The 57,050-nt window shown below is 70.9% G+C and carries 53 protein-coding genes and 1 riboswitch (2 of these 54 only partly in view); of the genes, 32 read left to right on the top strand and 21 right to left on the bottom strand.

Features of this window, described 5'->3' with window-relative positions; translation table 11 throughout:
* Together JJ691_RS36790 and tdh are read right to left on the bottom strand one after the other, a co-directional pair.
* Positions 1-49: the 5' portion of a glycine C-acetyltransferase gene (locus JJ691_RS36790; protein WP_211764137.1), read on the bottom strand. Its footprint begins 1,133 nt before the window's first position; only the first 49 of its 1,182 coding nucleotides appear in the window; it begins with the start codon at positions 47-49; its stop codon lies beyond the left edge, outside the window.
* Complete coding sequence (gene tdh, locus JJ691_RS36785) at positions 50-1,081, bottom strand: L-threonine 3-dehydrogenase (RefSeq protein ID WP_211764136.1); 1,032 nt, start codon at positions 1,079-1,081, stop codon at positions 50-52.
* Between the two features lie 134 nt (positions 1,082-1,215).
* Here tdh and JJ691_RS36780 point away from each other — a divergent pair, with 134 nt between their 5' ends.
* A complete protein-coding gene (locus JJ691_RS36780) occupies positions 1,216-2,361 on the top strand; it encodes a DUF4190 domain-containing protein (protein WP_211764135.1) in 1,146 nt (381 codons plus the stop codon).
* A gap of 1 nt (position 2,362) precedes the next feature.
* Here the strand turns inward: JJ691_RS36780 and JJ691_RS36775 are convergent, their stop codons facing one another.
* Positions 2,363-2,866, bottom strand: a complete 504-nt coding sequence (locus tag JJ691_RS36775; protein ID WP_211764134.1) for a DUF6069 family protein — start codon at positions 2,864-2,866, stop codon at positions 2,363-2,365.
* 187 nt (positions 2,867-3,053) lie between these two features.
* Here JJ691_RS36775 and JJ691_RS36770 point away from each other — a divergent pair, with 187 nt between their 5' ends.
* Both JJ691_RS36770 and mgrA read left to right on the top strand, forming a co-directional pair.
* A complete protein-coding gene (locus tag JJ691_RS36770; protein ID WP_211764133.1) occupies positions 3,054-3,632 on the top strand; it encodes a Uma2 family endonuclease in 579 nt (192 codons plus the stop codon).
* Positions 3,633-3,693: 61 nt separating this feature from the next.
* Complete coding sequence (mgrA, locus tag JJ691_RS36765) at positions 3,694-4,722, top strand: L-glyceraldehyde 3-phosphate reductase (protein WP_211764132.1); 1,029 nt, start codon at positions 3,694-3,696, stop codon at positions 4,720-4,722.
* Here the strand turns inward: mgrA and JJ691_RS36760 are convergent.
* Positions 4,705-6,165, bottom strand: coding sequence for a sensor histidine kinase (locus JJ691_RS36760; protein ID WP_211764131.1), 1,461 nt, complete (start codon positions 6,163-6,165; stop codon positions 4,705-4,707). The genes mgrA and JJ691_RS36760 overlap by 18 nt on opposite strands.
* Complete coding sequence (locus tag JJ691_RS36755; RefSeq protein WP_249227251.1) at positions 6,165-6,869, bottom strand: response regulator transcription factor; 705 nt, start codon at positions 6,867-6,869, stop codon at positions 6,165-6,167. Before JJ691_RS36755 ends, JJ691_RS36760 begins: the two co-directional genes overlap by 1 nt.
* A gap of 112 nt (positions 6,870-6,981) precedes the next feature.
* On the opposite strand from JJ691_RS36755, the gene JJ691_RS36750 reads away from it, so the two are divergent.
* Complete coding sequence (locus JJ691_RS36750; protein ID WP_211764129.1) at positions 6,982-7,716, top strand: FAD:protein FMN transferase; 735 nt, start codon at positions 6,982-6,984, stop codon at positions 7,714-7,716.
* A gap of 69 nt (positions 7,717-7,785) precedes the next feature.
* On the opposite strand, the gene JJ691_RS36745 is transcribed toward JJ691_RS36750, so the two are convergent.
* Positions 7,786-8,373, bottom strand: a complete 588-nt coding sequence (locus tag JJ691_RS36745; protein WP_211764128.1) for a TetR/AcrR family transcriptional regulator C-terminal domain-containing protein — start codon at positions 8,371-8,373, stop codon at positions 7,786-7,788.
* Between the two features lie 56 nt (positions 8,374-8,429).
* Here JJ691_RS36745 and JJ691_RS36740 point away from each other — a divergent pair, with 56 nt between their 5' ends.
* The 3 genes from JJ691_RS36740 to JJ691_RS36730 all read left to right on the top strand — a co-directional run bounded on the left by JJ691_RS36740 (position 8,430) and on the right by JJ691_RS36730 (position 15,792).
* Positions 8,430-9,851, top strand: a complete 1,422-nt coding sequence (locus JJ691_RS36740) for an FAD-dependent monooxygenase (protein WP_211764127.1) — start codon at positions 8,430-8,432, stop codon at positions 9,849-9,851.
* Positions 9,852-10,214: 363 nt separating this feature from the next.
* Positions 10,215-12,788: an ATP-binding protein gene (locus JJ691_RS36735; RefSeq protein ID WP_211764126.1), complete on the top strand. Its 2,574-nt coding sequence runs from the start codon at positions 10,215-10,217 to the stop codon at positions 12,786-12,788.
* Between the two features lie 214 nt (positions 12,789-13,002).
* On the top strand, positions 13,003-15,792 hold the full coding sequence (locus JJ691_RS36730; RefSeq protein WP_249227250.1) for an AfsR/SARP family transcriptional regulator: 2,790 nt from the start codon (positions 13,003-13,005) through the stop codon (positions 15,790-15,792).
* Positions 15,793-16,140: 348 nt separating this feature from the next.
* Here the strand turns inward: JJ691_RS36730 and JJ691_RS36725 are convergent, their stop codons facing one another.
* Positions 16,141-16,905: an SGNH/GDSL hydrolase family protein gene (locus JJ691_RS36725; protein WP_249227249.1), complete on the bottom strand. Its 765-nt coding sequence runs from the start codon at positions 16,903-16,905 to the stop codon at positions 16,141-16,143.
* Positions 16,906-17,041: 136 nt separating this feature from the next.
* Between JJ691_RS36725 and JJ691_RS36720 the strand changes: the two genes are divergently transcribed.
* The 7 genes from JJ691_RS36720 (at position 17,042) to JJ691_RS36690 (ending at position 22,425) form a co-directional block, all read left to right on the top strand.
* Positions 17,042-17,563, top strand: coding sequence for a DUF3558 family protein (locus JJ691_RS36720; protein ID WP_211764124.1), 522 nt, complete (start codon positions 17,042-17,044; stop codon positions 17,561-17,563).
* A gap of 59 nt (positions 17,564-17,622) precedes the next feature.
* The gene (locus JJ691_RS36715) at positions 17,623-18,786 is read left to right on the top strand and encodes a hypothetical protein (RefSeq protein WP_211764123.1); all 1,164 of its coding nucleotides are present in this window, start codon (positions 17,623-17,625) and stop codon (positions 18,784-18,786) included.
* 98 nt (positions 18,787-18,884) lie between these two features.
* Positions 18,885-19,349 (top strand): hypothetical protein, encoded by a 465-nt coding sequence (locus JJ691_RS36710; protein ID WP_211764122.1) that lies wholly within the window; start codon positions 18,885-18,887, stop codon positions 19,347-19,349.
* Entirely contained in the window at positions 19,349-19,879 is a 531-nt protein-coding gene (locus tag JJ691_RS36705) for a DUF3558 family protein (RefSeq protein WP_211764121.1), read from the top strand. The genes JJ691_RS36710 and JJ691_RS36705 overlap by 1 nt, the downstream gene beginning before the upstream one ends.
* 76 nt (positions 19,880-19,955) lie before the next feature.
* On the top strand, positions 19,956-21,146 hold the full coding sequence (locus tag JJ691_RS36700; protein WP_211764120.1) for a WXG100 family type VII secretion target: 1,191 nt from the start codon (positions 19,956-19,958) through the stop codon (positions 21,144-21,146).
* The gene (locus tag JJ691_RS36695; protein ID WP_211764119.1) at positions 21,146-21,877 is read left to right on the top strand and encodes an ESX secretion-associated protein EspG; all 732 of its coding nucleotides are present in this window, start codon (positions 21,146-21,148) and stop codon (positions 21,875-21,877) included. The genes JJ691_RS36700 and JJ691_RS36695 overlap by 1 nt, the downstream gene beginning before the upstream one ends.
* Positions 21,878-21,999: 122 nt before the next feature.
* Complete coding sequence (locus tag JJ691_RS36690) at positions 22,000-22,425, top strand: hypothetical protein (protein ID WP_211764118.1); 426 nt, start codon at positions 22,000-22,002, stop codon at positions 22,423-22,425.
* A gap of 191 nt (positions 22,426-22,616) precedes the next feature.
* Here JJ691_RS36690 and JJ691_RS36685 read toward each other — a convergent pair whose 3' ends face one another.
* From JJ691_RS36685 to JJ691_RS36660, 6 genes are read right to left on the bottom strand one after another with little or no spacing between them, the layout of a single operon-like run.
* A complete protein-coding gene (locus JJ691_RS36685; protein WP_211764117.1) occupies positions 22,617-23,627 on the bottom strand; it encodes an N-acetylglucosamine kinase in 1,011 nt (336 codons plus the stop codon).
* A complete protein-coding gene (locus JJ691_RS36680) occupies positions 23,612-24,877 on the bottom strand; it encodes a 6-phospho-beta-glucosidase (protein WP_211764116.1) in 1,266 nt (421 codons plus the stop codon). Before JJ691_RS36680 ends, JJ691_RS36685 begins: the two co-directional genes overlap by 16 nt.
* The gene (locus JJ691_RS36675; protein ID WP_211764115.1) at positions 24,874-25,758 is read right to left on the bottom strand and encodes a carbohydrate ABC transporter permease; all 885 of its coding nucleotides are present in this window, start codon (positions 25,756-25,758) and stop codon (positions 24,874-24,876) included. Before JJ691_RS36675 ends, JJ691_RS36680 begins: the two co-directional genes overlap by 4 nt.
* Positions 25,758-26,744, bottom strand: coding sequence for a carbohydrate ABC transporter permease (locus tag JJ691_RS36670; RefSeq protein WP_211764114.1), 987 nt, complete (start codon positions 26,742-26,744; stop codon positions 25,758-25,760). The genes JJ691_RS36675 and JJ691_RS36670 overlap by 1 nt, the downstream gene beginning before the upstream one ends.
* A complete protein-coding gene (locus tag JJ691_RS36665) occupies positions 26,744-28,090 on the bottom strand; it encodes an ABC transporter substrate-binding protein (RefSeq protein WP_211764113.1) in 1,347 nt (448 codons plus the stop codon). The genes JJ691_RS36670 and JJ691_RS36665 overlap by 1 nt, the downstream gene beginning before the upstream one ends.
* A 35-nt stretch (positions 28,091-28,125) precedes the next feature.
* Positions 28,126-29,322: an ROK family transcriptional regulator gene (locus tag JJ691_RS36660; protein WP_249227247.1), complete on the bottom strand. Its 1,197-nt coding sequence runs from the start codon at positions 29,320-29,322 to the stop codon at positions 28,126-28,128.
* A 152-nt stretch (positions 29,323-29,474) separates the two neighbouring features.
* Here JJ691_RS36660 and JJ691_RS36655 point away from each other — a divergent pair, with 152 nt between their 5' ends.
* Both JJ691_RS36655 and JJ691_RS36640 read left to right on the top strand, forming a co-directional pair.
* Complete coding sequence (locus tag JJ691_RS36655) at positions 29,475-30,131, top strand: DUF3159 domain-containing protein (protein WP_211764112.1); 657 nt, start codon at positions 29,475-29,477, stop codon at positions 30,129-30,131.
* Positions 30,132-30,135: 4 nt separating this feature from the next.
* On the top strand, positions 30,136-32,346 hold the full coding sequence (locus JJ691_RS36640) for a tetratricopeptide repeat protein (protein WP_249227246.1): 2,211 nt from the start codon (positions 30,136-30,138) through the stop codon (positions 32,344-32,346).
* A gap of 134 nt (positions 32,347-32,480) precedes the next feature.
* Here the strand turns inward: JJ691_RS36640 and JJ691_RS36635 are convergent, their stop codons facing one another.
* A complete protein-coding gene (locus tag JJ691_RS36635) occupies positions 32,481-33,449 on the bottom strand; it encodes an N-acetylglucosamine kinase (protein ID WP_249227245.1) in 969 nt (322 codons plus the stop codon).
* Between the two features lie 149 nt (positions 33,450-33,598).
* On the opposite strand from JJ691_RS36635, the gene JJ691_RS36630 reads away from it, so the two are divergent.
* The 9 genes from JJ691_RS36630 (at position 33,599) to JJ691_RS36590 (ending at position 42,349) form a co-directional block, all read left to right on the top strand.
* The gene (locus JJ691_RS36630; protein WP_211764109.1) at positions 33,599-34,453 is read left to right on the top strand and encodes a fumarylacetoacetate hydrolase family protein; all 855 of its coding nucleotides are present in this window, start codon (positions 33,599-33,601) and stop codon (positions 34,451-34,453) included.
* A 1-nt stretch (position 34,454) separates the two neighbouring features.
* Positions 34,455-35,756: an enolase C-terminal domain-like protein gene (locus JJ691_RS36625; RefSeq protein WP_211764108.1), complete on the top strand. Its 1,302-nt coding sequence runs from the start codon at positions 34,455-34,457 to the stop codon at positions 35,754-35,756.
* Positions 35,753-36,505, top strand: coding sequence for an SDR family NAD(P)-dependent oxidoreductase (locus JJ691_RS36620; RefSeq protein ID WP_211764107.1), 753 nt, complete (start codon positions 35,753-35,755; stop codon positions 36,503-36,505). Before JJ691_RS36625 ends, JJ691_RS36620 begins: the two co-directional genes overlap by 4 nt.
* A gap of 17 nt (positions 36,506-36,522) precedes the next feature.
* Positions 36,523-37,566, top strand: a complete 1,044-nt coding sequence (locus JJ691_RS36615) for a sugar ABC transporter substrate-binding protein (RefSeq protein ID WP_211764106.1) — start codon at positions 36,523-36,525, stop codon at positions 37,564-37,566.
* On the top strand, positions 37,566-39,062 hold the full coding sequence (locus JJ691_RS36610; RefSeq protein WP_211764105.1) for a sugar ABC transporter ATP-binding protein: 1,497 nt from the start codon (positions 37,566-37,568) through the stop codon (positions 39,060-39,062). The genes JJ691_RS36615 and JJ691_RS36610 overlap by 1 nt, the downstream gene beginning before the upstream one ends.
* Positions 39,055-40,059 (top strand): ABC transporter permease, encoded by a 1,005-nt coding sequence (locus JJ691_RS36605; protein ID WP_249227244.1) that lies wholly within the window; start codon positions 39,055-39,057, stop codon positions 40,057-40,059. The genes JJ691_RS36610 and JJ691_RS36605 overlap by 8 nt, the downstream gene beginning before the upstream one ends.
* The gene (locus tag JJ691_RS36600; RefSeq protein ID WP_211764103.1) at positions 40,059-40,370 is read left to right on the top strand and encodes an L-rhamnose mutarotase; all 312 of its coding nucleotides are present in this window, start codon (positions 40,059-40,061) and stop codon (positions 40,368-40,370) included. The genes JJ691_RS36605 and JJ691_RS36600 overlap by 1 nt, the downstream gene beginning before the upstream one ends.
* Positions 40,367-41,314: an aldo/keto reductase gene (locus JJ691_RS36595; protein ID WP_211764102.1), complete on the top strand. Its 948-nt coding sequence runs from the start codon at positions 40,367-40,369 to the stop codon at positions 41,312-41,314. The genes JJ691_RS36600 and JJ691_RS36595 overlap by 4 nt, the downstream gene beginning before the upstream one ends.
* A gap of 183 nt (positions 41,315-41,497) precedes the next feature.
* Positions 41,498-42,349: an amidohydrolase family protein gene (locus JJ691_RS36590; RefSeq protein WP_211764101.1), complete on the top strand. Its 852-nt coding sequence runs from the start codon at positions 41,498-41,500 to the stop codon at positions 42,347-42,349.
* On the opposite strand, the gene JJ691_RS36585 is transcribed toward JJ691_RS36590, so the two are convergent.
* Positions 42,333-43,007 carry a FadR/GntR family transcriptional regulator gene (locus JJ691_RS36585; protein ID WP_211764100.1) on the bottom strand — a complete coding sequence of 225 codons (675 nt, stop codon included), beginning with the start codon at positions 43,005-43,007 and terminating at the stop codon, positions 42,333-42,335. The genes JJ691_RS36590 and JJ691_RS36585 overlap by 17 nt on opposite strands.
* A gap of 222 nt (positions 43,008-43,229) precedes the next feature.
* Between JJ691_RS36585 and nagA the strand changes: the two genes are divergently transcribed.
* Positions 43,230-44,417 (top strand): N-acetylglucosamine-6-phosphate deacetylase, encoded by a 1,188-nt coding sequence (nagA, locus tag JJ691_RS36580; protein ID WP_211764099.1) that lies wholly within the window; start codon positions 43,230-43,232, stop codon positions 44,415-44,417.
* 36 nt (positions 44,418-44,453) lie between these two features.
* A complete protein-coding gene (locus tag JJ691_RS36575) occupies positions 44,454-44,999 on the top strand; it encodes a YciI family protein (RefSeq protein WP_211764098.1) in 546 nt (181 codons plus the stop codon).
* 37 nt (positions 45,000-45,036) lie between these two features.
* Here JJ691_RS36575 and JJ691_RS36570 read toward each other — a convergent pair whose 3' ends face one another.
* The 4 genes from JJ691_RS36570 to JJ691_RS36555 form a co-directional block, all read right to left on the bottom strand.
* Positions 45,037-46,089, bottom strand: a complete 1,053-nt coding sequence (locus JJ691_RS36570; RefSeq protein ID WP_211764097.1) for an SIS domain-containing protein — start codon at positions 46,087-46,089, stop codon at positions 45,037-45,039.
* Positions 46,090-46,186: 97 nt separating this feature from the next.
* A complete protein-coding gene (locus JJ691_RS36565; RefSeq protein WP_211764096.1) occupies positions 46,187-47,011 on the bottom strand; it encodes a carbohydrate ABC transporter permease in 825 nt (274 codons plus the stop codon).
* A gap of 1 nt (position 47,012) precedes the next feature.
* Positions 47,013-48,008, bottom strand: coding sequence for a carbohydrate ABC transporter permease (locus JJ691_RS36560; RefSeq protein WP_249227243.1), 996 nt, complete (start codon positions 48,006-48,008; stop codon positions 47,013-47,015).
* Positions 48,009-48,012: 4 nt separating this feature from the next.
* Complete coding sequence (locus JJ691_RS36555; RefSeq protein ID WP_211771933.1) at positions 48,013-49,236, bottom strand: extracellular solute-binding protein; 1,224 nt, start codon at positions 49,234-49,236, stop codon at positions 48,013-48,015.
* Between the two features lie 295 nt (positions 49,237-49,531).
* On the opposite strand from JJ691_RS36555, the gene JJ691_RS36550 reads away from it, so the two are divergent.
* Positions 49,532-50,293: a GntR family transcriptional regulator gene (locus tag JJ691_RS36550; protein WP_211764095.1), complete on the top strand. Its 762-nt coding sequence runs from the start codon at positions 49,532-49,534 to the stop codon at positions 50,291-50,293.
* Between the two features lie 6 nt (positions 50,294-50,299).
* On the opposite strand, the gene JJ691_RS36545 is transcribed toward JJ691_RS36550, so the two are convergent.
* A complete protein-coding gene (locus JJ691_RS36545; RefSeq protein ID WP_211764094.1) occupies positions 50,300-52,018 on the bottom strand; it encodes an IlvD/Edd family dehydratase in 1,719 nt (572 codons plus the stop codon).
* A gap of 141 nt (positions 52,019-52,159) precedes the next feature.
* Here JJ691_RS36545 and JJ691_RS36540 point away from each other — a divergent pair, with 141 nt between their 5' ends.
* From JJ691_RS36540 to JJ691_RS36530, 3 genes are all read left to right on the top strand, one after another.
* A complete protein-coding gene (locus tag JJ691_RS36540) occupies positions 52,160-53,686 on the top strand; it encodes an MFS transporter (RefSeq protein WP_442912504.1) in 1,527 nt (508 codons plus the stop codon).
* Between the two features lie 86 nt (positions 53,687-53,772).
* The gene (locus JJ691_RS36535) at positions 53,773-54,453 is read left to right on the top strand and encodes a hypothetical protein (protein WP_211764093.1); all 681 of its coding nucleotides are present in this window, start codon (positions 53,773-53,775) and stop codon (positions 54,451-54,453) included.
* 633 nt (positions 54,454-55,086) lie between these two features.
* Positions 55,087-56,046: a S1 family peptidase gene (locus tag JJ691_RS36530; RefSeq protein ID WP_249227242.1), complete on the top strand. Its 960-nt coding sequence runs from the start codon at positions 55,087-55,089 to the stop codon at positions 56,044-56,046.
* A gap of 170 nt (positions 56,047-56,216) precedes the next feature.
* On the opposite strand, the gene thiE is transcribed toward JJ691_RS36530, so the two are convergent.
* Positions 56,217-56,858 carry a thiamine phosphate synthase gene (gene thiE, locus JJ691_RS36525; RefSeq protein WP_211764091.1) on the bottom strand — a complete coding sequence of 214 codons (642 nt, stop codon included), beginning with the start codon at positions 56,856-56,858 and terminating at the stop codon, positions 56,217-56,219.
* A 19-nt stretch (positions 56,859-56,877) separates the two neighbouring features.
* Positions 56,878-56,987: riboswitch (TPP riboswitch) on the top strand.
* Here thiE and thiO point away from each other — a divergent pair.
* On the top strand, positions 56,983-57,050 hold the beginning of the coding sequence (gene thiO / locus JJ691_RS36520) for a glycine oxidase ThiO (protein WP_211764090.1). The gene runs 1,036 nt beyond the window's last position; only the first 68 of its 1,104 coding nucleotides appear in the window; it begins with the start codon at positions 56,983-56,985; its stop codon lies off the right edge, out of view. (Overlaps the previous riboswitch by 5 nt.)

The following is a 57,050-nucleotide window of genomic DNA, read 5'->3' as shown; positions in this document are numbered from 1 at the left end:
GGATCTCGGCCAGCCCGGCCCGCAGATCGTCCCGCATCGCGCCGTACATCTACTTCTCCGTCCAGTCGAGGAGCACCTTGCCGCAGCGGCCGGCCCGCGTCGTGTCGAACGCCGTCTTGTGGTCGGTGTAGGGGAAGCGGTGCGTGATCACCGGCGCGATGTCCAGGCCGGCCTGCAGCAGCACCGACATCGAGTACCAGGTCTCGAACATCTCCCGGCCGTAGATGCCCTTGAGGTGCAGCATCTTCAGCACCACCGAGCCGAAGTCCACCGGGAACTCCTTCGCCGGCAGGCCCAGCATGGCGATCCGGCCGCCGTGCGACATGTTGGCGATCATGTCCTGCAGCGCGCTGGGCTGGCCCGACATCTCCATGCCCACGTCGAAGCCCTCGGACATGTTCAGCCGGCTGTAGGCGTCGGCCAGGGTCGACTCGGCCACGTTCAGCGCCAGGTCCACGCCGACCTTGCGGGCCAGCTCCAGCCGGTGCTCGCTGACGTCGGTGATCACCACGTGCCGGGCCCCGGCGTGCCGGGCGATGGCCGCGGCCATGATGCCGATCGGGCCGGCCCCGGTGATCAGCACGTCCTCGCCGATGACCGGGAAGGACAGCGCCGTGTGCACCGCGTTGCCGAGCGGGTCGAAGATCGCCGCCACGTCCAGGTCCACCTCGGTGCGGTGCACCCAGGCGTTCTGCTCCGGCAGCACCGCGAACTGGGCGAACGCGCCGTTGCTGTGCACGCCCAGGCCGCGGGTGTTGGCGCACAGGTGCCGGCGGCCGGCCTTGCAGTTGCGGCAGGTGCCGCAGACCAGGTGGCCCTCGCCGCTGACCAGGTCGCCGACCTTGACGCCGGTGACGTCCCGGCCGGTCTCCACCACCTCGCCTACGAACTCGTGGCCGAGGACCAGCGGCGGCTTGACGTTGCGGGCCGCCCAGTCGTCCCAGGAGTCGATGTGCAGGTCGGTGCCGCAGATGCCGGTTCGGAGCACCTTCACCGCCACGTCACCGGGTCCGACCTGCGGGTCGGCCACGTCGGTGAGCTCGAGACCCGGCGCCGCGTCGACCTTGACCAGTGCCTTCATGGGCGAAGTCTCGCCCTCCGCCGCTGTGCAGTCCATCGCGACTTTCTGAACTCGCTTATTAGCTGCGGTGCACAGCGAGGTGGGCGGTAGCCTTTGCCCTGTCCGTTAAGGGGAGAGACGGCGGTATTCCGGACATGTCCACTGAGCACGAGCCACCCTCGTACGAGAACTACCCGGCGATGCCGCCCGCCCAGGCGAGCCCGGGGAACGGCCAAGCCGGTCCGTGGGGTGGCCAACCCGGCCCGTGGCCAGGTCAGCCCGGTCCGTGGCCCGGCCAGCCCGGTCCCTGGGGTAATCAGCAGTGGCCCGGCCCGCAGCCCGGTACCAGCGGCTTCGCCATCGCCTCGTTCGTGCTGAGCTTGCTCGGGCTCTTCCCGCTGTGCGCGATCCTCGGCCTCACCTTCGGCATCGTGTCGCTGGCCGAGGTCCGTCGCAGCGGGCGCGGCGGCAAGGGGCTGGCCATCGCCGGTGTCGTGCTGTCCGGCCTGTGGCTCGCCGCCTGGCTGACGTTCTTCGTCGCCGCCGTGGTCATCGGCGTGCACGAGGCCTCCACCAACTCGTCGTCCGGGGTGACCGCCAGCTACAACCTGAAGCCCGGCCAGTGCTTCGACCGCGCAACGACCAGCCAGGGCGCCTCGGTCACCGTGAAGGACTGCGTCCAGCCGCACGACGCCGAGGTGTTCGCCGTCGAACCCGTGCAGGGCTCGACCTATCCCGGCTCCGACGCCGTGATGCTGATTGGCGAGTCCCGGTGCCCCGGCGACTCGGACCGCTTCCTCACGTCCGGGCTGAACTACCCCGACATCGACGTGCACTACCTCTACCCGCAGCCGACGTCCTGGGCTCGGGGCGACCGGTCCGTGGAGTGCTTCTACCGCAGCGTCACCGGCGCCAAGATGACCGGCCACGCCAAGGACACCGGCCGGCCCTACACCGAGGACCAGAAGCGCTACCTGGCCGCCGTAGACCCGTACGACAAGATCGTCGACGACGAGCAGAACGCCGACGAGTGGACCGCCGAGCGGGACGCCGTCGTGCGCTCGATTCCCGTGCTGCAGCAGGAGATCGACGCGCTCAAGGCCGGGCCGTGGCCGGCCAACATCCAGCCCGAGTTCGACCAGCTGGTCGCCGCCAAGCAGCAGGAGCTGACCGATCGTCAGCACGCCGCCGCGGCCACCGATGAGGACACCTTCGACGAGGCCATGGACGCCGGCGACAGCCACGACGGCTCCGACCGGGACCGGGCCATCCGGGTGTCGCTGGGCCTGCACCCGCGCTGACCTACTGCTGGTCGCGCCACTCCACCGTCTCGTCGTACGGGCCGATGTGCCGCTGCTGCTGGTGCGTCGGCTCCAGGCGCACCGTGCCCGGTGCGAAGCTGGTCAGAATGCTGGTCACCGCCAATCCGATCGCCAGGTTGATCAGCCCCGTCGTCAGCCGGCTGGCCAGGTCCACCGGCAGGCTCAGCGGCAGCACCACCGCGATCAGCGTCAGCAGCACCATGATCCAGGTGAAGAACGTCGTCGCCCTCGGGGTCGTCAGCAGCAGCAGGTGCAGCAGCCCCGTCGCCGCCAGCGCCACCGCCGCCGACACCAGGGCATAGGTCACCGTGTTGGCATTGCCCCAGGCTCCCTCCGCCTTCGGCGCCAGCACCTCCACCTGCACGATGCCCCGGGCGATGAGAATGCCCACCACCGCGATCAGCCCCGCCACCAGCGCGGTCGCCACCGCCCCCGCCCACAGCCTGCCCGCGTCCACCTTGATCTGGGTGTCGTTGTCGGTCATCACGCGTCCTTCCCAGCACGGCCCACGCCTTGATTGTCCCGCTCCGGACCCTTCCCCGCCCACCGTCGATCGGGGCGCGTCGCGCTTGTGTTCGACTTAACGGCACCATTGGATGAAAATGCAGGTAGGACGGTGGGTGAGGGGCTGTGGGAGGGTGGTCGTGAGTCGAGCCGAGGAGGAGATTCCGGTGAGCGCAGCGCTCGCGCACCCGATTGGCCCGAACACGATCGAAGACTGGTTGGCGATGGATCCACCTGCGGATGGGTCTCGCATCGAGCTGATCTGGGGTTACTTCCACGTGAGTCCGGCGCCCATGGGCCAACATCAGGTAGCGGTCTTTCAACTCAGCATGCTGCTCAATGATGCGTTGCGGCGTGCGGGACGGACGGGCTTGCACGTCGTTCCTGGTGTCGCGGTCGAGATCAGCACGCCCCTCCGCACTGGATTGATTCCTGACGTTGTGGTGCTGGACACTCGGCCGGTCGGCGCGAGCTTCCGGGCGAAGAACGTGCTGATGGCGGTCGAGGTGTGGTCGGGTGGGAACGTTCGCAGCGAACGCGAAAGCAAGATCGCTGCCTATGCGGCTGCCGGTGTGACCTACTTCTGGGCGCTGTCACAGGAAGAGCTCGGTGGTGTCTCGGTCACCGCCTACCGGCTGGAGAACGGCCAGTACGTCGAGGAACTGACCGCTCGGCCTGGGGAAACCGCCACTATCAAGGCGGCCCCGGAACCTGTCACTTTCGATCCGGCGGTGCTGAGCCCGTGACCTCGGGCCGACCTAGACTCGCGTCCGTTCGGGTGAGGCGCGAGGACAGGGAGGCTCGACGGTGCCGTACGAGGCCGCGGGTGGACGCTACGAGGACCTGACCTACCGGCGGTGCGGGCGCAGCGGACTGCGGCTGCCGGGGATCTCGCTGGGGCTGTGGCACAACTTCGGGGACGACACGCCGTACGAGACGGGCCGGGGGATCGTGCGGCGGGCCTTCGACCTGGGGATCACGCACTTCGACCTGGCCAACAACTACGGCCCGCCCTACGGCAGCGCGGAGCGGAACTTCGGCCGGATGCTGGCCGACGACCTGCGGCCGTACCGGGACGAGCTGGTGATCTCGACGAAGGCGGGCTACGACATGTGGCCGGGCCCCTACGGGGAGTGGGGCAGCCGCAAGTACCTGCTGGCCTCGCTGGACCAGTCGCTGGACCGGATGGGTCTGGACTACGTGGACATCTTCTACTCCCACCGGTTCGACCCGGAGACGCCGCTGGAAGAGACGATGGGCGCGCTGGTGAGCGCCTACCAGCAGGGCAAGGCGCTGTACGTGGGCGTGTCGAGCTACTCGGCGACGAAGACCCGGGAGGCGGCGGAGATCCTGCGCACGGCGGGGGTGCCGTTGCTGATCCACCAGCCGTCGTACTCGATGCTGAACCGCTGGATCGAGGCGGACCTGCTGGACGCGCTGGACGAGGTGGGCGCGGGCTGCATCGCGTTCTCGCCGCTGGGCCAGGGCATGCTGACGAACAAGTACCTCAACGGGGTGCCGGAGGGATCCCGGGCGACGCAGGACAAGTCGCTGTCGACGAGCCTGCTGTCGGAGGAGAACCTGGCGCGGATCCGGGCGCTGAACGGGATCGCCGAGCAGCGCGGCCAGTCGCTGGCCCAGCTGGCGCTGACCTGGGCGCTGCGCGACCCGAGGGTGACCTCGGCGCTGATCGGGGCCAGCTCCGTCAAGCAGCTGGAGGACAACGTGGCGGCCCTGTCGGCGCCGCCGCTGACCGACGACGAGCTGGCCGCGATCGACCAGTACGCGGTGGAGTCGGGCATCGACCTCTGGGCCCGCTCACACCTGGCCGGCTGACAGGGGCAGTCGCACGGTGAACACGGTGGTGCCGGGCCGGCTCTGCAGGGTCACGGCGCCACCGTGCGCGGTGACGAGCGAGAGCACGACGGACAGCCCGAGCCCGGTGCCGCCGCTGTGCCGGGTCCGCGAGTCGTCGACCCGGTAGAACCGGTCGAACACCTTGGCCTGGTTCTCCGGGGTGATGCCGGGCCCGCCGTCGGCCACGTCGACGAAGGCCCACCCGGGCTCGGACCGCACCCGCAGCCAGACAGGCGTGCCGGGATCGGTGTGCACGGCGGCGTTGGTGAGCAGGTTGTCCAGCACCTGCCGCAGCCGCATGGGATCGCCGACCAGGGGCAGCGAGGACGGCTCGACTTCCAGCGTGAACGGATGGTCGGGTCGCCCGGCCTGGAAACCGTCGGCGGCGGCCACGGCGATCTCGACCAGGTCGACCGGCCCGGGCCGCAGCGGCGTCTCGGCGGCGTCGAGCCGGGCCAGCAGCAGGAGATCGTCCAGCAGCAGGCTCATCCGCCCGGCTTCTTCCCGCATCCGGGCGAGGTGCCGCTCCCGCTCGGCCGGCTCGTTGGCCGCAGCGTACGCGAAAAGGTCGGCGTAGCCACGGATCGAGGTGAGCGGGGTGCGCAGCTCGTGCGAGGCGTCGGCGACGAACTGCCGCAGCCGTTGCTCGGCGGCCGACCGTGCGGTCAACGACTGGTCGATGTGATCGACCATCACGTTGAATGCCGACCGCAGCTCCTCGACCTCGACGCCGCCGCCCGAGCCCCGGACCCGTACGGACAGGTCGACGGAATTGGTGGTCAGGTCGGTGGAGGCGATGGTGTGCGCGGTGGACGCCATGTCGCCCAGCGGCCGCAGCCCGCGCCGCAGCACCTGCTGCCCGGCCACGACCAGCACCACCAGGGCGATGCCGAAGGTGATCAGGTTGACCATGACCATCCGGCGGATGGTGGCGTCGGTGTCGGTTTCGGACAGCCCCACGACGGCCACTTTCCCGGCCTGCAAGGGCAGGAACGGCGCTGCCACGAACCGGTACAGGGTGCCGTTGACCATCACCTTTTCGTCCGGGTGCACCGGACCGATGAGGGCCCGACGGGCCATCGCCAGCAGCTCGGGCGGATAGGACGGCCCCGGCCGCGCGTTCATCACCCGGTACGCGTCGTTCGACCCGAACTGGAACTGCACGCCGATCGGCGGATCGTGCTCCGGCGAGCTGGAGTGCCCGAACTTGCCGGGCGAGATGCTGGTGAGCTCGCCGGTCGACTTGTACTGGGACAGCACGGTGCTCAGCTGCTCACCCAGCCGGTCCTCCAGATAGGAGTGCAGCAGCGACACGGTGATCGTGCCGACCAGGCCGAACACCACCAGCGCCAGCGCGCCCAGCACCAGGGCGAGCTGGGTGCCCAGCCGCAGCCGCCGCCACGCGGACGAGAGCCGGTTCATCAGGTTGCCTTGCGCACCACGTAGCCCACGCCGCGAATGGTATGGATCAGCGGCTCATATCCCGTGTCCAGCTTGCGGCGCAGATGGGAGATGACCAGCTCGACCACATTGGACCGGCCGCCGAAGTCGTAGTCCCACACGTGGTCCAGGATCTGGGCCTTGGTCAGCACGGCCGGCGAACGCCGCATCAGGTAGCGCAGCAGCTCGAACTCGGTGGGCGTGAGCGACACGTTCTCCTCGCCGCGGCGCACCTCGCGGGTGTCCTCGTCCAGCTCCAGGTCCTCGACCGCGAGCACCGAGCGCTTCCAGCCGGGGCCGGTGGTGCGGCGCAGCACGGCCCGCAGCCGGGCCATCAGCTCCTCCACCGCGAACGGCTTGACCAGGTAGTCGTCGCCGCCGCGGGTCAGGCCGGCGACCCGGTCGGCGGTGGCGTCCTTGGCGGTCAGGAACACCACCGGCACCATCGCGCCGGTGGCCCGCAGCCGGTCCAGCACGGTGAAGCCGTCCAGGTCGGGCAGCATCAGGTCGAGCACCACGATGTCCGGATTGAACGCGGCCGCCTCGCTGAGCGCCGCCGACCCGTTGTTGGCCACGCGGGCCTGCCAGCCCTCGTACTTGGCCACCGTGGCCACCAGGTCGGCGATGTGGGGCTCGTCGTCGACGACCAGCAGTCGGACCGGGGCCTCAGCCTTGTCAGCGCGCACGACCCCATGGTGCTGTAGCCGGCCGACAGCTGGCGACTCGACGCCCGGGTCGACAGCTGTCCGACAGAACTCCCACAGCCTGGACACAGACTGGATGCGCATTGTGGGGGTCATGCGGCACGTCGAACAGGTGATGGGCATGCCGGTCTCGGTGGACGTCCGGGACCCGGTCGACGTCGCGCCGCTGTACGCCGACCTGCGGCGGGTGGACGCCCGGTTCAGCCCGTTCCGCCCCGACAGCGAGGTCAGCCGGTACGGCCGCGGCGAGGTCGCCGACGTGTCCGCCGAACTGGCCGAGGTGCTGGGCATCTGCAGCCACTACGAGCGGATCAGCCTCGGGGCCTTCACCGCCACGCCGCCCGGGCGGCCCTTCGACCCGTGCGGGGTGGTGAAGGGCTGGGCCGTGCAGCGGGCCGCCGACAAGCTGCGCGGTCAGGGCGCGAAGCGGTTCTGCGTGAACGCCGGTGGCGACGTGGTGGCCGCCGGGGAACCCGAGCTCGGGCGGCCCTGGCTGGTCGGCATCCGGCATCCTGACCAGGCCGACCGCATGTGCGCCGTGCTGGGCGTTCGCGACCTGGCGGTGGCCACCTCGGCGACGTATGAGCGGGGCGAGCACATCCTCGACGGCCGCACCGGCCGGCCGGCCCGTGGCCTGCTCAGCGTCACCGTTGTGGCCGACGACCTCACGACCGCTGACTGTGTGGCCACCACCGCCTTCGCCATGGGCCGCCCTGGTGTCGCATGGGCCGACGCTCAACCTGGCTGCCTGGTCTTCGCCGTCGACGCCGACCACGTCGTCCACCGCTCCGCCGGCCTCGACGACTACCTCATCGCCGACGTCCACTAACCCCACCAACGCCACGTGTGCGCCACATTCGACTCCCAGCGCCACATGTGGACCACATGTGGCGGGAAATCAGGCAGTCAGGCGGGCCAGGCGGAGGCCGCTGAGCAGGAGCTCTAGGCCGTACTCGAAGGTCTCGGCGGTGTGGTGCCCGGTCCCGGCCGCGGTGAGCAGCGGAAACAGCACGGGGTCGGGGGTCTCCGAGCGAGGCCGCGACGACTGCTCGTCGGTCACGAAGCCGGACACGTAGCTGAGCAGGGAGATCAGGGCGCGCATGGCGTCCTGGGGGGTGAATCCGGCGGCGGTCAGCATGCGCAGGGACAGCTCCGCGAGCCGGTTGACGGCGGGGTCGGCGGAGCAGGATTCGGCCAGCACACGGGCCCCGTCGCGATGGGACAGCAGGGTCTGGCGGTAGGCGCGGGCGATGTCGCCGAGCTGGTCCATCCACGCGCCGTCGGGGGCCAGCCCGCCGATGCCGTCCCGGATCATGGCGGCGGCCATCTCGTCGATCAGGTCCTGGCGGTTGCGGACGTGCCAGTACAGCGCGGGCGCCTGAACGTGCAGCCGTTCGGCCACGCCCCGCAGGGTCATGGCGTCCAGGCCGACCTCGTCGAGCAGCTCGAGGGCGGCGCGGACGACGGTTTCCCGGCTGAGTTTCACGGTTGACAGCTTAACGGCGTTCTGTCGATGCTTAACGCCGTTAAAGAGGGGGACGCATGACTGACGTGATCATCATCGGCGCCGGGCCGACCGGCCTGATGCTGGCCGGCGAGCTGGGCCTGCGCGGCGTCGACGTCGAGGTGTACGAGAAGCTGCCGGCGCCGACGGGTCAGTCCCGGGCGCTGGGCCTGCACGTCCGCACGGTGGAGCTGCTGGACCAGCGCGGACTGCTGCCCCGGTTCGAGGGCACCGGCCGGCGCGGCCGGCTGGTGGGCCACTTCGCCGGCCTGTTCCCGCTGCGCTTCGACCGCCTCGACACCAGTCACCCGTACGCCCTGACCACGCCGCAGGCGGCCACCGAGCGGATCCTCGCCGAGTGGGTCCAGGAGCTGGGAGTGCCGGTCCACCGGGGCCGGGAACTGAAAAACCTCACCCAGAGCGGTGACGTCACCGCGGAGTTCGCCGACGGGACCACGGCCCGGGCCCGCTACCTGGTCGGATGCGACGGCGGCCGGAGCGCGGTGCGGAAGCTGGCGGGCATCGACTTCCCCGGCGAGCCGTCCCGGATGGACGCCTACCTCGCCGACGTGGAGGTGACCGAGCCGCCGCCGATCGGCTTCCGGATCACCGAATCCGGGCTGTTCGGCCACTATCCCGTCGACGACGACGTGCACCGGATCATCGTCAGCGCCGCGGACGTGTCAGAGGATCGTGACGTTTCACCTATGCTGCAAGAGATATCCCGCCGGGTCGGGGAGGTGACCGGCCGCGACTTCGGCCTGCACTCGCCGCGCTGGCTGTCCCGCTTCGGCACGCCCAGCCGGCTCGCGGCGTCCTATCGGGACGGTCGGGTGCTGCTGGCCGGCGACGCGGCGCACATCCACTCGCCGGCCGGCGGCCAGGGGCTGAACCTGGGTATCCAGGACGCCTTCAACCTCGGCTGGAAGCTGGCCGCCGAGGTGCAGGGCTGGGCCCCGGCGGGCCTGCTCGACAGCTACCACTCGGAGCGCCATCCGGTCGGCGCCGCGGTGCTGGCCAACACCAGGGCACAGGCGCTGCTGATGGATCCCGACCCCAAGATCGCGCCGCTGCGGGCGGTGCTGCGTGATTTGGGTGCATACGACCAGGTCAACGACCATCTCGCCGAGCAGGTGTCGGGGGTGGGCGTGCACTACGACGTGGGCGCGGGAAACCCTTTGCTGGGGCGGCGAATGCGGGACCTGGAGCTCGCCGGCACGACCCTGTATCAGCTGTTCGGAAGCGGGCGGGGGGTGCTGCTCGATCTTGGCGACGGATCGCTCGCCGAGGCGGCGCGGCCCTGGGCCGACCGGGTGCACGCGATCGTCACCCGAACCGATCAAGTGACGGAAACAGGTTTGCTGCTACGGCCGGACGGGCATGTCGTCTGGGTCGGGGAGGAGGCCGCCGGTGTCACAAGTGCGCTGCGAAACTGGTTCGGCGGCCCTGAACACCGGTGATGCTCCGATAGGGTGGGGTGGCTGTGACCGGTCACACGCGCTCTGTTACGGTTGCCGCGCAAACCGGGGAGCGGCCGGGTTTGCCAATTCCGTTGGCGCAAGGCCACTTCCGCTTCGCCAGACCTTGATCACCGGCAGGTCGGGACTCCCGCTCGGGGTGAGTTCCGAGCTGTTGGCGGCCAAACTGGCGCAGCGCGGTCCCGTCGTCCGCAATCGGGAGCGGACGGCGGGACCGCTTCGCAGCTCACCGCCTCGTCACCGGCCACGAATCGGGCAAAGATGTCCGGGCATTTCGACCGGAGGCCCGGCCGGCCCGCGACCCACTGCCGGCGATGGCGGTAGCTTGCCCGTCAGAACCACCTGATGGGGCGGGGGAAGCACGTGACCAGCGCGCATCCGGCGGTCCGCGGCGACGGTGTCCTGATCCGTCTGCTCGGCCGGCCCGAGATCCTCGGGGTTGATGGTCCACTGGCCGTCGACTCGACCGAGGCGTGCACGCTGCTGACCAGAATCGCCTTGCACCCCAACGAGATCGTGCTGACCGAGCACACCGAGGCGGCCGACGAGCTGCGCGTGCTGCTGGACAAGGCCGATCCGGGCGGCGACACCGAGCTGATCACCGAGCGCTTCGGCTACCGGCTGCGCATCAACCCCGAGCGCATCGACGTGCACGACCCGACGGCCATCTCCGCCGCCGATCTGGCGCTGCTGCCCGACACGCTGCGGCGGGACCTGGTCGGCCGGCAGATGACCGAGCTGCACCGGCAGGGCCGCCGGGCCGAGGCGCTCGCCGTGTACGAGCGGATCCAGGCCGGCCGCCGTGACCTGCCGCTGGACCCGGTGCTGCGCGCCCTGTACGACCGCATCCTCTACGACGACCCGTCGCTGCTGCCGCCGGAGCCCTCCAGTGTGGAGATCGCCGGCGTGGTGGCCCCGGCGCAGCTGCCGCCGGCCCCGACCGGCTTCACCGGCCGGCACGAGGAGCTGTCCAGCTTGGACCGCCTGCTCCAGGCCGACACGTCCACGCTGGGTGTGGTCGTTGGCGCCGCCGGCACCGGCAAGACGGCGCTGGCCGTGACCTGGGCCGGTCAGGTGACCAGGGAGTTCCCCGACGGGCAGCTGTTCGTCTGCCTGCGCGGCTACGACCAGAACCGTCCGCCGGCCGAGCCGGCGGACGTGTTGCGGCGGTTCCTGATCGCGCTGGGCGTCGCGCCCCAGGCGGTGCCGGTGGACCTGGCCGAGCGGGCCGCGCTGTACCGGTCGCTGCTGGCCGGCCGGCGGATGCTGGTGCTGCTGGACGACGCCCGTGACTCCGAGCAGGTCCGGCCGCTGCTGCCCGGCGGCCGCGGCCCGCTGACTGTGGTGACCAGCCGTCGTCGGCTGGATGGACTGGTCGCGCGGGACGGCGCCGCGTACGTGCCGGTGGGCACGCTGCCCGGCCCGCAGGCGGTGCGGCTGCTCGACGAGGTGTCGGACATCCCGTGGTCGCAGCGCGATCCGGTGAACGCCTCACGAATTGCAAACCTTTGTGGTCATCTTCCGCTGGCCCTGCGCATCGTCGGGGCCCGGCTGGCGATGGCCCCGACCGGGGCACTGGCCCGGCTGGCCGACGAGCTGGCCGACGAGCGGCATCGGCTGCAGGTCCTGGACATCGAGGACGCCGACGACGACATGCAGGTCAGCGTGCGGCGGGCGTTCGACGTCTCCTACCGCACGCTGCCCCCGGAGTACGCCTCGGTGTTCCGGCTGCTCGGCTTCTTCCCCGGTGCCAACTTCGGGCCGCACCTGCTGGCCGCCATGTCCGGCAGCCCGGTCAGCGCCGCCCGCGCCGCGCTGCGGGCGCTGAGCGCGGCCCACCTGGTCACCGAGACCAGCCAGGACTGGTTCACCATGCACGACCTCGTCCGCCTGCACGCCCGCGAGGTCGCCTTCGCCGAGCTGACCCAGGCCGAGGCGTTCACCATCGGGGCCCGGGTGCTGGAGTACTACTGCGTGGTCTCCGACCGGGCGCGCCGCCTGATCCGCCCGCCGGCCGACTCGCTCAGCCCCTCGCTGTGCTCGATCGTGGCCACGCCCCGGCTGGAGACCCGGGCCCACGCGCTGGCCTGGTTCGAACGCGAGCGGGGCAACCTGATCTCGGTGCTGCGCAACGCCCACCAGGCCTGTTTCCACACCCGGGTCTGGCAGTTGGCCCGGTTGCAGCTGGACTTCCTGGCCACGCACTGCCCGTGGGAGGACTGGCGGACCGGCCACGAGCTGGGGCTGGCCGCGGCCAAGGCGGCCGGTGACCGTAACGGCCAGGCCCTCATGCACCACGGCCTCGGCCTGCTCTACGGGCGGCTCGGCGAGCACGAGCGGGCCCTGGCCGAGCACGAGGCGTGCCGCCGGCTGGCCGAGGGCGACGGCGACCTGCCGGTGGTGGCCCTGGGCTCGGCCTTCGCGGCGTCGGCGCTGTTCCACGTGGGCCGGCATGACGAGGCGGTGGCGCTGTCCCGCCAGTCGCTCGCGCTGTACCGGCTGCTCGGCGACCGCTACCGGCAGGCCCAGCCGCTGAGCACGCTGGGCGAGCTGGCCAGGCTCAGCGGCGACTACGAGGCCTCGTTGGCCTACAACCAGCAGGCGCTGCGCATCTACCAGCACTACGACGACCAGGAGCGGCAGGCCTGGGTGCGGGTGCACCTGGGTGAGACCAACCGCGCCGCCGGCTGGCTGGACCACGCCGAGGCCTGCTTCACCGAGGCCGTGCGGCTGTCCCGGGTCAGCGGCACGGCGCTGCGTGAGGGCTACGCGGTGCGCGGCCTCGGCGACGTCTACCTGGACCGCGGCGACAAGCTGGCGGCCCGCGCGGTGTGGGAGGAAGCGCTGCGCTCGTTCGGCCACATCGGCACGCCGTGGGTGGCCAGTGTGCGGGCGCGGCTGGCGAAGTTGCTCGGCTGAGGGAACTTGCGGGCCCGGTCGCGCGTCTGTGGTGGAATAACACGATAGGTCTAACCAGCGGGCAAATCGCTACGCTGAGTAGCGATTTACTAGACCGTTCCGGGGAGACGTCTCACGAATGGTTATCAGGTTCCCGTAAGTTGGACGCATCGCTCGCCTCAGGGAGCTGCCCCCGATGATGCTGCCGTCCACGACCGTCGAGCGAGCAGGTGCCATGCTCGAGTTCGGTGTGCTCGGCCCGGTACAGCTGCTGGTCGACGGGCGCCCCGCGGCGCTCGGCGGATCCGGCGTGCGCAGCCTGCTCGCGCTGTTGGTGCTCGACGCGAATCAGGTCGTCCCTTTTGACCGAATTGTCGATGCATTGTGGGGCGACGACCCGCCCGAGACCGCACGCACCATCGTGCACGGTTATGTCTCCAAACTCCGGCGCATTCTGGCCAAGGCCGGCGGCAACGCGTCCATCCGCACCCAGCCGCCCGGCTATGTGCTCCAGGTGCAGCCCGAGCTGGTCGACCTGCACCGGGCCAAGCAGATGATCGGCGAGGCCAGCGGCCAGCCCGCCGCCGAGCGGGCCGCCCTGCTCGGCCGGGCCCTCGACCTGTGGCGGGGCCCGCTGCTGGCCGGCGCCCAGCTGCAGACCGGCCAGCCCGACATCGACGAGCTGCGGCTGGCCGCGGTCGAGGAGCGCATCGCCGCCGACCTGGAGCTGGGCCGGCACGCCGAGGTGATCGGCGAGCTGCGCCGGCTCGTCGACGACCACCCCTTCCGGGAGCGGCTGCTCAGCCTGCTGATGCTGGCCCAGTACCGGTCCGCGCGGCGCATCGACGCCCTGGTCTCGTACCGGCGCTTCCACCGCTACGCCACCGAGGAGCTGGGCATCGATCCCGGCCCCGAGCTGCGGCAGCTGCACGAGCAGGTGCTGCGCGACGACCCGGCGCTGCGGCTGCCGGTGCCGGCGGCGCCCAAGAACCGGCAGGTCTACGGCCCGGTCATCCCGGCCCAGCTGCCCGCCGCCACCAGCGCGTTCGCCGGCCGGGACGTGGAGCTGGCCTGGCTGGACGGCCTCCAGCACAGCGGCGGCGTGGAGGGTGCGATCACCGTCGCCGGCGTGGTCGGCCCGGCCGGCATCGGCAAGACCGCACTGGCCCTGACCTGGGCCCACCGCAACGCCGCCGGATTCCCCGACGGCCAGCTGTTCGCCGCGCTGCGGGGTTTCGACGCCGGCCACGAGCCGACCTCGCCGGCCGAAGTGCTGACCCAGTTCCTGCTGGCCCTGGGCGTGCCGGCCGAGGCCATCCCGCTGGACCTCAACGAGCGCGCTGGGCTCTACCGGTCGCTGCTGGCCGAGCGTCGGGTGCTGGTGCTGCTGGACGACGCCCGCGACTCCGAGCAGGTCCGGCCGCTGCTGCCAGCCGGCTCCGGCTCGCTGGTGGTGGTCACCAGCCGTCGCCGGCTGGACGGCCTGGTCGCTCGCGGCGGCGCGCGGCTGCTCGCGATGACCACGCTGTCCAGCGAGGCGTCGGTGCGGCTGCTGGACTTCTCCACCGGGCACCAGCGCCGCAGCGCCGAGATCGACTCGCTGCGCCGGCTGGCCGCGCTGTGTGGACACCTGCCGCTGGCGCTGCGCATCGCCGCTGCCCGGCTGGCCGCCAGTCCACAGTGGACCGTTGAGGACCTGGTGGCCGAGCTGGCCGACGAGCAGTACCGGCTGCGCGCCCTCGACCTGGAGGACGCCGACACCAGCGTGCGCGGCGCGTTTGACGTCTCCTATCGGACGCTGCACCCCGACCTGGCCGAGACCTTCCGCGCGATCGGCGTGCACGAGGGCACCTCGGTGACCCCGCACGTGATCGCCGCGCTGACCGGGGCCGACCTGGTGACCGCCCGGCGCCGGCTGCGCGAGCTGGCCAGCGCGCACCTGCTCACCGAGACCCGGGCCGACCGTTACACGCTGCACGACCTGATCCGGCTGCACGCCCGCGAGGTCGCCGGCGCGGAGCTGACCGACCGGCAGCGGGCCCGCGCCGCCGAGAAGTTGTTGGACTACTACCTCCTTGTCGCCGACCGGGCGCACCGGCTGGTCCGCCCGCCCCGAGACGCCCACGAGCCGACGGTCTCCGGTGAGATCGCCGACACGCCGATGCTGGCCTCAGCCGAACAGGCGCTGCGCTGGTTCGACGCGGAGTGGCCGAACCTGGTGGCCGCCGTGCGGCTGGGCGCGGCGTTGGGACTGCACAGACACACCTGGCAGCTCGCGCTGTGCCTGCGCACCTATGTGTACCTCAGGGGTCTGACATCCGACTGGGCCATGCTGTTCGAGCTGGGTCTGCGCGGCGCGCGGGCCAGCCGCGACCGGGACGGTGAGTCGCGCATGCTGAGGGGCCTGGGCAACGCCGCCGAGCTGGTCGGCGAGTTCGAGCTGGCGCTGGGGCGCTACCAGCAGGCCCACCGGATCGCCGTCGAGCTGGACGACCCGGCGCTGGTGGCCATCGCCGGCGACAACCTCGGCGGCATCCTGGCCGAGCTGCGCCGGTTCGACGAGGCCGAGACCTACCTGCGCACCTCGCTGGACCTCTACCGGCGGATCGGCGACGGCCAGGGTGAGGCCATCGCGCTGAACAACCTCGGCGTGCTGGCCCAGGACCGCGGCCAGGACGAGCCGGCGTTCGACTTCTACCGGCGGGCGCTGGCACTGCACGAGTCCGGCGGCAACCACGAGGACGGCGCCCGCTCGCTGGCCAACCTGTGCTGGGTGAGCCGGCAGCTGGGCCGCTACGACGAGGCCGAGGGCTACGCCCGCGACGGCCTGCGACTGGCCCAGACCTACGGCATGGCCTACGTCGAGGCGATGCTGCACCACCAGCTCGGCGAGTTGCACCTGGAGCAGGGCCGGGGCCAGGCCGCCCGGCTCGAACTCAACCTCGCGCTCACGGTCTACCGCCGGATGCGCTCGCCCTACGCCGACGCCGTCGAGGGTCTGCTGGCCGGTTTAGCCGACGTTTAGTGCCCGCGCTGCGGAATGTGAAAGCGTGAATGCAGACACCGCTCGATGCCGACGGCATCGAGCGGCTGTGCGCGGGTGACGCGAAGGGACCAAGAGGGGGTCTGGTCACCCGGGGTGGTTCAGCCGATGTTCGGGGAGAGCGTCGGCCGGACCCGTTGTGTGGTTCCTACCTGCGCCTGGGGGTCAGGTAGGAACCACACAGACTCTGGGCGACGTGTGCCCGCGGAAAGCGCGGGCCACGTCGTCCGTCATTTGTTCTGGGGGGCGACCCCCAGACCCCCGAGGCCGGGCTTCGCCCGGCAGGGTCCACCGCCTCGCAGATTCGACCGCCGGCGGATCGGATTCCGCTCAGAGCTCGCTGAGCTCCGGCCGCTTCGCCGTGAGGCCGTCGCCCGAGGTCACGCCACGCAGCCGCCGGCCGATCCACGGCACGAAGAACTCCTTGGCCCAGCGCAGGTCCGCACGTCGTTGGGCCATCGGAGCCAGCGGCGGCGCCGGCGGCCACGGCTCGTCCCACGAACCAGCCTCGATGCCGAGCCGGTCGGCCACCAGCAGGGCCAGCCGGCGATGCCCTTCGGGTGAGGGGTGCAGCCGGTCGGCGGCCCAGGCCCGGGAGTCGCGCAACATCTCCAGCGGCCACAGGTCGACCACGGTGGCGCCGTGGCGGTCGGCGATGGCCCGCAGGTGCCCGTTGTAGGTGGCGATCTTGCCGCGCAGCCGGCCCAGCACCGGCGTGCCCTTGGTGTCCATCCCGGTGAAGATCACCACATGGCTGCCGGCCGCGGTCAGCTGGGTGACGGCCTCCTCGAACAGCCGGGCCACCCCGTCCGGGTCGCTGCCGGGCCGGATGATGTCGTTGGTGCCGGCGCACAGCGACACCAGGTCCGCCTTCATGGCCGCGGCCACCGGCACCTGGTCGGCCAGGATCTCCCGCATCTTGCGACTGCGCACGGCCAGGTTGGCGTAGCGGAACTCCGGCGCGTCCGCGGCCAGCAGCTCGGCCAGCCGATCGGCCCAGCCCCGGTAGGCCTGGCCGTCCGGGCCCAGGTCCTCCAACCCCTCGGTGAAGCTGTCGCCGACGGCCACGAACGTGGTGAAGCGATGGTGCTGCACTGCCTTCCCTCCTCCACAACCCCCACAAAAAAGGTTGGACAGGCCAACCAACTGAAGAGGATGCACCGCTGACCTCGACCTACGCCACCGTCGGTTACGCCTCCGTAGGTGATCGACGACGGCTAGGGTCTGCGCCATGTCCCCACGTGCGGCCCTGCTGGTCGGCGGCCTGTTCCTGCTCGCGGCCTGCTCATCCGGTGCGAACACGCCCGCCTCGTCGGGAACTCCCGGCGTGGCCGGGATCTCATCGAACCGGCCGGCGTCGCTGGACGGCGTCGACCCGTGCGGGCTGATCGACCAGTCGGGTCGCGGCGCGCTCGGCATCACCACAGATGCACACAATGGGGTGAATGTGTCGGCGTCCAGCTCGTGCGGCTGGCTGCTCGGCGACGACTACTACCTGTCCATCAGCCTGTTCACCCAGGTCGGCCTCGGTGACCTGGCCCTTCCGCCTGGTGTGACGGTCACCTCGGTGCACGGGCGGGCCGGCAAAAAGGTCATCAAGACCGACGCGCCGGGCTGCTCGCTGTACCTCGCCGCCACCGCCCACTCCAGCGTCCAGATCGACGTCGACCAGGGCAAAGACGCCGAGACGGCGTGCTACGACGCACTCAAGGCGGCCTTCGTGGCCGACGGGAGGCTGCCGGCCACACCGTGATCGCCAGGGGCTACCGTCTGCGCCGTCCCTGTCGCTCTCGGTGTTCCCTGGAGTCCCTGATGCAGCGCTTCGGGTGGCTGATGGCCGCCGCGGCCGCCGCCGTTGTTCTGGTGCTCGTCGCCGTGGTCGCCGGCGGCAGCGACGCCGCCCCGCAGTCCCAGCCCGGGGACCTGCCGCCGGTCGGCCACCCGGTCGTGGTGCAGGAGCCGGGCGGCGGGGAGCCGCTGAACTACGGCGACACCGCCGCCTATGACGCGTGCGCCCTGCTGTCCACGCGCACCCTCGGCGACCTGGGCGTGCGCATCGACCCCGGCTCCTCGTTCATCGACAGCCACCTCGACGGCAACGTGCCGGCCGAGGCCGCCGTGCCGCAGGGCGGCCTGGACTCGATCAGCAACTGCCGGTACACGCTGCTCGGCGGCGACGAGCTCAACGTCACCGTGCAGCAGACCCCGTTCGCCACCTCGGACAAGGTGGACCAGACCCGGTCCTGGCCGACCCAGAACAACGCCATCGTGCTGCACGACCGCGGGCTGGAGGTGTCGTCCTACCGGGACGGTTCCGGCTGGACCACCGTGATCGGCCGGCCCCGGCTGGCCGTGGCCATCACCTTCGAGCTGCGCAAGCCGCTGTACGGCGACCGCGACCAGCACCAGTTCGTGCTCGACGTGACCAGGTCGGTGGTCGACGCCGTGGTCGCCGGGCCGTCCGGGCCCGCCGTGTACCGGCACACCGCGCCGTTCGACGGCGTGAAGAGCCCGTGCGCGCTGCTCGCCTCGGACGCCTTCCAGCTGGCCTATCCGGGCGGGCCCTCGTCGCTGGTGCTGGAGTACAACGACGCCGGCTTCGCCAGCGTGCCGCAGAGCGACGGGGAGACCGGGCTGCGCACCGCCGCCAGCTGCGTGCGGTCCAACGTGGTGCCCGACGGCGCGCTCGGTCCGCAGTACCGGGACATCCGGCTCGACATGACGGTGTGGGACAAACCACAGTGGACTGCCCAGGAGAGCCGGTCGCTGTGCGGCCCGTCGACCGTGACTCTGGGCGTGACTCTTGGTGACGGACCGGCCTGCCTTACCGATACAGGGCCGTCGACCTGGAACCTGACGTTCCGCACCGGCCGATCGGTGATCACCCTTTCCACCGGCGGGGCCGCCGCCGGCGACCGCGAAACGGTCAAACGCCTGCTCACCCCGGTGGCCAAGGCGGTGCTCGCCCGGCTCTGATGATTTTTTCCCGCGAGGGAACCTTGGTGAACCTTTCTGCGTCCGAGTGGCCGATTCGCTAGCATCAGGATCCGTCAGCACTCAGGGTGGGGAGAGGCATGTCGACGCCAGGGGCACAGCAGCCGATGGACCCAGCGGCCCAGCGGACGTTTGATTACGCGCAGCAGGTGAACGCGCAGAACGGCAACAGCGGCTGGTTCGGCGGCCTCTTCGCGTTGATGGACGGCATGTCCGGCGCGGCCCAGACGGGCCAGTTCGCCGTCGACGAGAACACCGCCAAGGTCATCAACGACAAGCTGACCGAGATCAAGCAGATCACGGCTCAGGCGCGGGCCAGGTTCCAGAACTCGTCGCAGATGCCGATCGGCGGCGGATACGCGCAGCAGATCGCCCAGCGCAACATGGCGATCCAGTCCGGCGGCCCGGATTCCGCCAACGGCCAGTTGCTGGCGTTCGCCAACAATCTGGACGCGCTCATCGAAGCGATCAATTCCAGTGTCAAGGGCTACCAGGGCTCTGACAAGGATGCCCACGGTGGCGTGAATCGGGCGGGGAACTACTAGTGCGTCGTCCTGTTCTACTCACGGTAGTCACGGCCGGCGTAGCGCTGGCTGCGGCCGGCTGTGGCGGGTCTGCGGCCGGAACTGCTGTGCCCACGGCCGGCGGTGCCTCGTCCGCGAGCCCGACCACAGCCGCCGCGCCGCAACTCGACGTGTGCGCCGTGCTGCCACAGGACCTGCTGTCGTCGATGGGACTGGCCAACCCACCCCAGAAGCTCGCGGGGAACAACTGTGAATGGTCCGGTCCCAACGCGGATGTGGTGTCCACCAGCATCGCCCAGTACGCGCTGGGCAAGCGCCCGGACCCGAGCGGCGCCAATCCGACCAGCTCGCCGCTCACCATCGGCGGTCACAAGGCATTGCTGCTCAAGTCCGACGCCGCGGCCACGTGTGATGTCGACATCGCACTGGCCTCCGACATCACGTTCAGCGTGCTGGTGACGGCACAGGATGCCAAGACCTATCCGGCTGCCTGCGACCACGCCAAGGCGCTGGCCACCGCCGCTGAGCCGAAGCTTCCGCTGGTCTCATGAGTTCTTTCGAAACAGGGGGTATGCAGCGATGACGGGACACCCCGCGGTTCCCCATCCGAATCAGAACTACCCGGGCATGTCGCACGATCAGCTCAAGACGCTGGTGACGCAGGACGTGGAGCCGGGCACCGCCTACAAGGCCGGCGACGAGTGGCAGGGCCTGGCTGACCAGATGCGCGACGCCGCGATCACGCTGGACGCGGCGATCAACGGGTCGCAGTCGCACTGGGAGGGTGCGGCGGCCGACCTCGCGCGGGCGCATCTGGCCAAGGTGCGTGACTGGAGTGCCGACACCGCGCAGTACTTCAACGCGACCGGCACGGCCATGCACGACCAGGTGGACGCGGCGGCCAAGGCCAAGGCGGACATGCCGGATCCGATCGAGTACAACCCGGGCAAGATGCTGGCGCAGGCGGCGACCAACCCGATCTCGCTGATCGCGCTGCCGGCCGAGATGTACCTGACCCACGAGGCGTCCAACGACGCCAAGAACAAGGCCGTGCAGGTGATCCAGGCCCGCGACGCCTCGATGCAGTCGGCGTCGTCCTCGATCCCGGCGTTCACGCCGCCGCCGGACCTCAGCGGCGGCAGCACGGCCAACACGCAGCTGGCCAGCGCGGGCCCGGTGGGCGCGGGCGGCGGCGTCGCGGCGTACCACGGCACGTCGGGCGGCGGTAGCTACGGCGGCTCGGGCTACAACCCGGCGACTGGCGGTGGCGGTTACCACGCGGCGCAGCCCGGCGGCCCGGTCCCCGGCGGCTACAACCCGAACCAGGTCGGTGGCCCCGGCGGCGGCCCGACCCGGCTGGCCGGCTACGACCCGGGCCCCGGTGGCCCCGGCTTCAACGGCCCCAACTACGGCAACACCCCCGGCGCGGGCGGCCCGAACAGCCCGTACGGTCCGGGCGGCGCCCCGGCGATCGGCCTGGCCGGCGGTGCCGGTGGCGGCGAGGGTGGCGGCGGCTACCGCGGTGGCGCGGGCGGCCCGGGCAGCACCTCGTCGGCGTCGGCCAAGCCCGGCATGGGCTCCTCGACCGGCACGGGTGCGGCCGGCGAGGGCGGCTCGGGCGCGCGCGGCGGCATGGGCGCGCAGGGCAGCGTCGGCCAGTCCGGCATGGGCGCCGGCGGGGCCGGCCGCGGCGGCAAGAAGGAAGAGGACAAGGAGCACAAGCGGCCGACGTTCCTGGTCGAGACCGACGACGTGTTCGGCGACGGCCAGATGGTCGCCCCCACCGTCATCGGTGAGAATCCGAGCGGCGGGTACTGATGCCGCCGATCGCGATCCTCCCGCTGGCCGCGTTCGACATCGTGTGGGAGGACCTGCGAATCGGGTCCGTGCCCTATCCGTTCGACGTGCCCAGCCACGGGGCGACCCTGGACGAGCGCGCGGGGATTCGCACGGCCGTGTACGAGGACCTGGAGCGGGGCGGGCTGGCGCGCGGTCGCCAGCTCGACCCGGGCCTGGAGGACGCGCTGCGGCTGCTCGCGCGGCCGCACGTCCAGCTGGACACCATCTCCACGCTGGACGCGCAGCGCGGGCCCATGGTCTACGCCGCCTCCGTGGCCATCGGCCAGCGGGCACTGCTGGCCGTGCAGCAGGGCGGCACGATGCGGCTGGAGTACATCCGGGACACCGCCCTGGCGGCGTCGCTGGTGGCGCTCCTGCCGCCGCACCGGCCCGGTCCCGGGCAACAGGTGTCGGTGCCGGCCGCGGAGCTCGCACAGCCCAACCGACACAGCCCCGAGTACCAGCCGCTGACCACCATGCTCGGCGAGCCGGTGCTGCGGCTGGGCCAGTTCTCCGGGGCCATGTTCGACGAGCGCGGCGACGCCCGGCGGATGCCCGGGCTGACCTGGTTCGACACCGAGGCCGGGCGGTACCTGGGCGTGTCCGGACGGGGCCGGGACGGCGAGGACTGGGCCACCGTGTCGCCGGCCGACGCCAGTGGTCTGATCCACCGGCTCGGCGACATGATCAGGATGGCCAGCCGGCGTTGAGGGTTACCCCCCGAAAGGCGGACATTCTTGACACGAACGGGTGAGTAACTGCTCCATCTGGTAGCGCACGTGGTGTGCTCCCCGATGGTCCGACCGAGCCTGGTCGATGGAGGAGTTTCCCCGTGCGTCTGTCGTTGCGATCGGCGGTGTCCGCCAGTGCGGCCATTGCCGCCGTGATCGGAATCGTTGTCGGAGTGCAGCTCGCGTCCGCCGCGGACGGCCAGGCCCCGGTCAAGACCATCGACCGGGGCGGTCAGCCGTTGCTGACCAACGGGCCGCTCGGCGGCGACGACATGCCCATGGACGGCGACGGCTTCCCGGTCACCGTCGTCGCCTCCACGGTGACGGTCAACGGCACCCCGACCGTGAAGACGATCACCGTGAGCAAGCCGCCCACGTCCAGCACCAAGGCGGACGTGGTCGGCGCGACGGTCACCACCACCACGGTCACCACGACCACCACCACGCCGCCGACCACCACGACCACGACGACGGTCCCGGTCACCACAACCACGACCGACCCCATCAACATCCCGACCGGCCGCTAGGTATGGGTGTCTCCAAGACCCACAAACCCAGCCAGGCGGGTCGCTGACGACAACAAACCCCGGCCGCCGCGGCCGGGGTTTGTTGTCGTCAGTGGTGCGTGCGGCAGAGGTTTGCAGGTCTTGGAGACATGCAACGTTGGAACCGCGGACAGGGGCCGCCGCCGCCTTCAAGCCCCTGCCCACGGGGTCTGTCAGCCCGCGACCAACCGCTCTTCGGGGGCGTAGTGGGCGCGCAGCCGCTCCTCGACCTCGGCGCTGGCACCGATGGCGTCCAGGCCGAGCAGGGCGGCGCCGGCCACCGGGGGCAGGTCGACCAGGTGCACGTCGGCCAGCGGCGCGACGTCGTGGCAGCGGCGGGTGATCTCGTCGAGCATGGCGTCGCCGGAGTTGGTCAGCACCCCACCGCCGAGCACGATGTCGACCTGCTCGCCGAGCAGGTCGAGCCGGCGCAGGGACACCGTGGCCAGCACGACGATCTCCTCGATCAGCCGTTCCACCACCGAGGCCGCCACCTCGTCACCGTCGGCGGCGACCCGGAACAGCAGCGGGCAGAGCTCGTGCACGACGTCGCCGTTGATCTCCTCGAAGTGCAGCCCGGCCACGACCTCGCTGATGCTGGTCACGCCGAAGTGGGCGAGGATCGCCGGCAGCAGCGCGGTCTGGGGACCACGGCCGTCGTCGGCGCGCACGGCGTGCCACAGGGCGTCGCCGCCGATCTGCGAGCCGCCGCCCCAGTCGCCCGAGATCCGGCCAAGGGCCGGAAACCGGTGCACCCGACCGTCACGGGCGACGCCGACGCAGTTGATGCCGGCCCCGCACACCACCGCCACCCCGACACCGTCGGAGGTGCCGGAGCGCAGCAGCGCGAACGTGTCGTTGCCGACCATGGTGGTGTCCGACCACCCGAGCAGACCGAACTCCCGCTGGAGGATCTCCTCCTCCCGCGGCAGGTCGGCGCCGGCCAGGTAGGCCGCCGTGTGCCGGGCGAACGGCTTGTTCGTCGCCAGCCCGGCCTTGCTCGCCGCCTCGTTCACCATGCGGTTGAACGATTCGAGGCTGGGGCGCAGACCGATGTTCTGCGGCGACGCCCCGGGCCCGCGCACGTGCGCGAGCACCGATCCGCCGTCGTCGATGAGGATCACGTCGGTCTTGCTGTTCCCGCCGTCGATGGCGAGCACGGCGGCCTTCACGCCTTGGCCCATGGCAGTAGGTCCTTGTTCTCCGCGACCAGCTCGTCGGCGAGCTTCTCGGCGATCGAGTACTGGCCGATCAACGGGTGGGCGAGCAGTGCGTCGGCGACCCGGTCGCGGCCGCCGTGGACGGCCGCCTCCAGCGCCAGGTACTCGTACCCGGTCACGTGCGAGATCAGCCCGGCGAACCCGGGCTCGACCGGCTTGACCGGCAGCGGGGTCGCGCCATTTCCGTCCACAATGGACGGAACCTCGATGACCGCGTCGTCCGGCAGGAACGGCAGCGTGCCGTTGTTGCGCACGTTGACCACGTGCTCCTCGCCGGGGGCGCCGCTGGTCAGCGAGTGCACCAGCTGGACGGCGGCCTCCGAGTAGTAGGCGCCGCCGCGCTGGGACAGCGCCTCCGGCTTGGTCACCACCTTGGGGTCCTGGTAGACCTTCAGCAGCTCGTTCTCGACCTCGATCACGACGTCGGCCCGCGGCCGCTCGTGCTTCTGCTTGGCCACCACCTCGTCGTGCTCGTAGAAGTACTTCAGGTAGTACGAGGGCACGACGCCGAGCCGGCGGATCAGCGGCGCCGGAATGCCGATGTGGCCGGCGAGTTCCTCGGAATGCTCCTCGATCAGCTTCGGCAACACGTTCTCGCCGTTGACGATCAGCCCGCGCTCCCACGTCAGGTGGTTCAGGCCTACGTGCTCCAGTTTGACCTCGTTCGGTTGCAGGCCAAGCAGTTGCGAGGTCCAGCGCTGGAACGTGATGGCCACGTTGCACAGCCCGACCGCCCGGTGCCCGGCCTCCAGCAGCGCCCGGGTGACGATGCCGACCGGGTTGGTGAAGTTGACGATCCAGGTGTCGTCACCGGCGATCTTGCGCACCCGCTCGGCGATGTCCAGCACCACCGGCACCGTGCGCAGCGCCTTGGCCAGCCCGCCGGCTCCGGTCGTCTCCTGGCCGACGCAGTCGCAGACCAGTGGGAACGTCTCGTCGGAGCGGCGCGCGGTCTGCCCGCCGACCCTCAGTTGCAGCAGTACGGCGGACGCACCGTCGACACCCTCCTCGAGAACGCTGGTGGTGCGAACCTTGGCCGGGTGCCCGGCGTGGTCGAGCAGGCGCTGGCTGAACGGGCCGACCACCGCCAGCCGCTCCGCGTCCGGGTCGACGAGCACGATCTCGTCCACGTCCAGACTGGTGCGGCGGCCGGCGATACCGTCGATCAGCTCCGGGGTGTAGGTGGAACCGCCCCCAACAACAGTGAGTTTCACCCTTTGACTCCCGTGAAAGTGATCCCCTTGACGAAGGACTTCTGTGCGAACAGGAAAAGCACGATCACCGGCACCAGGACGAGAACGGTCGCGGCCATCGTCAGGTTCCACTGCACCTGGTGCATGCCCCGGAAGGACGCCAGCGCGACGGAGAGCGTCCAGCTGTCCTGCTTCTCGCCCACGTACAGCAGTGGTCCGAAGTAGTCGTTCCAGGTGTAGAGGAAGGTGAACAGGCCGGCGGCGGCCAGCCCCGGCCGGGTCATCGGCACCAGCACCCGGTACAGCATCTGAAACTCGTTGCAGCCGTCCATCCGGGCCGCGTCGAAGTAGTCCTGCGGCACCGTCACGAAGAACTGGCGCAGCAGGAAGATGCTGAAGGCGTCGCCGAGGAAGTACGGCACCACCAGCGGCCACAGCGTGCCGGTCAGGTGCAGGTTCGCCCACATGCTGTAGATCGGCACGGCCACCACCTGCGGCGGCAGCATCATCGCGGCGATCACCAGCATGAAGATGAAGTTGCTGCCACGGAAGCGAAGCCGGGCCAGCGCGTAGGCGGCCGGAATGCTGGACAACAGCATGCCGACGGTGGCCAGCACCGAGTACAGCAGGCTGTTGCCGAAGTACTCCAGCATCGGCGCCTTCTCGAACACCGTGAGGAAGTTCTCCGGGTGCCACGAGCGCGGCCACAGGTCCGAGGTCAGCGCCTGCTGGTCGGACATGAACGCGGTCAGCAGCACGAACACGATCGGCAGCGCGAAGCCGATGCCCAGGGCCAGCGCCACGGCGTGCACGGCGACCCAGCTGAGAACGTCCCTCGGGTGTCGCTTCTTGCGCGGCGGCGCCGAACGGGTCGGCGCCGCGGTCGCGGTCAGGGTCGCCATCAGGATGCCTCCGCCTTGCCGGCGCGCAGCTGCCGGATCAGGATCGCGGTGAACGCGAACGAGACGATGAACAGCAGCACGGCCATCGCCGAGGCGTAACCCATGTGGTACGAGCGGAATCCCTCGTTGTACATCCACACCGGGAAGGTCAGCGTGCTGTTGTCCGGGTAGCCGATGAGCTTGGAGTTGCCCACCGCGTCGGCCGAGCCGGAGGCCACCGAGCCGGCCACCACCGCCTGGGTGAAGTACTGCAGCGCGAAGATGATCGAGTTGACCACGCCGAACAGCAGCACCGGGGCGATCGAGGGCAGCGTGATCCGGCGGAACCGGACCCACGGGCCGGCCCCGTCCAGCTGGGCCGCCTCGTAGAGATCGGCTGGCACGTCCAGCATCGCGGCCAGGATGATGATCATCAGCTCGCCGGAGCCCCACAGCGTGAGCAGGGTCAGCGACGGCTTGGACAGGTTGGGGTCGTTGAACCAGAGCGGTCCGTTGATGCCCAGCCAGCCCAGGATCGTGTTCACCGGGCCGGTGCCCGGGTTGAACAGGAAGACGAAGGTCAGCGTGGCGGCCACCGGCGGGGCCAGCGACGGCAGGTAGCACAGCGCCCGCAGGAAGCCGGAACCGTTGCGCACCTTGGTCAGGATCTGGGCGACGCCCATCGCGAACAGCAGCCGGCCGATGGTCAGCACGACCACCAGCCACAGCGTGTTGTACGCGGCGGCCTTCACCAGCGGGTCGCTGGTGAACATGAACACGTAGTTGCGGAGTCCGACGAAGTCGGCGGTGTTCAGCCCGTCGTAGTTGGTGAACGAGAAGTACACCGTCGCCAGCAGCGGGTACACGAAGAACAGCACCATGCCGGCGGCCCACGGCGCCAGGAACAGCAGCACCCACTTCAGATGGCGGCTGCGCCGCCGCGCCCGCCCCGGGGTGGGGGCGGACGGGGCGGCCGCGTCGGCCGAGCCGAGCAGAGTCGCTGTCATCAGTTGCCGCCGAGCGCCTTGGCGTCGTCGATCGTCTTGTCCGCCTGGGCGAACGCGGCGTGCAGGTCCTTGACCTGACCGCTCTGCCAGGACGAGCCCAGGTCCTCGACGGTCTTCAGGTACGCGCCGCCGTTGGGGCTGGCCGGGTTGTTGGCCAGGTTCGGGTTGTCGAACACCTTGAGGAAGGTGTTGAACTGCGGCGGCAGCTTCAGGTCGGGGCTGTGCAGCGCGGTCTTGGTGGTCGGCACGTTGCCCAGGCCGTTGGCCAGCTGCACCAACGCGTTGGTGTCGAAGGACAGGTACTTCAGCAGCTCCCAGGAGGCGCCGGCGTTCTTGACGCCCTTGGGGATGCCGATGATCGTGCCGGTCACGTAGCCGCCGCCGTACAGGTCGGACTTGTCGTCGGCCACCGGGGACGGCGCGGTGTCGTAGTTGATGTTCGGCGCGTCCGACTTGAGGAAGGCGGTGCGGTACTCACCGTCGTACATCATCGCGACCTGGCCCTTGTTGAAGGCGTGGTCGGGCGAGTACTCCTGGCCCAGGCCGGCGGTGAACTTCTGCAGCTTGTCCCAGCCGTAGAAGTCGACCAGCTGCTTCTGGAAGTTGAACATCGCGGTCCAGGCCGGGTCGGTGGCCAGGTCCGACTTCCCGTTGCTGTCCAGCCACTTGGCGCCGAACTGCGGGGCCCACACCTGCGGGTGGTTGGCGTAGAAGCCGAACTGCGGGATGAAGCCGGCGACCTTGATCGACCCGTCCGGGTTGAACTCGGTCAGCTTCTTGGTGTCCTCCAGCAGCTCGCTCATCGTCTTGGGCGGCGCGGTGATGCCCTTGGCGGCGAACAGGTCCTTGTTGTAGTACAGGCCGTAGTCGTCGGCCAGCATCGGCAGCGCGCACCGGGTGCCGTTGAACTCGGTGTAGTCCTGCACCGCCTTGGGGATCTGGGTCAGATCCACCTTGTCCCGGTCGATGTAGGGCTTGAGGTCCTGCCAGGCCCCCGACGAGCAGAACTGCCCGATGTTGTCGGTGGAGAAGGAGATCGCCACGTCCGGCGGGTTGCCGCCGCGGATGGACTGGGTGATCTTGTCGTCGTCCTGGCTGCCCTGGCTGTTGATCGTGATGTTGGGGTGGGCGGCGTGGAAGCCGTCCAGCACCTTGTTCAGGATGCCCAACTCACGGTCGGCGAAGTTGCTGTAGACGGTGAGCGTGACCTTCTGGTCCGCGCCCGGTGCGGCCTGGGCGCCGCTGGAACCGCCGCCGCCGGCGGTGCACGCCGAGAGCAGCAGGACTAATGCTCCGACCGAACAGGTGGCTGCTCGGGACAGGGCAGCGCGTCTGGGGGTGCGCATGGGCCCTCCAAGGACAGGGAGTTTCATCGGCGGATTTATCGAGCGGTGTGCAGCGGCGGCAGCATGTCGTTGGCCGGTAGGCCGAAGACCTCATCCCTGACCACGGCCAGGGCGGAGTGCATGGCCCCGGCGCGAACGGCGTGGCCGGCGACCAACGCGAGTTCGACCGGGGTTCGGGGGATGACCAGGCGGCGCAGCTCGGTGGCGACCAGTTCGCACAGCACGGTGCCACCGGCCTGCGCGACTTCACCGGACAGCAGCACCAGTTCCGGGTCGACGACGCTGACCACGTTGGCCACGCCGACGGCGATGCGCCGGGCCAGGTCGGTGAGGAACTCGCGGCCGGCGGTGCCCTGGGACAGCGCCTTGGTGACCGCGCCCAGCGCGTGGCGGGCGGCGATGCCGTGCGAGCGGGCCAGCTTGGTCACCGAGGCGTTGGACAGCAGGTCGCCGTAGCGGGTGCCGGCGCGGTCGATGCCGGTGTCCTGCCGCGACAGGTCGGGCACCCGCATCCAGTCGATCTCGCCGGCGCCGCCGGTGGCGCCGCGCAGCAGCACCCGGTTGATCACGACCGCGGAGCCGACCGCGTCCACCGGCCAGACGAGCACGAAGTCGCGCACGTCCACGGCGCGGCCGGTGATCATCTCCTCCAGGGCGACCAGGTTGACGTCGTTCTCCACGGTGACCGAGGTGCCCAGCAGCTCGTGCAGCCGGCCGACCACGTCGAAGCCCTCCCAGCCGGGCAGGTGCGGCGCGAAGCCGAGCTGCCCGGTGGCCGGGTCGACCGCGCCGGGGCTGCCCACCACCACGTGGTGCAGGTCGCTGACCTGGAGATTGGCGTCGCTGGCGGCCTTGGACATGGCCTCGGCGAACACGGTCAGCACGTCGCTGCCCTTGGGCATCAGGGCGTGGTGCTCGGTCAGTGTGGCGCCGGAGATGTCGGCGACGGCCACGTCCACCGAGTCGGGCGTGAGGTCGACCGCGGCGACGTGCGCGAGCCCGCCGTTGACGGCCCACAACTGGGCCCGCGGGCCCCGGCCGCCGCCGCGCAGACCGTCCCGGCGCACGATGTCCTGTGCCTCCAGGCGGGTCAGCAGCTGGGCGGTGGCCGGCTTGGACAGGCCGATGATGCCCTCCAGCTCGGACCGGGTGAGCGGCCCGTTGCGCAGCAGCGCGTCGATCGCGGCGCGGTCGTTGATCTCGCGCAGCAGTCTCGGGCTTCCGGCTCGCACTGGGAACTCCTGTCTGTTAACTTTCCAGACGATTTCCGTGCCACGGTAGTGACCGCGCTCACCCAGGTCAATGGGTCGTTCACCGCGTATTCAGGTTGTAACGGTGTGTGTAACTTACCCATTAGGTTTGCCTAACCTGGCAGGCTGGTGGGGTGATCGAGCGGGAAGAGACCTTCGCGCAGCTGCTCGGCGGGCGCGGCGCGGCCCTGGACGCGACGCTGCCGTCCATCGCCTTCGTGGCCGGTTGGCTGCTGACGAATCACTCGGTCGGCTGGGGGGCGCTGATCGCCGTCGGCGTGGCCGTGGCGGTCGGCGTGGTCCGGCTGATCCGGGGCGACAAGATCCGCGCGGTGCTGGTCGGCGCGTTCGTGGTGTCGGTGGCCGCGCTGGTGGCCATGTACACCGGCCGGGCCATCGACTTCTTCCTGGTCCAGTTGCTCAGCAACGCGGCCAGCGGACTGGCCTTCGTGGTCAGCTGGGCGGTCCGGTGGCCGCTGCTGGGCGTGATCATCGGCGCGCTGCTGGGCCAGCGCACCCGCTGGCGGCAGGACCCGGACCTGTTACGCGCCTACGGCCGCGCCACCCTGGTCTACGCCCTCCAGTACGTGCTGCGGGTCCTGGTGTTCGGCTACCTGTGGTGGCAGGACGACGTGGTCGCCTCCGGCATCGCCCGGGTCGCGCTGTCCTGGCCGCTCTACGTGGTGATGCTCGCGCCGACCTGGTGGGCATTCCGGGCAGCGCTGCCCGCTGACCACCCGGGTTTACGACATCCGCGACGTAGACTGGTGCCCGATACCGACCCGGGGTAGGGGCATGGTGCGAGGCAGGACCGAGGGCGCTCTGTTCGGGCGCGAGCTGCGGCGGCTGCGCCAGCAGCGCGGCCTGTCCCTGCGCGACCTGTCCAAGCTCATCGGCTTCACTCCCGGCTACCTGAGCAAGGTCGAGAACGGTCGCCCGCCCTCGCCGGAACTGGCCCGCGCCTGCGACGACACCCTGGGCGGGGGCGGCGCGCTGGTCGCGCTGGCCAGCGCCGAGGCCGCGGTCCGGCCGGCCCAGCTGCCCGCCGGCATCCGGCGTTTCGTCGGCCGCGACGAGCAGCTGACCCTGTTGCACAGCGCCGGCGCGCAGGCCGTGATCGTCGACGGCCCGCCCGGCAGCGGCAAGACGACGTTGGCCCTGCGCTGGGCCCACCACGCCGTGGACCGCTTTCCCGACGGCCAGCTGTATGTGGACCTGCGCGGGCATTCCCGGCACGCCCAGCCGGTCGAGCCGCGGGTGGCGCTGGCCGAGTTCCTGATCGCCCTGGGCGTGCCGGCCTCCGGCGTGCCGGATGGGCTCGACCGCTGCGCGGCGCTGTTCCGTTCGGTCGTCGCGGACCGGAAGTTGCTGGTGGTGCTGGACAACGCCGCCGACGGCGACCAGGTGCGACCGCTGTTGCCGGCCGCCCCGGGCTGCGCGGTCATGATCACCAGTCGGGAACGGCTGTCCAGCGTGGCCGTGCAGACGAACGCGCTGCGCGTGACCCTCGGGCCGATGACGCCGGCCGACTCGGTGGCCCTGATCCGGCGGGTGATCGGCGACGAGCGGGCCGACGCCGAGCCGCGGGCTGTCACGGATCTGGCGGTGCGCTGCGGTTTCCTGCCGCTGGCGCTGCGGATCGCCGCCGAACGCGCGTTGGCCCAGCCGCACTACCTGATCCGCGACCTGGTCGATGAGCTGGACGCGGACGGCCGGCTGGAAGTGCTGTCCACCTTCGACTCCGTCGCGCTGCGCACCGTCTTCGAGTGGTCGTACCGGCGGCTGGACGAGCCGTGCGCACGGCTGTTCCGGCTGCTGGGCCTGCATCGCGGGCCGCACATCAGCACCGGCGCCGCCGCCGCGCTGGCCGACCTGCCGATGGCCACCGCCCGCTCGCTGCTGGATCGGCTGGCTGGGTCGCACCTCGCGCAGGCCGTCGGCCGTGACCGGTACCAGCTGCACGACCTGCTCCGTGAGTACGCCGCCGAGCTGGTGGCGGCCGAGGAACGCGGGCCGGCCGTGGCCCGCATGGTCACCTGGTACCAGGCCACCGCCTACGCCGCCGGGCTCGCGCTCGCCCCGTTCCGCGTCGAGGAGTTAGACCCCGATCCGCTGACGCCGCCGGTGATGGCCCTAGCCTTCGCCGACCACGACACCGCGCTAGGCTGGTGCGACGCCGAGCTGCCCAACTTCGTGCCGGTGGTCCAGCTCGGGCTGGAACATCGGGTGTGTGGGCCGACGTGGAAGTTCGCGGTCGCGCTGTGGAACTACTGGCTGCACCGCAAGCCGTGGACCGTCTGGGTGCGGACCCAGGAGCTCGCGCTGACCGCCGCCGAGCGCACCGGCGACCCCAACGCCGAGGGCTGCGTGTCGGTCAACCTGGCCGAGGCTTACCGGCGGATGGGCGACTTCGTCCAGTCCACCCAGCTGTACATGCGGGCCCTGCGGTTGCGGCAGCAGAGCAACGACCCGCTCGGTGAGGCCTGGTCGCTGGCCGGCGCCGCGTTCCTCGCCGTGGACAACGGCGACATGGCCCGCGCCGACGAGTTCGCCGCGCAGGCCCTGGCCCTGTTCCGGGAGTTCGACGACCAGGAGGGCGTCGGCCTGGCCCTGGTCACCATCGGCGACGTGCACCGCTCGCAGGGCCGCTTCGACGACGCCCTCAGCGCCATGGCCGGCTCCCTGGCCGTGCAGGAGAGCCTCGGCGCCCGTGAAGCCCAGTCCTGGGTGCTGATGAAGATGGCCGCCGTGCACGCCGACCGCGGCCACCCGGACATCGCTCTGCGCGAGCTGCACCAGGCCCTGGCCACCAGCCGCTCCGCCGGCGACCGCTGGGCCGAGGCCGAGGCCCTGTCCCGCATCGGCGACGTGCTGGCCGACCTCGGACGCCTGCCCGAGGCCCGCCAGTCCTGGGCCGCCGCCCAGGCCGTCTACGAGGACATCGGCGACCCCACCCACATCGAGGCCCTTCGCGCCCGCGCCAATCCAGAACCCCTCGGCGCCTAGCCCGCCACCCCCACCCCACCCCCTCCTTTTTCGCCACATGTGGTCCACATGTGGCGTTGGGGGGCGAATGTGGCGCACATGTGGCGTTCTGGGTGGGGGTGCTCAGGGGCCAAGTAGGAAGCGCATGTGGCGTCTCAGGTGCTGCCGAGGAGTTGGGGGCGCAGCGTCAAGGCGGCCGCGCCGAGGAGTTCCAGGGATGCGAGCCAGGCCGCACCGGCGGCGCCGTCGTTGGCCACCGAGACCGGGCCGCCACAGGCCTCGGCCAGCGCCGCGAGCAGGCGTTCGCCCAGCACACCGCCGGCCGTCGCGACGCTGCCGATCGCCACCACGGGGCTCCGCTCGCCGGCCGAGCGCGCGTCACGGGCGGTGCGCACCAGCCAGTCCACCGCCTCCTCGACGATCTCGCCGGCCGCCGGGTCGTGGGCCTCGGCGGCCGCGGCGACCAGCGGGGCCAGCCGGGCGAGGTTGATCGGCGGTTCGGCGTTGACGGCGGTGATCAGCCGTGACACCACCGACCGCCGCAGCACCGGATCACCGCTCACGTCCTGGATCGCCAGCGTGTTGGCCAGCACGGTGCGGGACAGCGCGCCCAGCGCCGCGCCGGTGGCCAAGGTGCGGAGCGTGGCTCGCACGGCCTGCCGCCCGAGCCAGAACGCCGAGCCCTCGTCGCCGAGCAGCCAGCCGAACCCGCCGGCGATCGCCACCTGACGCCGGTTCACGATGCGGGCCGCGGCCGAGCCGGTGCCGGCGACCAGGACCGTGCCGTCGGCCGACGCCGTGCCCGCCGCGAAGGCGGCCTCCGCGTCGGTGACGACACGAAGGCCGCATTTGAGCCCGGCCCCGTGCCACGCGGCGTCGAACAGCGCGGCCACCCGCTCGTCGGCCAGCTTGCTGGCCCCGGCCAGCCCCAGCACACCGGCCCGCACCCGGTCGGCCGGCACGCCGGCGGAGGCCAGCGCGGCGGCGATGGCCGCGCCCACCTGCTCGGCCGCGACCTCCGGCGGATGCGAGTTGGGATTGGCCCCGCCGGCCCGCCCGGTGCCCACCCGGGCCCCGCTCAGGTCGGCCACGAGGGCCCGGGTCGTGGTCCCCCCGGCGTCCACGCCAACCAGGTAACCCTCGGTATTCGCCACAGCCACCCCATGGAGTCATCGGATCAGTTCGGTCAATGTTCCCGCCCTGAGTCTGGACTTCGCTCGACTCAGCGGATATACATCGGATGTCTTTCGGTTCGAGCGAGGAGGAACCCTCCGTGCAGCTGCTGCGCCTCGGCGCTCCCGGTAGCGAGCGCCCCGCCGTCCGCACCGAGGAGGGCGTCGTCCACGACCTCCGCCCGGTGACGGCCGACATCGACGGAGCCTTCCTCGCCGGCGACGGCCTGGCCAGAGTCCGTGCGGCCTTGACCGCCGGGGAGCTGCCGGCCCTCGACGTGTCGAACGAGCGGATCGCCCCGCCGCTGGCCGGCATCGGCAAGATCATCTGCATCGGGCTGAACTACTCCGACCACGCCGAGGAGACCGGGGCCACCGCGCCGAGCGAGCCGGTGCTGTTCCTCAAGACGCCGGACACCGTGGTCGGCCCGTACGACGAGGTGCTGGTACCCCGAAAGTCCGTGAAGACGGACTGGGAGGTCGAGCTGGGCGTCGTCATCGGCAAGACGGCCCGCTACCTCGACACCCACGCCGACGCGCTGGCCTGCGTCGCCGGCTACGTGACCTCGCATGACGTCTCCGAGCGGGAGTTCCAGATCGAGCGCGGCGGCACCTGGGACAAGGGCAAGAACTGCGAGACCTTCAACCCGCTCGGGCCGTACCTGGTGCCCGCCGAGGATGTCGGCGACCCGCAGGACCTCGGCCTGCGGCTGTGGGTGAACGGCGAGCTGAAGCAGGACTCCTCCACCAAGAACATGATCTTCCCCGTGGCCGAGGTGATCCGCTACCTCAGCCAGTTCATGGTCCTGCGCCCCGGCGACCTGATCAATACCGGCACTCCGGCGGGCGTGGCGCTGGGCCAGCCGGACCCCAAGCCGTACCTGCGTCCGGGCGACGTCGTCGAGTTGGAGATCGACGGCCTCGGCCGGCAGCGGCAGACGTTCGGGGCGGCCTGAGATGGCCCGTGTTGTCGAACTCGACGTGCAGGACATCCGTTTCCCCACGTCGCGGGAACTGGACGGGTCCGACGCGATGAACCCGGACCCGGACTACTCGGCCGCCTACGTCACCCTGCGCACCGACGACGGCCCCGACGGCTACGGCCTGGCCTTCACCATCGGCCGCGGCAACGATGTGCAGGCCGCAGCCATCCGCGCGCTGGCCCCGCACGTGGTCGGCAAGCCCGTGCCGGAGACCGCCGCCGACCTGGCGGCGCTCTCGCAGGAGCTGATCGGCGACTCGCAGCTGCGCTGGCTGGGCCCGGAGAAGGGCGTCGTGCACATGGCGATCGGCGCGGTGGTCAACGCCGCGTGGGACCTCGCCTCGCGTCGGGCCGGCCTGCCGCTGTGGCGGTTCCTGGCCGGCATGACGCCGGAGGAGATCGTCGGGCTGATCGACTTCCGTTACCTGTCCGACGCGCTGACCCCGGATGAGGCGCTGGGCATCCTGCGCAAGGCCGAGCCGACCCGGGCCGGCCGCATCGCCCAGCTGACCGAGCAGGGCTACCCGGCCTACACCACCTCGCCCGGCTGGCTCGGCTACTCCGACGAGAAGCTGTCCCGGCTGGCCAAGCAGGCCCTGGCCGAGGGCTTCGACATGATCAAGCTCAAGGTCGGCGGCGACCTGCACGACGACGTGCGCCGGATGAAGCTGGCCCGCGAGGTGGTCGGTGCCGGCGTGCGGGTCGCGGTGGACGCCAACCAGCGCTGGGACACCGACGCGGCGATCCGCTGGATGCGCGAGCTGGCGCCGTACTCGCCGTACTGGATCGAGGAGCCCACCTCGCCCGACGACGTGCTGGCCCACCGGGCGATCGCCGACGCGCTGGCCCCGATCAAGATCGCCACCGGTGAGCACGTGCAGAACCGCGTGGTGTTCAAGCAGCTGCTGCAGGCCGGCGCGGTCGACGTGGTGCAGATCGACGCCTGCCGGGTCGGCGGTGTCAACGAGAACATCGCGATCCTGTTGCTGGCGGCCAAGTTCGGCGTGCCGGTGTGCCCGCACGCCGGCGGCGTCGGCCTGTGCGAGCTGGTCCGGCACCTGTCCTTCTTCGACTACGCCGCGGTGTCCGCGTCGATGGACGGCCGCGTCATCGAGTGGGTCGACCACCTGCACGAGCACTTCACGGATCCGGCCGCGGTTGTCGGGGGCCGCTACCTCGCGCCGGCCCAGCCCGGTTTCTCCGCGCAGTTGCGGGAGGAAACGCTGAGCCGGTACGTGTATCCGGACGGTCCCGTGTGGACGGAGGGTGTGGCATGACCGACTTCGAAGGCCTGGCCGCGGTTGTCACCGGCGGCGCGTCCGGCATCGGCCGCGCCGCGGCCGAACTGCTGGCCTCGCGTGGCGCACAGGTCGCGGCGCTGGACGTCAATCCGGACGAGGTCGCCGCGCCGCTGGTCGGAATCCGTTGCGACGTAACGGATGACGAGTCGGTGGCGGCCGCGGTCGCGGAGGCGGCGCAGCGGTTCGGCCGGCTGGACATCGTGATCAACAACGCCGGCATCGGGGCCCAGGGCGACGTCGCCGCCAACGACGACGAGCAGTGGCACCGGGTGCTGGACGTCAACGTGGTGGGCATGGCCCGGGTCGCGCGGCACGCGCTGCCGTGGCTGCGCCAGTCGCCGGCGGCGGCGATCGTCAACACCTGCTCCATCGCCGCGTGGGCCGGTCTGCCGCAGCGGGCCCTGTACTCCGCCAGCAAGGGCGCGGTGTACGGGCTGACCCTGGCGATGGCCGCCGACCACGTGCGGGAAGGCATCCGGGTCAACGCCGTCGCCCCCGGCACCGTGGACACCCCCTGGGTCGGCCGGCTGCTCGACGCGGCGCCCGACCCCGCCGCCGAACGGGCCGCGCTCCAGGCGCGCCAGCCGTCCGGGCGGCTCGTTTCCGCCGACGAGGTGGCACACGCCATCTGTTACCTCGCCAGCCCCCTGTCGGGATCGACCGCCGGCACCGTGCTCGCGGTGGACGGCGGTATGTACGGCCTGCGCCTTCGGCCGCCGAGCTAGACGAGAAACGAGGAACGATGGACAAGCGCAGCATCCTCACCGTGGCGGTGTGCGTCGCGCTGGCCGGCACGCTGGCCGCCTGCAACCGCGGGGACGCCGCCGGGGCCGGCGACAGCGCCGGCGTCGGCCCGATCGGCGTCGACTTCCCCCGGGCCGACTCGGACTTCTGGAACTCGTACAACAAGTACGTGCCGACCGAGGCCAAGGACCTGGGCATCAACCTGATGACCCCGACCAACTCCCAGAACGACGTCACCAAGCTGGTGTCCAACGTGCAGGCGCTGACCGCGCAGGGCGCCAAGGCGATCGTGATGGCCCCGCAGGACACCGGCGCCATCGCCAGCACCATCACCCAGCTCAACTCGCAGAAGATCCCGGTCGTCACGGTCGACACCCGGCCGGACAAGGGCGGCGCCTACATGGTGGTGCGCGCCGACAACAAGGCGTACGGCGAGAAGGCCTGCAAGTACCTGGGCGACCAGCTCAAGGGCAAGGGCAAGGTCGTCGAGTTCGAGGGCGACCTGTCCTCCATCAACGGCCGCGACCGGTCCGAGGCGTTCGGCGACTGCATGAAGCAGAACTACCCGGGCATCACCGTGCTGGCCGAGCCGACCAACTGGGACGGCGCCAAGGCCTCGGCCGCGCTGCAGACCGACCTGACCGCCAACCCGGACATCAACGGCATCTACATGCAGGCCGGCGGCGTGTTCCTGGCCCCGACGCTGCAGCTGCTGAAGTCGACCAACCACCTGATCCCGGCCGGTCAGCCCGGGCACATCACGATCATCTCCAACGACGGCATCCCGCAGGAGTTCGACGCGATCCGGCAGGGCCAGATCGACGCCACCATCTCCCAGCCGGCCGACCTGTACGCCAAGTGGGCGCTGTTCTACGCCAAGGCCGCGGTGCAGGGCAAGACCTTCAAGCCCGGCCCGACCGACCACAACAGCACGATCCTGGACGTCGGCGGCGGCCAGTTGGAGGACCAGCTGCCGGCCCCGCTGGTGACCAAGGACAACGTGGACGACAAGAGCCTCTGGGGCAACCAGGTAGCCAAGTGATGAACGCAGTCGAGGCCAGCAACATCACCAAGCGGTTCGGGCAGACCGTCGCGCTGAACGACGTGCACATCACCGTCGCCGACGGGGAAACGCACGCGCTCGTCGGTCGCAACGGCGCCGGCAAGTCCACTCTGGTCTCCATGCTGACCGGCCTGAACCGGCCGGACAGCGGGGAGATCACCTTCCGCGGCGAGCCGGCGCCGCCGCTGTCCGACCGCCAGGCGTGGCGGACCAAGGTGGCGTGCGTCTACCAGAAGTCCACCATCATCCCGACCCTCACCGTTGCCGAGAACCTGTTCATCAACCGGCAGAACCTCGACGGCGGACCGGTGATCAGCTGGTCTCGGCTGCGGCACACCGCGGGCGACCTGTTGTCCGAGTACGGCGTCGACGTCGATCCCAACGTCGAGGCCGCCGCGCTCACGGTCGAGCAGCGGCAGCTGGTGGAGATCGCCCGGGCGCTGTCGTTCGGGGCCAAGTTCATCATTCTCGACGAGCCGACCGCGCAGCTGGACGGGCCGGCGATCGAGCGGCTGTTCGAGCGCATGCGCTCGCTGCGCGCGGCCGGCGTCACGTTCCTGTTCATCTCCCACCACCTCCAGGAGATCTTCGAGATCTGCCAGACGGTGACGGTGTACCGGGACGCCCGGCACATCGTCACCAGCCCGGTGGCGGACTTGTCCCGCAACCAGCTGGTGGAGGCCATGACCGGCGAGGCCGTCGGCCTCGGCGCCGGGGCCAGCCGGCCCGCGGTGGGCTCCGAGTCCATTTTGGACGTTCGCGGGCTGGCTCTCGGCAAACACTTCAGCGGCATCGACCTGTCGATCCGCAAGGGTGAGGTGGTCGGCATCGCCGGCTCCGGCAGCAGCGGCAAGGTGGAGCTGGGCGAGGTCATCGTCGGGCTGCGCAAGGCCGACGCCGGAACCGTTGCCGTGTCAGGGAAAGCCCTCAAGCCCGGCAGCGTGCCGGCCGCGCTGGCCGGCGGCGTCGGCTTCGTGCCGGAGGACCGGCACAAGGAGGGCTTCGTGCCCGGTCTGAGCATCGCCGAGAATGCCACCTTCCCGATCACCGGGCGGCTGGGCCGGTTCGGCGCGATCTCCGGCCGGCGCCGGACCGCGGTGGCCGAGAAGATGATCGACGACCTGGCTATCAAGACTTCCGGGCCGGACCAGGACGTGGCCGACCTGTCCGGCGGCAACCAGCAGAAGGTCGTGATGGCGCGGGCGCTGTCCAGCGACCCGTCGCTGCTGGTCCTGATGGACCCGACCGCGGGCGTGGACGTGAAGTCCAAGGAGAACCTGCTCGACGCGGTCGACCGGGCGGCCACCGCCGGCACCGCGGTGCTGGTGATCTCCGACGAGCTGGACGACCTGCGTCCCTGCGACCGGGTGCTGGTGATGTTCCACGGCTCGGTGGCCGGCGAGTTCCCCGCCGGCTGGACCGACAACGAGCTGGTCAGTGTGATCGAAGGGATCGGGGAGAGCAGTGGTGAGTGACGTGTCCACCCCGGTCGCGGCCGCCCGGCCGCGGCTGCAAGTCGCCAAGCTGCGCGACCTGGCGCTGCTGCCGGCGATCCTGGTGCTGCTGGTCGTCGGCTTCATCGCCAGCCCGATCTTCCTGACCGGCGGCAACCTGCTCAACGTCGTGCAGCAGCAGTCCGAACTGGGCCTGGTCGTGCTCGGCGAGGCGCTGGTGCTGATCGTCGGCAAGATGGACCTGTCGCTGGAGTCGACCCTGGGCTTCGCACCCGCGCTGGCCATGGTGCTGGTGCTGCCGTCCTCCGAACACGGGCTCGGGATCGGGCTGCCCGAGTGGACCGCGCTGCCGGTGTGCCTGCTGGCCGGCGTGCTCATCGGCGCCATCAACGCCTTCCTGGTGCTGCGGCTGCAGCTGTCCGGCTTCATCATCACGCTGGGCATGCTGATCACCATTCGCGGCGTGCAGCAGGGCCTGACCGTCGGCCAGTCGCTGTCCAGCACGAACATGCCCTCGCTGTACTACCTGGGCAACGCCACCTGGTTCGGCGTGCACGCCTCGATCTGGATCTTCCTGGCCCTGTTCGTGATCGCCATCGTGTTCGTCGGCTACTTCCGGCACGGGCGCTCGCTGTACGCCATCGGCGGCAACGAGGCCGCGGCCAAGGCCGCCGGCATCCGCACCACCAGGGTCACCACCGTGGTGCTGATCGTCGCCAGCGTGCTCGCCGCCCTGGCCGGCGCCATGATGGTCGGCCACTACGGCAACGTCACCGCCAGCCAGGGCTCCGGCTGGATCTTCAACGCCTTCGCCGCCGCCGTGCTCGGCGGCGTCAGCCTCAACGGCGGCAAGGGCACCCTGTTCGGCGCCATGTGCGGTGTGCTGATGCTGGGGCTGGTGCAGAACATCCTCACCCTCGCCCACGTGAACCCGTACTGGCTCGGGGCCGTCAACGGGGCCATCATCATCGGCGCGCTCGTGCTCGCTCGGCTGACGACCGGAAAGGCCCAGGACTAGTGGAGACCGTCGCCCTGCACACCCGGCTCAAGGCCGGGCGGGAAGCCGACTACGAGGCCGTGCACGCCGTCATCCCTTCCGACCTGGACGTGGCCTTGAGGGCCGCCGGCGTCCATTCGTGGCGGATCTGGCGCAGTGGCCGGGACCTGTTCCACCTCGTCGAGGTCGAGGACTACGCCCACATGCGGGAGTTCCTGGCCGAGCATCCGGCGAACGTGCCCTGGCAGGCCCGGATGGCCGAACTCCTGGAGGTCCAGGACGACTACTCCGGCGCTGAGCCCTCCGTCAACCTCGTGTGGGCCCTGCCGTGATCTCCGGCCTCGGCTTCGGCGGCGCGCCGATCGCGAACCTCTACACCCCAGTGTCCGATGTGGACGCCCGTGCCACCGTGGACGCCGCCTGGGACGCCGGTGTCCGCTACTTCGACACCGCGCCCCACTACGGCTTGGGCTTGTCGGAACGCCGCCTCGGCGCGGCTCTGTCCGCTCGCCCCCGCGACGAGTTCGTCATCTCCACCAAGGTCGGCCGCGTCCTCGAGCCTTTCGGCGGCGGGGGGCTCGATGACGCGGGCTTTCTCGTGCCCGCCACCCATCGCCGCGTCTGGGACTTCTCCGCCGACGGCATCCGCCGCTCCCTCGACGCGTCCCTGGCCCGCCTCGGCCTCGACCACGTCGACATCGTCTACCTGCACGACCCCGACAACCACTGGGAGCAGGCCATTTCCGAGGGCCTACCCGCGCTACAGGAGTTGAAGTCCCAGGGCGTCATCCGGGGCATCGGCGTCGGCATGAACCAGTGGCAGATGCCCGAGCGTTTCATCCGCGAGGGCTCCCTCGACTACGTCATGCTCGCCGGCCGCTACACCTTGCTGGAACAGGAATCCCTGGCTTCGTTCCTGCCCCTGTGCCTGGACCGTGGCGTCTCCGTCGTTTCCGTCGGCGTTTTCAACTCCGGGCTGCTGGCCCGTCCCGAGGTTCCCTCCGACGCCACCTACAACTACTCCGCTGCCCCTGCCTCGATGCTCGAACGCGCCCGCCGCATCGCCTCCGTCTGCTCGCGTCACGGCGCCGTCCTGCCCCAGGCCGCCCTCCAGTTCCCCTTCGGCCACCCCGCCGTCAAGGCCATCGCCGTGGGCGCCCGGACTCCTGGAGAGATCACCGAGAACGCCGCGTTGTTCGCCGACAAGGTCTCCCCGGACCTCTGGGCCGAGCTCAAGGTGGAAGGTCTGCTCGCACACGAGACCCCAACCCCCTGACCGCCACCCCACCTACTAGCCCCGCCCCGGACAGCATCCCAGCCCCTGGGGGAGAACAGCCCCCACCCGATCCCGGGGTGGCGTCCCAGGCCCAGCCTACCCGCGGTGGTGGGAAGTCGATCTTGGAAGAGGGGGTGCCTGTGGATAGCCGGCGCCCTGTGGACAACCACGTTGGAGCAGGTCATGAGGGTTGACGCGCATCACCACATGTGGGATCTGGCCGTGCGGGACCAGCCGTGGACGGCGGAGCCGGGGCTGGCGGAGACGCTGCACCGGACGTTCACCCTCGACGACCTCAAGCCGCTGACCGACGCCGCGGGCATCGAGGCGAGCGTGCTGGTGCAGACGATCACGGTGGCGGCGGAGACGCCGGAGTTCCTCAAGCTGGCGGAGGCCGATCCGTTGGTGAAGGCGGTGACGGGGTGGACGGATCTCACCGAGCCTGACGTGGCGGAAACCCTGCAGGGCCTGAAGGAGAGCGCCGGCGGAAGGTGGCTGAAGGGGATCCGCCACCAGGTGCAAGGGGAGCCGGACCCGGCATGGCTGATCCGGGACGACGTGCTCCGAGGCCTGAAGGCGGTGGGGGAGGCGGGCCTGGTGTACGAACTGCTGACGCTGCCGCACCAGCTGCCGGCCGCGGTCGCGGCGGTCACAGCGTTGCCGGAGACGAGCTTTGTGCTGGACCACTGCTCGAAGCCGCCAATCACCACGGGCGAGCTGGAGCCCTGGGCGACGCGGTTGCGAGAGCTGGCGGAGCTGCCGAACGTGACGTGCAAGCTGTCGGGCCTGGTGACGGAGGCCAGCAAGCAGTGGTCGGTCGAGGACCTGCGGCCGTACACGGAGGTGGTGCTGGCGGCGTTCGGCCCGGACCGGGTGATGTTCGGCTCGGACTGGCCGGTGTGCCTGCTGCACGCCACGTACGTGCAGGTGGTGGAGGCGACAGAGCAGTTGACGGAGGGACTGAGCGAGGCCGAGCGGGACGCCGTCTGGGGCGGAACGGCGGCCCGGATCTACGGGATCACGCCAGGTCTTTGAGCCACTGCTCGACGCCGGCGACGTGCACGGTCGACCACGAGCGGGCCAGCTCGGTCTGACGGGCGGCCAGTGCGTCGACGATGGCCCGGTGCTCGGCGACGGTGCGGTCGACGGCGCTGGCCTGGGTGATGCCCCGCCAGATGCGCACCCGCACGGTCGGCCCGGCCAGGGAGTCGAGCAGTTGGGCCAGGTAGGCGTTGCCGGAGGCCTGCACGACCCGGCGGTGGAACTCCAGGTCGTGCTCGACGAGCTCCTCGACGGACTCGGCGGCGGCCGCGGCGTCGCAGAGCTCCCGCAGGGCGGCGACCTCCTGGTCGTCGATGCGCTGGGCGGCCATCGCGGCGGCGGCCGGCTCCAGGATGCGCCGGACCTCCAGCACCTCCAGCACGGAGTCCTCGCCGCGGTGCAGGTCCAGCACGAACGACAGCGCGCCGAGCAGGTCGTCGGCCCGCAGGCTGGACACGTAGGTGCCGTCGCCCTGACGCACGTCCAGCACCCTGACCAGCGACAACGCCTTCACGGCCTCGCGCAGCGAGTTGCGCGACAGGCCCAGGCGCTCGGCCAGGTCCGCCTCCCGGGGCAGCCGGTCGCCCGGCTTGAGCTCCCCGGAGACGATCATCTCCTTCACGCGCAGGATCGCGTCGTCGGTGACTGCCACGACCGCCTCTAATCGTTTCGCCAGACCTCGGATGTTTCGTCACCAGTATGCGTCATGACGTGTCCGATCGTGATCGTGGACATGACAACGGGGTGAACCGGCCCGCCGAACGGAGTATCCTGTCAGGAAATGACCAAAACTCAGGTCATTTAGTGGATGATTGACTGGACGTCGACCGCCGGGGCCCGTACCGTCTAATGGTCTGGACCAATGGAGGGCAACTTGGACGCCGTAGTCGCAGCGCCACGAGCACTTGTCGACGGGGCCATGACCGGCCCGGTCGCGGTGCGGATCAAGGGCGGCCGTTTTGTCGACGTCGTCGACGGCCACGCTGGCGCGACCGAGGTGCTATCCACCGGCCTGCTCACCGCGGGCCTGGTCGACGTCCAGATCAACGGCGCCTTCGGCGTGGACTTCGCCGACACGGACGCGGCGGCGCTGCGCACCGTGGCCGAGTCGCTGCCCTCCACCGGCGTCACCCGGTTCCTGCCCACGCTGATCACGGCCCCGGTGCCGACCGTGCTGCGCCAGGCCCACGCCGTGGTCGCGGCCGCGCAGACGCTGCCGGCCGCCGGTGTGGCCCGGCCGCTCGGCCTGCACCTGGAAGGCCCGTTCCTGTCGCCGGTGCGGCACGGCGTGCACGACGCCGGCCTGATGGTGGCCCCCGAGCCGGCCAACCTGGACCAGTTGCTGGCCGACGAGATCGTCGCGGCGGCGCTGCGCATCGTCACCCTGGCCCCGGAGATGCCGGGCGGCCTCGACGCGGTGCGCCGCCTCGTGGACGCCGGCGTGGTGGTGTCGGTGGGCCACAGCAACGCGACCGCGGCCCAGACCATCGCCGCCGCGGATGCCGGCGCCTCGATGGTGACGCACCTGTTCAACGCGCAGAGCCCGTTGACGCACCGGGAACCTGGCGTGCCGGGCATCGCCCTCACCGACAACCGGTTCATCCTCGGCCTGATCGCCGACCTCGCGCACGTCGTCGGCCCGATCTGCAAGCTCGTGTTCGCCGCTGCCGGCCCACGCGTCGCCCTGGTGACCGACGCCGTCGCCGCGGCCGGCATGCCGCCCGGCCGCTACCGCCTCGGCGGGGCCGACGTGCTGCTCACCGAGGCCGGCGTGCCGCGCTCGCCCGACGGCACCATCGCCGGCAGCGCCCTGACCCTGGACCGCGCGGTGCGCAACATCGTCTCGTTGGGAGTGTCCGAACGGGACGCTCTGATCGCCGCCACCCGCACCCCGGCCGACGTCATCGGCGAGAAGTGGCTGGGCCGCATCGCCCCCGGCGCGGTCGCGGACCTGGTGTGGTGGGACGACGACCTGCGCCCCCGCAAGGTCTGGGTGGACGGCGAGGTCGCCTTCGACGCCGAGGTCGACGACTACGCGGAACTGGCCACTGCCGGCAATTAGCATTGCCGCGCACGGACTCGGTGGTAGGACTGCGGCGTGGAGTTTCTCTGCTATCACCGCGACCGGCCCGATTCCGGGGCACTGCGTGACGAACTGCTCGAAGCGCACTGGTCGTACATGGACGGGTTCGCGGCCGAGATGATCGCCCGCGGCCCGACCCTCGCCGACGACATGGACACGGCCACCGGCAGCGTGCACATCCTCGACCTGCCGAACGCCGCTGCCGCCCGCGCGTTCGCCTTCGACGAGCCGAACTACCAGGCCGGTGTGTACCGGGACGTGCTGCTGCGCCGGTGGCGCAACACGCTGGGGCGCACGATGTGGGAGTTCCCGGGCGGCCGGACCGGCGGCAACCGCTACCTGGTGCTCGGCCTCGGTACCGGGGAGGCCGCCGACCTCGCCGCGCCCGACCTGGACGGGCTGATCGCGTACGGGCCGCTGCTGGCCGATGACGGTGACACCTGGCTGGGTACGGCGGCGTTGCTCCGGGCGTCCGACGCGGATGCGGCCGGCGCCGTCCTGACCCCGGGTCGGTATGCCGACATCGAGGTCCACAACTGGCAGTTCGGCGGACGCGAATGAGGCTCGCTCCGACCGGAGCGAGCCTCACGTTCTGACGTCAGCGAGTCTTGGTCACCTTGTTGAGGCCGCGGGGGCTGTCGGGGTCGCCGCCGCGGGCCAGCGACAGGCCCAGGGCCAGGCGCTGGATGGGCAGGACCTCCAGCACGGGGGCGACCTCCTCGGCGGTCTCGGCCACCGGGATGCGCAGGGCGGCGGAGACCCGGGAGGCGGCCGAGCCGACGGCGAAGACGTCGGCCCCACGGGAGTGGATCACGTCCAGCACCTCGCTCATCGCCGCCCCGCCCTTGCCGGCGCTGGTGATGGCCAGCACCCCGGTCTCGGCGTCGACGGCGGCGACCGGCCCGTGCAGCAGGTCGGCCCCGCTGTAGGAGCGGGCCGACAGGTAGCTGGTCTCGGCCAGCTTGAGGGCGGCCTCGGCGGCGGTGGCCGACGAGTAGCCCCGACCGGTGGTGAGCACCCGGTCGACGAAGCGGAACCGCTGCACGGCCTCCTGCACGGCGGCGGCCGAGTCGTCCAGGGTCCGCTGGGCCAGCTCACCCAGCGGCGCGGCGTGCTCGCCGGAGCCGCCCCGCACGGCGTCGATGAGCAGGTACAGCGCGAGCAGCGTCGCGGAGTACGTCTTGGTGGCGGCGACGGCCAGCTCAGGGCCGGCGCCGACGTCCACCGACAGCTCGGCGGCGTTGTTCAACGGTGAGTCGGGCGTGTTGGTGACGGCCACGGTCAGCGCGCCGCGGGCCCGCGCCGACTCGGTGACCTCCAGCAGGTCGGGGGAGCCGCCGCTCTGGCTGACCGAGATCAGCAGCACGTCGGTGAGATCGGGCTGGGCTCCGTACAGCGTGGTCGTGGACGGCGACACCAGCCCGGCCGGCAGCTGCAGCAGCACCTCGATGAGGTACTTGGCGTACAGCGCCGCGTGGTCGCTGGAGCCGCGGGCGGCCAGCAGGGCGAAACGGGGCCGCCGCGCGGACACCTGCGCCGCGATCTCCGCGATCTCGCCGCGCCGGGCGACGAGATCGGCGAAGATCTTGGGCTGCGCGGCGACCTCGGCACTCATGTGCTGCCCGGCCGACGGTTCGGTCTGGCGGGTCATCGTGCTCCTTGGGTCTCAGGGTCCTGTGGCGGCGGCCCAGATCCGACGTGGTCTCGACGGTAGTCCATCGGCGGCCCCCAGGGGCCCTTCAGCGGGCTCAGCCCTTGACCGCGCCGGCGGTCACCCCCGAGACCAGGTTGCGCTGCACGAACAGGAAGAAGACCAGCACCGGGATGGTGAACACCGTCGAGGCCGCCATCGCGCCGCCCCAGTCCGTCCCGAACACCGAGACGAAGCTGGACAGCCACACCGGCAGCGTGACGTTGCCGGGGTCCTGCAGGAACGTCAGCGCGTACAGGAACTCGTTCCACGCGGTGACGAAGCTGAACACCGAGGTGGCGACCAGGCCGGGGCCCAGCAGCGGCAGCGTGACCCGGCGGAACGCCGCCCACCGGCCGCAGCCGTCGACCATGGCGGCCTCCTCCAGGTCGACCGGGATGCCCTTGACGAAGCCGCGCAGCGTCCACGCGGTGAACGGCAGGGCGGCCGCGAAGTAGACCAGGATCAGCCCGGGCAGGGCGTTGAGCAGGTCGAACGAGCGGATCATCAGGTACATCGGGATGAGCAGCGCCTCGAACGGCGCCATCTGGGCCACCAGCACCAGCAGCAGGAAGCCCTTGCGCCCGCGGAACCGCAGCCGGGCCAGCGGCACCGCCGCCAGCAGGCCGGCGACCAGCGCGAAGGCCACCGCGGCCAGGGCCACGATCAGGCTGTTCTCCAGCGAGTTGAGGAAGCCCTTCTTGCTGATGCCGTCGATGAAGTGCTGGAACGTGACGCCCAGCGGCACCAGGTCGTAGCTGTCGGACAGGAGCTGGTTGGCCGGCTTGAGCGCGGTGGCGACCATCCAGTAGATCGGGAACGCGAACAGCACCGCGACCAGCAGGCCGACCACCGAGACCAGCCGCTTCTTGGTCTGCCCCATGTCAGTCCACCTCCTCGGTGCGCAGCATCAGCCGCAGGTTCTGGGCGGTGAGCACGACCAGGCAGAGGATCATGATCACGCTGACCGCCGCCGCCGCGCCGAAGTGGCTGGTGGCGATGCCCTTGAGGTACTGCAGCGTGGGCAGCGTCTGGCTGCCGCCGTCGGGACCGCCCTGGCGGATGGCCCACACCTGGGTGAACACCTTGAAGTCCCACAGCAGGGACAGGAAGATCACCACGTTGACCAGCGGCCGCAGCGCGGTCCAGGTGACCGCGCGGAAGGTCTGCCAGCTGCTCGCGCCGTCCAGGCCCGCGGCCTCGTACAGGTCCGCCGGCACTCCCAGCACGCCGGCGTACAGGGTGAAGGCCACGAACGGGATGCCCTGCCAGGTGATCAGGATGACGATCACCGTCATCGTGCTCAGCCCGGTCTGGAACCACGAGTAGTGGTAGAAGCCGGTGAAACCCAGCTCGACCAGGGTCTTGTTCAGGATCCCGTAGTTCTGGTCGAACATCCACTGGAACACGGTGGTCGCGGCCAGGATGGGCATTGCCCAGGCCAGCACCAGGGCCAGCTGCAGCACCACCCGCACCCAGCCGTACACGTGCTTCATCAGCAGCGCCACCAGCAGGCCGCCGCCGACGGTGCAGACCACGCAGGCCGCGGTGAACAGCACGGTGCGCAGGGTGATCTGCCAGAACTCCGAGTCGGACAGGATCGTCCGGAAGTTCTCCAGACCGTTCCAGACGACCCGGCCCGAGGCGAGCTCGCCCAGGTCGAGCTTCTGGAAGCTGGTCAGGACCACGGACAGCACCGGCCAGCCGAGCATCACCAGGATGGTGGCCGTGGCCGGCAGCAGGAGCAGGTACGGCAGCGAGCGCTGGCTGAACAGCCGGCGCACCAGCTTGCCGAACCCGGACCCACCGCCCGAGACAGTGGAACGCGGTGCCGGCGGGGTGGTCCCCGCCGGCACCGCGGCCTTCGTCGTCACCGACACCAGATCAGCTCGCCGACTGCAACGTCTTGTTGATGGCGGCGTCCGCGTCGCCGACGGCCTGGTCGACGCTCTTCTGACCGGTGAGGAACGCGGTCAGCGCGGCCTTGATCGGGTTGTCCGCCTCGACCGCGGCCCACTTCGGGGTGATCGGGGTGGCCTTGCCGTTCTTGGCGCCGGCGGCCATCGCCTTGCCGGTCTCGGTGCTGTTGAGCGCGCTGGTGTCGGTCGAGGTGCCCGGCACCGAGCCGTTGGCGGCCAGCTGCGACTGGTACTTGGCGCTGGTCTCCAGCTTCAGCCAGTCCTTGGCCAGGTCGGCGTTCTTGCTGTTGGCCGGGATGGCCAGGTCGGAGCCGCCGAGGAAGACCGGCGCGGTCTGGCCCGCGGTCTTGGACGGGATCGGGAACGCGGCGAACTTGCCCTTCAGGTCGGGGTTCGCCTTCTCCACCGCGGCCAGCTCGTAGCCGAAGCCGATGAAGCTGGCGGTGCTGCCCTTGGCGACCACGTCGGACTGCTGCGGGGTGGCCTCGTCGGCGTCCTTGGGCGCGGACGTGCCGGAGGTGTCGCCCAGCTGCTTGTAGAAGTTGAACGCGGCCTTGCCGGCCGGCGAGTTGATCGCCGACTTCCAGTTGGCGCCGCTGCCGGTGGCCAGGTCACCGCCCTGGTCCCAGAGGAAGGACAGCCACACGTACCAGTCCTGGCCGGGCAGGTACAGCGGGTCGATGCCGGACAGACCCTTGAGCTTGGTCAGGTCGGACAGCCACTCGTCGTTCGAGGTCGGCGGCGCGGTGATGCCGGCCTGCTGGAACAGGTCCGTGCGGTAGATGACCACGCGGTTGGCGGCGTAGAACGGGACGCCGTACTGCTTGCCGTCCCACGCGCCCTCGTCCTTGAGCGCCGACAGCCACTGGCTGCCGTTCAGGTCGTTCACGGAGTCGCTGACGTCCAGCAGGGTGCCCTGCGAGCTGTACTGGGCCACCTGCGTGTTGCCCAGCTCGATCACGTCCGGGCCGCCGCTGGTGCCGGTCAGCGCCGTGGTCAGCTTCTGGCCGATGCCGTTCCACTGCTGGACCTGGTAGTTGACCTTGACGCCCGGGTGGGCCGCCTCGAAGTCCTTGTCGATCCCGGCGACCATGGGGTCCGGCGCCGAGCCGCTCATCAGCCAGACCGTGAGGGTCTTGCTGTCACCACTGCCACTGCTGGAGCCGCCGCCGCAACCGGCTGCCACCATCGACACCGCGGCGACGCCTACCGCCGCCACGATCCACTTTCTCCGCAGCCCACTCTTACGCAGCACGGTTTCCGCCCTTCCACCCCGGCTCACCTGCCGGACGAGCTTGTCTGGTGCAGACCAATTTGGTGTAGACCAATGAGGAAAAAGGGTGTGCCGTGCCACACTCGATGTCAAGGTCGTTGCGAGACCGTTGCAAAGTCATCGGACGAATGACCGGGGGTGTGATCGCACAGGCAGCGGTTGACAAGGCATCCTGTTCGCTGGGGAGTGGGCGGAAGTTTAGGAGGAGGCCATGCTCGAAACCTCACCGGCCGGCGGCGACGCCGGGTTGCGGTCGCGTGCGCAGCGTGAACCCAAGTACTGGGGTCTCAAGCGGCATCTGCTCGACCTGCTGCGATCCATGCCGCCGGGGTCGCCGATACCGACGGAACGCTCGCTCGCGGCCGACTTCGACGTCTCGCGCACCACGGTTCGGCAAGCGCTTGCCGAACTGACGGTGGAAGGCCGGTTGCTGAGGGTGCAGGGCAAGGGCACCTTCGCCGCCGAACCCAAGGTGGCGCAGCGGTTGCAGCTGTCTTCGTACACACAGGACATGCTGGCCCAGGGCCGCCAGCCGTCCTCCCGGCTGCTGGAGGCATCCGAGGAGGCGGCCGACGCCGAGCTGGCCCGCTACCTCGGCGTGCGGGCCGGGGCCAAGGTCCTGCGGCTGCACCGGCTCCGGCTGGCCGACGGCGAGCCGATGGCCCTGGAGACGACCCACCTGGCGCTGGGACGGTTCCGCGGGCTGCGCCGCTACGTCAGCTCCGGCGGCTCGCTGTACCAGGTGCTGCGCGAGCGCTTCGGGGTGGAGATGGGCCACGCCGAGGAGACCATCGAGACCGCGCTGGCCACGCCCGAGGAGGCGGAGCTGCTCGGCGCCGACATCGGCCTGCCGATGCTGCTGCTGTCCCGGCACTCCTTCGACACCGAGGGCAACCCGGTGGAGTGGGTGCGCTCGGTGTACCGGGGCGACCGGTACAAGTTCGTGGCCACGCTGAACCGGCCCAGCGACTGAGGCGCATCAGTGGTTTCCCGGCGGCACGGGCGCGCCCGAGCCGCCGACCAGGAAGTCCAGGTCGGCGCCGCGGTCGGCCTGGCCGACGTGGTCCACGTACAGCCGCACCCAGCCGCGCTCGGCCGCGCGGGGCGGCGGAGTCCACGCCGCCCTGCGGGCGGCGAGTTCGCCGTCGTCCACGGCCAGGTGCAGCCGGCGGCCGGCCACGTCCAGCTCGATCAGGTCGCCGTCGCGGACCAGCGCCAGCGGCCCGCCGACCGCGGACTCCGGGGCCACGTGCAGCACCACCGTGCCGAAGGCGGTGCCGCTCATCCGGCCGTCGGAGATGCGCACGGCATCGTCCACACCGGACTCCAGCAGCTTGCGCGGCAGCCCGAAGTTGCCGACCTCGGGCATGCCGGGGAAGCCGCGGGGGCCGACCCCGGTCAGCACGAACACGCTGTCCCGGTCGCATTCGACAGTGTCGATGCGGGCGTGCAGGTCCTCGACACCATGGAAGACCACCGCACGGCCGACGTGTTGCAGCAGGGACGGTGACGCGGCGGCCGGTTTGATGATCGCCCCGTCCGGAGCCAGGTTGCCGCGCAGCACGGCCAGTCCGGCGTCCGTCCGCAGTGGATCGGTCGCGGTGCGGATCACCTCGCGGTCGAACACCTCGGCGTCGACCACGTTCTCGGCGACCGTGCCGCCGGTCACGGTGATCGCGTCCGGGTGCGGCAGCCGGTCACCCAGCTCGCGCAGCACCGCCGGTAGGCCGCCGGCGTAGCAGAAGTCCTCCATCAGGAACCGGCCCGCCGGCATCAGGTCGACCAGCAGCGGCACCGACCGGCCCAGCCGATCCAGGTCGTCCAGGTCGAAAGTCACGCCCAGCCGGCCGGCCAGGGCCAGCAGATGCACCGCGAAGTTGCTGGAGCCGCCGATCGCCGCGTTCACCACGACGGCGTTCTCCAGCGCCTGCCGGGTGGCGATCGAGGACATCCGCACGTCCTCGCGCACCAGGTCCACGATCCGGATGCCGGTCAGGTGGGCCATCGCCTTGCGGCGCGAGTCCACCGCCGGCAGCGCTGCCATGCCGGGCAGCGACAGCCCCATCGACTCGGCCCAGCAGCCCATCGTGGACGCGGTGCCCATGGTGTTGCAGTGGCCGGCCGACCGGGACATGCAGGCCTCGGCGGCGTTCATGTCGGCCTGGGACATCGCGCCGGTGCGACGGGCGTCGGCGAACCGCCAGACATCGGTGCCGGAGCCCAGCTGCTTGCCGCGGAACCGGCCGTTGAGCATCGGGCCGCCGCCCACCACCATCGTCGGCAGGTCCACGCTGGCCGCCCCCATCAGCAGCGCCGGCGTGGTCTTGTCGCAGCCGGTCAGCAGCACCACGCCGTCCAGCGGGTTGGCCCGCAGCGTCTCCTCGACGTCCATCGAGACCAGGTTGCGGAACAGCATGGTGGTCGGCCGCATCAGGATCTCGCCGAGCGAGGTCACCGGGAACTCCATCGGCAGCCCGCCGGCCTCGTACACGCCCCGCTTGACGTGCTCGGCGGTCTCCCGCAGGTGCGCGTTGCACGGCGTGAGGTCGCTGGCGGTCTGGCAGATGCCGATCACCGGCCGGCCGTCGAAGGCGTGGTCGGGATGCCCCTGGTTGCGCAGCCAGGAGCGGTGGGTGAAGCCCAGCACGCCCTGGTCGCCGAACCAGCCGTGACTGCGGAGTGCTCGCGTTTCGGCCATGTGGCGGACGCTAGTCACACCCGCGCGGCGCTGGGAAGGACGAATCCGGTGAGGGCGGGGAAATTCCCTGTATGTGCAGCGAAGGCGGACTTGGTTGCATCCGACTTGCGTCGGGCCGGGTGGCGGGAGCACGGTGCTGCCATGACCACCATGGGCTATCCGTCGACGGGTGTGCGCTGGGGCAGCGCGCAGGCCCGGGGCGTGCTCGCCGCCACCGTCTGCGGCTCGGGCATGGCGATGCTGGACGGGACTGTCGTGAACGTCGCCCTGCCCAAGATCGGCGCCGAGTTCGGCGCCTCGGTCACCGGGCTGCAGTGGGTGCTCGACGGCTACCTGCTCGCGTTGGCGTCGCTGATCCTGGTGGCCGGCTCGCTGGGCGACCGCTACGGCCGGCGCCGCATGTTCGAGGTGGGAGTGATCTGGTTCGGCCTGGCTTCGGTCCTGTGCGGCGCGGCGCCCACCACCGGGGTCCTGGTGGCCGCCCGGGTGCTGCAGGGCGTTGGCGGGGCGCTCCTGACCCCGGGATCGCTGGCCATCCTGCAGTCGGCCTTCGCCCACGACGACCGGGCCCGGGCCATCGGCGCGTGGTCCGGGCTGGGCGGCGTGGCCACGGCGGTCGGGCCGCTGGTCGGCGGCCTGCTCATCCAGGCCTGGTCGTGGCGGCTGGCCTTCCTGATCAACGTGCCGGTCGCGTTCCTGTGCGTCTACCTGTGCCGGCGCTACGTGCCCGAGTCCCGCGACACGACCATGACCGGCCGCCCCGAGGTGAGCGGCACAGTGCTGTGCGCGCTGGGGCTGGCCGGCATCACCGGGGCGCTGGTCGAGGGGCCGTCCCGCGGCATGGGCGATCCGGTGGTGCTGGTCGCGCTGGTCGTCGGCGTGCTGGGGCTGGCCGCGTTCTGCGTGCTCCAGGTGCGTGAGCGCGACCCGCTGGTGCCGCCGGACCTGTTCGCCAACCGCACGTTCACCGTGGCCAACCTGCTGACGTTCCTGCTCTACGCCGCCCTGGGCGGCGTGATGATGCTGATGGTGATGCAGCTGCAGGTGTCCCTGCACTACCCGCCGGTGCTGGCCGGCCTGGCCGGGCTGCCGATCACGGTGATCATGCTGTTGCTGTCGGCCCAGTCCGGGAAGCTGGCCCAGCGCATCGGCCCGCGGCTGCAGCTGATCGTCGGCCCGATCCTGGTCGGCGTGGGCATGCTGATGCTGCGCTGGGCCGTGCCGGGCGCCTCCTACCTCACGGGCGTGCTGCCCGGGGTCGTGGTGTTCGGCTTCGGCCTGCTGTGCGCGGTCGCCCCGGTGACGGCGACCGTGCTGGCCGCCGCGCCCGACCGGCACGCCGGCGTCGCCTCCGGCGTGAACAACGCGGTGGCCCGGACCGGTTCGCTGCTCGCGGTGGCCGTGCTGCCGGCGGCGGCCGGCATCACCGGCGAGAAGTACGCCGATCCGACCGCGCTGACCGCCGGCTGGCAGATGGCCCTGCTGATTTGCGCGATCGCCGCGGTGGCCGGCGGCCTGATCGCCTTTTTCATCGACAACAAGGTGCTCGGCCAGCCGTCGCCGCCGGCGGTTGTCGAGGATTCCCCGCATCCGGGCGATTGCCTGCACTGCGGTGTGGAAGGGCCGCCGACCCACGTGGTGCCGCAACGATCGTCCACAGTGGACTGAGCGGGGTGTTCGTGCTCACGATCGCCCAACCCGGGGAGTGTCCGCCACGTCTGGTGCGTTGGTAGTGCGGTAGGGGATTGGGAGCGATGAGCGAGCACAAGGACAAGGAGAACGGCACGAATCGGCTGGACATCAAGCCGACGCAGGTCACGGCGGGCGCCCTGGCGGCTGTCACCGCGGCCGTACTGGGGTCGAAACTAGGGGTCGCGGGCACCGTCGCCGGCGCCGGGCTGGCCAGTGTGGTCGGCACCGTGGGCACGGCCATGTACGAGCGTTCGATTCATGCCGCCAAGGACCGGGTCACGTCCCGGATCAAGCAGGAGGAGCCGCCAGCCGGCGCGTCCCATGACGCCGAGACCGTCCGGCTGATGGTCGAGCCGCCCAAGCAGGAGACCGGCAAGCGCCGGTGGCCGAAGATGGTCGCCGCCACGGTGGTCGCCTTCGTGCTGGGCATGGGTGTGCTGACGGTGGTCGAGCTGGTCGGCGGCCAAGCCAGCTCCGGCAACGGCCAGCGCACCACCGTGGGCGCGTTGTTCGGGCAGCCGGGGCAGACCAGCGCGCCGCACCCGACGAGCACCGCGCCGACCAGCACCTCCACCACGACCACGTCGAGCACCGCGCCGACCACGACATCGAGCACGCCGCCACCGTCGTCGAGCACGTCGTCCGAGCCGACGACCACACCGTCGTCGGCGACAACCGTCACGACGACGACCCAGCAGCAGTCGACCAGCACCAGCGGCGGCCCGCCGCCCGGGGCGAGCTAGCCGCTGTCGGCGCGGCGCGCCAGGGGCCAGGCCGGCCGCCGCCGAAAAGATCAACTCGGCTGCGGCCGGATGGCTGAGCGGTCACGGCGGTGTCCGGACGGGCAACCGGTCGCGGCCGGCGGTATGGAACAGCAAATCCGCGTGGCGTTACTTAAACGTCAACTGTTAACCGCTACTCGTCGTACCCAGGCGGGCGGCGGGTGTGACACGCTTTGCGCCCGATCGGACTGTTCACCGAACAACGTTCGGCGAGGCGTCGCGTGGGGGAGGGATTTGTGGCAGCGGTGACGGCTGAACCCCGGAGAGTCAGAAGTGGGGGGAAGGTGGGGCGACCCCTGCCGCCGCCCCACCGCCCGTCCCCCTGAAAGGCTCGGGAAGGGGTCCCTGCAACCGCCACTCCCGAGTCCCCGCATCCGAAGATGAGGGAGACGTCTGATGAACCGCACTCATGCGGCTCGGATCACCGGCGCTGCCCTGTTGTCCATCGGCCTCGCCGCTACTGTCAGCGTACCGGCAGCCGCGACTTCTGCGCCCGTCTCTGTCGATACGTCCACGAATGGTGTGGTCATATCACCCGATGTAGCGAGCGCGCTGCAACGGGATCTGGGTCTGTCACCCGGTCGGGCGAGGGAGTTGTTCGCCCAGCAGGATCGTGCCGAAGCGCAGGTCGCAACCCTGCGCACAGTCCTCGGGTCGATCTTCGCCGGATCTTGGTTCGATTCCGCCGCCGGCAAGGCCGTCGTGGCGGTGACCGACATCACATCCGTGCCGAGGCTGGCCGCGGCGGGTGTCGAGGCGAGGGTCGTCACCCGATCGGACGCACAACTGGCCGCGGCAGCCGACGGGCTGCGGACCCGAGCGGTCCCGGCCGGGGTTGTCGGCTGGTACGTCGACCTGCCGACCGACCAGGTTGTGGTTCAGGTTCTGGACCGTTCGCCGGCCACCGACGCCTTCGTCGCCACCGCCGGCCCGGCCGCCCGCGCGGAGACCGTCAGCGAGCGACCGCGACCGCTCTATGCCGTCCGCGGCGGTGACGCCTGGTACGGCTCGAACTTCCGGTGCTCGGTCGGATTCAGCGCGACCGACGCCGCCGGCGGCAAACACTTCGTGACCGCCGGGCACTGCACCGCCGGCGGCGGTGCGGCATTCGGGTACAACCAAGTTTCACTCGGTCGGCTCAACGGCAGCCACTTCGGCACCGGCGGGGACTACGGCCGGGTCGACGTGAGCAGCGGCCAGTGGACGCTGTCCGGGGTCGTGGCCAACGGCGGCGGCACCGTGGCGGTCAAGGGCTCCGCCGAGGCCGCCGTCGGCGCCGCGGTCTGCCGGTCCGGCTCCACCACCGGCTGGCACTGCGGCACCATCCAGGCCAAGAACCAGACCGTGGTCTACTCCGAGGGCACCGTCACCGGTCTGACCAGGACAAACGTCTGCGCCGAGGCTGGCGACTCGGGCGGCGCGTGGATCAGCGGCAACCAGGCCCAGGGCGTCACCTCCGGCGGCTCCGGCGACTGCACCCGCGGCGGCACCACCTACTTCAGCCCGGTCAACCCGGCGCTGAACGCCTACGGACTTCGGCTCGTGACGAGCTGATTCCCGGGTGGGCACCCCCTGCAAGCCCACCTGCCCCGGCGGCCGGCCTCCCTGCGCCCGGCCGCCGGGGTTCTTTCTTCCCACGTGAGTAGCTCATGTGACGTTTGTGCCGCACCTGAGTGGCTCACTTGGCCTTGCGACCAAGTGAGCCACTCAGATGGGTTTCCGAGTCAGAGGCGGGACTTCAGCTCCTGGGCGGCGGCGCGGGGGTCCTCGGCGTCGGTGATGGCCCGGACCACCACGATCCGCCGGGCCCCGGCCGCCAGCACCTCGTCCAGCCGGCCCAGGTCGATGCCGCCGATGGCGAACCAGGGCCGCTTCGACGTCACATGGCGCACCAGATCCAGTCCGGGCGCCGGCCGGCCGGGCTTGGTCGGGGTGGGCCAGCAGGGGCCGGTGCAGAAGTAGTCCACGCCCGGCTCCACGGCCGCGGCGTCGGCCTGCGCGAAGTCGTGGGTGGACCGGCCGATGGCGATGTCGTCGCCGGCGACGCGGCGGGCCAGCGGCACCGGCAGGTCGTCCTGCCCGAGGTGCAGCACGTCGGCCCCGGCGGCGACGGCGACGTCGGCCCGGTCGTTCACGGCCAGCAGCGCGCCGTGGCGGGCGCAGGCCTCGGCGAGGATCTCCAGCGCGGCGAGTTCGGGCTTGGCCTCCATGCCCTTGTCCCGCAGTTGAATGACGTCCACGCCGCCGGCGAGCGCGGCGTCGGCGAAGGACGCGAGGTCCCCGGTGGCGGTGCGGGCGTCGGTGCACAGGTACAGCCGTGCGTCCGCGAGCCGCTTCCTGATCTGTTCTCCATCCAGTCCTGGCACGGGTGCTACGGTAGATCCCAGTGGTCCGCACGGGAGCCTGGAGGAACCGGGCTGAGAGGGAGCTTGCCAGCTCTGACCGTCGAACCTGATCCGGGTCATGCCGGCGCAGGGAGCGTGATGTGTCTTGAAGATCGCCGTTGTCGGTGGTGGGGTCGTCGGTCTGTCGGTCGCGTGGGCGGCCGCCGAGGATCA

This window comes from Kutzneria sp. CA-103260 (assembly GCF_018263855.1).
In the GTDB taxonomy this organism is placed as follows: domain Bacteria; phylum Actinomycetota; class Actinomycetes; order Mycobacteriales; family Pseudonocardiaceae; genus Kutzneria.
This window is presented reverse-complemented; position numbering and strand designations above follow the sequence as displayed.

What these genes read in the sequence shown, in the direction of transcription:
- tdh (WP_211764136.1), bottom strand. Translation starts at nt 1,081, where the DNA reads ATGAAGGCACTGGTCAAGGTCGACGCGGCGCCGGGTCTCGAGCTCACC.
- JJ691_RS36780 (WP_211764135.1), top strand. Translation starts at nt 1,216, where the DNA reads ATGTCCACTGAGCACGAGCCACCCTCGTACGAGAACTACCCGGCGATG.
- JJ691_RS36775 (WP_211764134.1), bottom strand. Translation starts at nt 2,866, where the DNA reads ATGACCGACAACGACACCCAGATCAAGGTGGACGCGGGCAGGCTGTGG.
- JJ691_RS36760 (WP_211764131.1), bottom strand. Translation starts at nt 6,165, where the DNA reads ATGAACCGGCTCTCGTCCGCGTGGCGGCGGCTGCGGCTGGGCACCCAG.
- JJ691_RS36750 (WP_211764129.1), top strand. Translation starts at nt 6,982, where the DNA reads ATGCGGCACGTCGAACAGGTGATGGGCATGCCGGTCTCGGTGGACGTC.
- JJ691_RS36740 (WP_211764127.1), top strand. Translation starts at nt 8,430, where the DNA reads ATGACTGACGTGATCATCATCGGCGCCGGGCCGACCGGCCTGATGCTG.
- JJ691_RS36735 (WP_211764126.1), top strand. Translation starts at nt 10,215, where the DNA reads ATGGGGCGGGGGAAGCACGTGACCAGCGCGCATCCGGCGGTCCGCGGC.
- JJ691_RS36730 (WP_249227250.1), top strand. Translation starts at nt 13,003, where the DNA reads ATGCTCGAGTTCGGTGTGCTCGGCCCGGTACAGCTGCTGGTCGACGGG.
- JJ691_RS36720 (WP_211764124.1), top strand. Translation starts at nt 17,042, where the DNA reads ATGTCCCCACGTGCGGCCCTGCTGGTCGGCGGCCTGTTCCTGCTCGCG.
- JJ691_RS36715 (WP_211764123.1), top strand. Translation starts at nt 17,623, where the DNA reads ATGCAGCGCTTCGGGTGGCTGATGGCCGCCGCGGCCGCCGCCGTTGTT.
- JJ691_RS36710 (WP_211764122.1), top strand. Translation starts at nt 18,885, where the DNA reads ATGTCGACGCCAGGGGCACAGCAGCCGATGGACCCAGCGGCCCAGCGG.
- JJ691_RS36700 (WP_211764120.1), top strand. Translation starts at nt 19,956, where the DNA reads ATGTCGCACGATCAGCTCAAGACGCTGGTGACGCAGGACGTGGAGCCG.
- JJ691_RS36695 (WP_211764119.1), top strand. Translation starts at nt 21,146, where the DNA reads ATGCCGCCGATCGCGATCCTCCCGCTGGCCGCGTTCGACATCGTGTGG.
- JJ691_RS36685 (WP_211764117.1), bottom strand. Translation starts at nt 23,627, where the DNA reads ATGGGCCAAGGCGTGAAGGCCGCCGTGCTCGCCATCGACGGCGGGAAC.
- JJ691_RS36675 (WP_211764115.1), bottom strand. Translation starts at nt 25,758, where the DNA reads ATGGCGACCCTGACCGCGACCGCGGCGCCGACCCGTTCGGCGCCGCCG.
- JJ691_RS36670 (WP_211764114.1), bottom strand. Translation starts at nt 26,744, where the DNA reads ATGACAGCGACTCTGCTCGGCTCGGCCGACGCGGCCGCCCCGTCCGCC.
- JJ691_RS36665 (WP_211764113.1), bottom strand. Translation starts at nt 28,090, where the DNA reads ATGCGCACCCCCAGACGCGCTGCCCTGTCCCGAGCAGCCACCTGTTCG.
- JJ691_RS36640 (WP_249227246.1), top strand. Translation starts at nt 30,136, where the DNA reads ATGGTGCGAGGCAGGACCGAGGGCGCTCTGTTCGGGCGCGAGCTGCGG.
- JJ691_RS36625 (WP_211764108.1), top strand. Translation starts at nt 34,455, where the DNA reads ATGGCCCGTGTTGTCGAACTCGACGTGCAGGACATCCGTTTCCCCACG.
- JJ691_RS36620 (WP_211764107.1), top strand. Translation starts at nt 35,753, where the DNA reads ATGACCGACTTCGAAGGCCTGGCCGCGGTTGTCACCGGCGGCGCGTCC.
- JJ691_RS36615 (WP_211764106.1), top strand. Translation starts at nt 36,523, where the DNA reads ATGGACAAGCGCAGCATCCTCACCGTGGCGGTGTGCGTCGCGCTGGCC.
- JJ691_RS36610 (WP_211764105.1), top strand. Translation starts at nt 37,566, where the DNA reads ATGAACGCAGTCGAGGCCAGCAACATCACCAAGCGGTTCGGGCAGACC.
- JJ691_RS36590 (WP_211764101.1), top strand. Translation starts at nt 41,498, where the DNA reads ATGAGGGTTGACGCGCATCACCACATGTGGGATCTGGCCGTGCGGGAC.
- JJ691_RS36570 (WP_211764097.1), bottom strand. Translation starts at nt 46,089, where the DNA reads ATGACCCGCCAGACCGAACCGTCGGCCGGGCAGCACATGAGTGCCGAG.
- JJ691_RS36565 (WP_211764096.1), bottom strand. Translation starts at nt 47,011, where the DNA reads ATGGGGCAGACCAAGAAGCGGCTGGTCTCGGTGGTCGGCCTGCTGGTC.
- JJ691_RS36555 (WP_211771933.1), bottom strand. Translation starts at nt 49,236, where the DNA reads ATGGTGGCAGCCGGTTGCGGCGGCGGCTCCAGCAGTGGCAGTGGTGAC.
- JJ691_RS36550 (WP_211764095.1), top strand. Translation starts at nt 49,532, where the DNA reads ATGCTCGAAACCTCACCGGCCGGCGGCGACGCCGGGTTGCGGTCGCGT.
- JJ691_RS36545 (WP_211764094.1), bottom strand. Translation starts at nt 52,018, where the DNA reads ATGGCCGAAACGCGAGCACTCCGCAGTCACGGCTGGTTCGGCGACCAG.
- JJ691_RS36540 (WP_442912504.1), top strand. Translation starts at nt 52,160, where the DNA reads ATGACCACCATGGGCTATCCGTCGACGGGTGTGCGCTGGGGCAGCGCG.
- JJ691_RS36535 (WP_211764093.1), top strand. Translation starts at nt 53,773, where the DNA reads ATGAGCGAGCACAAGGACAAGGAGAACGGCACGAATCGGCTGGACATC.